The 45,308-nt window shown below is 52.0% G+C and carries 35 protein-coding genes and 1 pseudogene; 26 read left to right on the forward strand and 10 right to left on the reverse strand.

All coding sequences use genetic code 11. The features are described from left to right. From BUB59_RS12770 to BUB59_RS12790, 5 genes are all read left to right on the forward strand, one after another. Window positions 1-615 (forward strand): IS30 family transposase (locus tag BUB59_RS12770; protein ID WP_143160393.1); only part of this gene is annotated, 615 nt, incomplete at its 5' end. Window positions 616-783: 168 nt separating this feature from the next. Continuing rightward, on the forward strand, window positions 784-2,322 hold the full coding sequence (istA, locus tag BUB59_RS12775; RefSeq protein WP_073230657.1) for an IS21 family transposase: 1,539 nt from the start codon (window positions 784-786) through the stop codon (window positions 2,320-2,322). After that, window positions 2,319-3,095 carry an IS21-like element helper ATPase IstB gene (gene istB, locus BUB59_RS12780; RefSeq protein WP_073230592.1) on the forward strand — a complete coding sequence of 259 codons (777 nt, stop codon included), beginning with the start codon at window positions 2,319-2,321 and terminating at the stop codon, window positions 3,093-3,095. The genes istA and istB overlap by 4 nt, the downstream gene beginning before the upstream one ends. A 276-nt stretch (window positions 3,096-3,371) precedes the next feature. Then, window positions 3,372-3,938, forward strand: a complete 567-nt coding sequence (locus tag BUB59_RS12785; protein ID WP_073230594.1) for a Panacea domain-containing protein — start codon at window positions 3,372-3,374, stop codon at window positions 3,936-3,938. Between the two features lie 138 nt (window positions 3,939-4,076). Continuing rightward, on the forward strand, window positions 4,077-5,765 hold the full coding sequence (locus BUB59_RS12790) for a hypothetical protein (RefSeq protein WP_073230597.1): 1,689 nt from the start codon (window positions 4,077-4,079) through the stop codon (window positions 5,763-5,765). Window positions 5,766-5,877: 112 nt separating this feature from the next. On the opposite strand, the gene BUB59_RS12795 is transcribed toward BUB59_RS12790, so the two are convergent. Then, window positions 5,878-8,625 carry a valine--tRNA ligase gene (locus BUB59_RS12795; protein ID WP_073230599.1) on the reverse strand — a complete coding sequence of 916 codons (2,748 nt, stop codon included), beginning with the start codon at window positions 8,623-8,625 and terminating at the stop codon, window positions 5,878-5,880. Between the two features lie 540 nt (window positions 8,626-9,165). Here BUB59_RS12795 and BUB59_RS12800 point away from each other — a divergent pair. Together BUB59_RS12800 and BUB59_RS12805 are read left to right on the forward strand one after the other, a co-directional pair. Next, window positions 9,166-10,560, forward strand: coding sequence for a family 16 glycosylhydrolase (locus tag BUB59_RS12800; protein WP_083540333.1), 1,395 nt, complete (start codon window positions 9,166-9,168; stop codon window positions 10,558-10,560). Further along, window positions 10,557-12,533: an SUMF1/EgtB/PvdO family nonheme iron enzyme gene (locus tag BUB59_RS12805; RefSeq protein ID WP_073230601.1), complete on the forward strand. Its 1,977-nt coding sequence runs from the start codon at window positions 10,557-10,559 to the stop codon at window positions 12,531-12,533. The genes BUB59_RS12800 and BUB59_RS12805 overlap by 4 nt, the downstream gene beginning before the upstream one ends. Here the strand turns inward: BUB59_RS12805 and BUB59_RS12810 are convergent. Then, a complete protein-coding gene (locus BUB59_RS12810; RefSeq protein ID WP_073230604.1) occupies window positions 12,469-13,698 on the reverse strand; it encodes a nucleotidyltransferase family protein in 1,230 nt (409 codons plus the stop codon). The two genes, BUB59_RS12805 and BUB59_RS12810, sit on opposite strands and share 65 nt — an antisense overlap. 198 nt (window positions 13,699-13,896) lie before the next feature. Here BUB59_RS12810 and BUB59_RS12815 point away from each other — a divergent pair, with 198 nt between their 5' ends. Further along, a complete protein-coding gene (locus BUB59_RS12815; protein WP_234980053.1) occupies window positions 13,897-15,633 on the forward strand; it encodes a type II secretion system protein GspD in 1,737 nt (578 codons plus the stop codon). 451 nt (window positions 15,634-16,084) lie between these two features. Here the strand turns inward: BUB59_RS12815 and BUB59_RS12820 are convergent, their stop codons facing one another. Genes BUB59_RS12820 through BUB59_RS12835 form a run of 4 tightly spaced genes read right to left on the reverse strand, consistent with a single transcriptional unit; the run spans window position 16,085 to window position 18,985 of the window. Further along, entirely contained in the window at window positions 16,085-16,339 is a 255-nt protein-coding gene (locus BUB59_RS12820; protein ID WP_073230610.1) for a PilW family protein, read from the reverse strand. After that, window positions 16,330-16,794 (reverse strand): type IV pilus modification PilV family protein, encoded by a 465-nt coding sequence (locus BUB59_RS12825; RefSeq protein ID WP_073230612.1) that lies wholly within the window; start codon window positions 16,792-16,794, stop codon window positions 16,330-16,332. The genes BUB59_RS12820 and BUB59_RS12825 overlap by 10 nt, the downstream gene beginning before the upstream one ends. After that, window positions 16,791-17,765: a hypothetical protein gene (locus BUB59_RS15420; RefSeq protein WP_073230614.1), complete on the reverse strand. Its 975-nt coding sequence runs from the start codon at window positions 17,763-17,765 to the stop codon at window positions 16,791-16,793. The genes BUB59_RS12825 and BUB59_RS15420 overlap by 4 nt, the downstream gene beginning before the upstream one ends. Further along, on the reverse strand, window positions 17,762-18,985 hold the full coding sequence (locus tag BUB59_RS12835; protein WP_073230616.1) for a hypothetical protein: 1,224 nt from the start codon (window positions 18,983-18,985) through the stop codon (window positions 17,762-17,764). Before BUB59_RS12835 ends, BUB59_RS15420 begins: the two co-directional genes overlap by 4 nt. Before the next feature lie 232 nt (window positions 18,986-19,217). Here BUB59_RS12835 and BUB59_RS12840 point away from each other — a divergent pair, with 232 nt between their 5' ends. After that, window positions 19,218-20,081: a PDDEXK family nuclease gene (locus BUB59_RS12840; RefSeq protein WP_073230618.1), complete on the forward strand. Its 864-nt coding sequence runs from the start codon at window positions 19,218-19,220 to the stop codon at window positions 20,079-20,081. A gap of 363 nt (window positions 20,082-20,444) precedes the next feature. Here BUB59_RS12840 and BUB59_RS12845 read toward each other — a convergent pair whose 3' ends face one another. Beyond that, window positions 20,445-22,013 (reverse strand): glycosyltransferase, encoded by a 1,569-nt coding sequence (locus BUB59_RS12845; RefSeq protein WP_234980054.1) that lies wholly within the window; start codon window positions 22,011-22,013, stop codon window positions 20,445-20,447. Between the two features lie 246 nt (window positions 22,014-22,259). Between BUB59_RS12845 and BUB59_RS12850 the strand changes: the two genes are divergently transcribed. The 13 genes from BUB59_RS12850 (at window position 22,260) to BUB59_RS12910 (ending at window position 34,342) form a co-directional block, all read left to right on the forward strand. Then, window positions 22,260-22,700 (forward strand): sulfurtransferase TusA family protein, encoded by a 441-nt coding sequence (locus BUB59_RS12850; protein WP_234980055.1) that lies wholly within the window; start codon window positions 22,260-22,262, stop codon window positions 22,698-22,700. Window positions 22,701-22,710: 10 nt separating this feature from the next. Then, complete coding sequence (locus BUB59_RS12855; RefSeq protein ID WP_073230621.1) at window positions 22,711-23,289, forward strand: SGNH/GDSL hydrolase family protein; 579 nt, start codon at window positions 22,711-22,713, stop codon at window positions 23,287-23,289. A 9-nt stretch (window positions 23,290-23,298) separates the two neighbouring features. Further along, complete coding sequence (locus BUB59_RS12860) at window positions 23,299-23,637, forward strand: hypothetical protein (protein WP_073230623.1); 339 nt, start codon at window positions 23,299-23,301, stop codon at window positions 23,635-23,637. A 117-nt stretch (window positions 23,638-23,754) separates the two neighbouring features. Then, on the forward strand, window positions 23,755-25,641 hold the full coding sequence (locus BUB59_RS12865; protein WP_073230625.1) for a SulP family inorganic anion transporter: 1,887 nt from the start codon (window positions 23,755-23,757) through the stop codon (window positions 25,639-25,641). A gap of 432 nt (window positions 25,642-26,073) precedes the next feature. Beyond that, complete coding sequence (purN, locus tag BUB59_RS12870) at window positions 26,074-26,670, forward strand: phosphoribosylglycinamide formyltransferase (RefSeq protein WP_073230628.1); 597 nt, start codon at window positions 26,074-26,076, stop codon at window positions 26,668-26,670. An 89-nt stretch (window positions 26,671-26,759) separates the two neighbouring features. Then, a complete protein-coding gene (locus BUB59_RS12875; RefSeq protein WP_073230630.1) occupies window positions 26,760-27,518 on the forward strand; it encodes a ribonuclease HII in 759 nt (252 codons plus the stop codon). Window positions 27,519-27,679: 161 nt separating this feature from the next. Further along, window positions 27,680-29,152, forward strand: a complete 1,473-nt coding sequence (locus BUB59_RS12880) for a FecR domain-containing protein (RefSeq protein WP_073230632.1) — start codon at window positions 27,680-27,682, stop codon at window positions 29,150-29,152. Between the two features lie 229 nt (window positions 29,153-29,381). Then, entirely contained in the window at window positions 29,382-30,074 is a 693-nt protein-coding gene (locus tag BUB59_RS12885) for a MotA/TolQ/ExbB proton channel family protein (RefSeq protein ID WP_200778839.1), read from the forward strand. Between the two features lie 9 nt (window positions 30,075-30,083). Beyond that, window positions 30,084-30,497, forward strand: a complete 414-nt coding sequence (locus tag BUB59_RS12890; RefSeq protein WP_073230637.1) for an ExbD/TolR family protein — start codon at window positions 30,084-30,086, stop codon at window positions 30,495-30,497. 12 nt (window positions 30,498-30,509) lie between these two features. After that, window positions 30,510-31,286, forward strand: a complete 777-nt coding sequence (locus BUB59_RS12895) for a TonB C-terminal domain-containing protein (protein ID WP_234980056.1) — start codon at window positions 30,510-30,512, stop codon at window positions 31,284-31,286. Between the two features lie 30 nt (window positions 31,287-31,316). Then, the gene (locus BUB59_RS12900; protein WP_234980057.1) at window positions 31,317-32,666 is read left to right on the forward strand and encodes a translocation protein TolB; all 1,350 of its coding nucleotides are present in this window, start codon (window positions 31,317-31,319) and stop codon (window positions 32,664-32,666) included. Further along, complete coding sequence (locus tag BUB59_RS12905) at window positions 32,663-33,268, forward strand: OmpA family protein (protein WP_073230639.1); 606 nt, start codon at window positions 32,663-32,665, stop codon at window positions 33,266-33,268. The genes BUB59_RS12900 and BUB59_RS12905 overlap by 4 nt, the downstream gene beginning before the upstream one ends. A 60-nt stretch (window positions 33,269-33,328) precedes the next feature. Continuing rightward, window positions 33,329-34,342, forward strand: a complete 1,014-nt coding sequence (locus tag BUB59_RS12910) for a tetratricopeptide repeat protein (RefSeq protein WP_073230641.1) — start codon at window positions 33,329-33,331, stop codon at window positions 34,340-34,342. Window positions 34,343-34,976: 634 nt separating this feature from the next. On the opposite strand, the gene murA is transcribed toward BUB59_RS12910, so the two are convergent. Together murA and BUB59_RS12920 are read right to left on the reverse strand one after the other, a co-directional pair. Beyond that, window positions 34,977-36,260 carry a UDP-N-acetylglucosamine 1-carboxyvinyltransferase gene (gene murA / locus BUB59_RS12915; RefSeq protein ID WP_073230643.1) on the reverse strand — a complete coding sequence of 428 codons (1,284 nt, stop codon included), beginning with the start codon at window positions 36,258-36,260 and terminating at the stop codon, window positions 34,977-34,979. 5 nt (window positions 36,261-36,265) lie between these two features. Then, entirely contained in the window at window positions 36,266-37,105 is an 840-nt protein-coding gene (locus BUB59_RS12920; protein WP_073230645.1) for an RDD family protein, read from the reverse strand. Between the two features lie 114 nt (window positions 37,106-37,219). On the opposite strand from BUB59_RS12920, the gene rapA reads away from it, so the two are divergent. From rapA to mutS, 4 genes are read left to right on the forward strand one after another with little or no spacing between them, the layout of a single operon-like run. Next, window positions 37,220-40,207, forward strand: coding sequence for an RNA polymerase-associated protein RapA (gene rapA, locus BUB59_RS12925; RefSeq protein WP_073230648.1), 2,988 nt, complete (start codon window positions 37,220-37,222; stop codon window positions 40,205-40,207). A 37-nt stretch (window positions 40,208-40,244) separates the two neighbouring features. Further along, on the forward strand, window positions 40,245-41,384 hold the full coding sequence (proB, locus tag BUB59_RS12930) for a glutamate 5-kinase (protein ID WP_073230650.1): 1,140 nt from the start codon (window positions 40,245-40,247) through the stop codon (window positions 41,382-41,384). Window positions 41,385-41,395: 11 nt separating this feature from the next. Beyond that, window positions 41,396-42,103 (forward strand): SMC-Scp complex subunit ScpB, encoded by a 708-nt coding sequence (gene scpB / locus BUB59_RS12935; RefSeq protein WP_073230652.1) that lies wholly within the window; start codon window positions 41,396-41,398, stop codon window positions 42,101-42,103. Then, complete coding sequence (gene mutS / locus BUB59_RS12940) at window positions 42,103-44,751, forward strand: DNA mismatch repair protein MutS (protein WP_073230655.1); 2,649 nt, start codon at window positions 42,103-42,105, stop codon at window positions 44,749-44,751. Before scpB ends, mutS begins: the two co-directional genes overlap by 1 nt. A 5-nt stretch (window positions 44,752-44,756) precedes the next feature. Here mutS and BUB59_RS15850 read toward each other — a convergent pair. Continuing rightward, a pseudogene (locus tag BUB59_RS15850) lies at window positions 44,757-44,918 on the reverse strand (ATPase); the annotation flags it as partial. Window positions 44,919-45,308: the final 390 nt, after the last annotated feature.

A 45,308-nucleotide genomic window follows, 5' to 3' on the forward strand; every position in this document is an offset into this window, starting at 1 on the left:
TGGAGAATTGTTGACGCAAGTATCCGTAGTTTCATGAGTCCACAGCAGGTTCGCTGGAGATGCAGGCTTATGGGCCTGAAATGTCCTTGCGAGGAGCTCATCTACCGTCACATCTGGGAGGACAAGCGGCATGGCGGAGACCTCTACAAATGCCTAAGGCACAAGAACAAGAAATACGCATCCAGGGGTCGTAAGAACGACTACAGAGGAAGGATTGTCGGCCTAGTATCTATTGACAAGCGACCTGCGATCGTTGATAAAAAGGAACGTTTCGGTGACCTTGAGGTAGACCTTGTCATCGGTAAGGATCACAAGGGAAAGCTGCTCACCATAAACGACAGGGCAACGAACCAAAGCTGGATTAGAAAAATCGGAAGCAAGAATTCTGACGAGGTTGCAGCTGCCATCGTGGAAACCCTTCTCCCGTACAAGGGGTTGCTTAAGACGATAACTTCAGATAACGGAAGGGAGTTTGCGGACCACGTAATCGTGGCGAAGGCCCTTGGCATCAAGTACTATTTTGCGCATCCATATCATTCATGGGAGCGAGGTGCGAATGAAAATATGAACGGGCTGATTCGCCAATTTATTCCAAAGGGTGCAAAGATTGAATGATTATTCCGGCATACTTTGAGCCACCAGTCCGGTACTTGAGAGCCGCTATTCCGGAAAATACGGAGCCACCCTTCCGGAGGCTGAGAGCCATCCACAAAATGTCATGAAAACTCTATAATGCGAATGTCCACGACAATGAATGTCGCGGACTTTTTACATGGAGGTCTCATGACCAAATATCGCGAAATACTCCGGCTGAAGCATCTAGGCTTCAGCGAGCGAAATATCGCAAGGAATGCGGGGGTATCCCGCAATACGGTGAAGCGCGTCGCCCAGGCAGCTTCGGCGAACAATATTGACTGGAAAACGGCCGAACAGATGGACGACGCGACGATAGAGAATCGTCTCTTCCCGAATCGGAAAACGTCGGAGCCAGCCCATACCATAGACTTCGAATATATCCGCAAGGAGCTGATGCGCAACGGGGTCACCAAGAAACTCCTGTGGACGGAATACTGCGAGAGCTGCAGGCTATGCAACCGGGAACCGCTGATGTATTCCCAGTTCTGTTACTACATCCAGCAGGAGGAACAAAAACGCAGGGCAACCATGCACATCCCTCGCCGTCCAGCAGAAATGGTGGAAGTGGACTGGGCGGGCGATCCGGCCCACATAATAGACCCCGACACCGGAGAACTCCTGAACGCCTACCTGTTCGTCGCCACGCTTCCGTACAGCCAGTACACCTACGTGGAGGCGTTCCTTGACGAAAAGACCAGAAACTGGATCAGGGCGCATGTGCACATGTACGAGTTCTTCGGAGGAGTAACGACGATGCTCGTTCCTGACAACTGCACTACGGCAGTGAATCACGCGCGAAGCGACTGGTACACGGCCGCTCTGAACCGGACCTATGGCGAGATGGCGGAACACTATGGCACAGCGGTAGTCCCGGCAAGGGTGAGACACCCGAAGGACAAGGCCAGCGTAGAGGGGAACGTGGGCAAGATATCCTCATGGATAACAGCAGCCCTCCGTAACGAGGAGTTCTTCTCGCTTGCGGAACTCAATGCTGCCATAAGGAACCGTCTTGACCAGTTCAATGCGAGACCCTTCCAGAAGAAGGAATGCAGCAGGCAGGAGATCTTCGAGAACGAGGAGCGTCCGCAGCTAAGGCCCCTGCCCGCCACACCCTTCGAGGTTGCGGAATGGAAGACATCCACCGTCCAGTTCAACTACCACATCGTCCTGGATGGCATGTACTACTCCGTCCCCTATCAGTATATAAAAAAGCAGGTGGAGTCACGGTTGACCGACTCCACGGTGGAGGTGTATTACGAGCATGAACGAATCGCCAGCCACGCAAGGCTTCACGGAAGGCCGAGCCAATACTCCACGGTAAAATCCCATATGCCAGACAGCCACCAGGGATACCTGGAATGGGACGGAGAACGGTTCCGCCGCTGGGCCACCGGGGTGGGTGAAAATACAGCCGCCGTGATAAACGCCCTGCTGTCGGGAAGCTACGCTGAACAGCAGTCCTACAGATCCTGCATGGGGGTACTGAAACTGGGCAAGCGTCACGGCAACGCCATGCTTGAGTGGGCCTGTGAGAGGGTTCTACGATACACAAGCAGACCAAGCTACAAGAATATCCGGGATCTGCTGCTGGGCGGAAGTGACAGGCAGCAGGCAAAACCTGACGGGGAAAAAGAGTCTCGTCGAGGAATCACCCGCGGAGCGAGAAACTACGGAGGAAACAAGTGAACAATAGCAGTACAATCGACAAGTTGATAGAGATGCGCATGACCACCATGTCGGACATGTTCGTCAACCAGCAAAAGGACCCGAACATGGCGGGAATCCCCTTCGAGGAGCGCTTCGGCATGCTGGTCGATGCCGAATACGCCAGCCGCAAGAGCCACGCCCTGGAGCGCCTGGTAAAGAGAGCCGAACTGGAACAGAATGACGCCAGCATAGCCGCGCTGGACTATCACTCCGGACGCAAGCTGAACAAGGCACTCATCCAGAAACTGGCCAGCTGTGAATACATATCCCAGTACAGGAACATCTTCATCACTGGAGCAACAGGCAGCGGGAAGACATATCTCGCATGTGCCTTCGGGATGGAGGCCTGCAAGCGGTTCTATTCCGTAAAGTTCACTAGGTTGCCCGACCTTCTGATAGACCTGTCGGCCGCGGAGGATCGGCATACGCTTGAAAACGCCCTGCAGAAATACACCAAGCCCACGCTCCTAATCATCGATGAATGGCTCCTGTTCAAGTTGCGGGAAAACGAGGCTAGGTTGCTCCTGGAGGTAATCCACAAGAGACGCAGGAAGTCTTCGACCATATTCTGTTCGCAGTTCGAGGAGAAGGACTGGTATGACCAGATATGCGAAGGTGAAAGTACGCTTGCGGATGCTATAATGGACCGGATATCCTTCGACTCCTACAAGATAAACATCGAGTACGTCGACAAGTCCGTTGACAAATCCATGCGAGAAGTGTATGGGTTGAACCCTTCTGAAGCACAATAACCCTAAAACAGGTGGCTCCGTCAGACCGGACTAGTGGCTCTCACTTCTCCGGACTGGCGGCTCCGCCGCTCCGGAATAATCAGATTGAAGATGTCGATGAACGCTATATCCGATGGATCGAGAACAATCTGAACAATAGACCAAGAAAAAGGCTTGACTACCTAACACCAAATGAGTATCTTTTGAAAAAGTTCAACATTATGCGTTAGCGATTAGAAATCGCCTAATAACGTGAGTATTTATATATTTGGAAATAGAGCAAAGAGGGAGGTCTCTATGTCCTTTGATATTAACAAATTAATTGGCTTCGCAGCCTATGTAATGAGGGTGATGGGCTCTGACTCCCTTCAGTATATTATGCTCATCAAATTGATGTACCTTTCGGACCGTAAGTTCCTGGATTTGTATGACGAAACGATTTCAAATGACAGTTTCGTATCGATGGATCAGGGACCTGTTCTTTCTAGGCTTTTAAACCTTATCCATGGAGAATGCGCTCCGAATCTTCAAGATGCATGGGACAAGTGTTTCGCGACGACGGGCTATAATATTAATGTAGCCTCTGAAAATACGTTAGTGAATGAACGTATGCTTTCTAGAGCTGAAATGAAAGTGATTGAAAGTGTAGTTGAGGAATTTGGGAAACGTGATGTTTGGGATCTTATCAATAACTATATGCACGCCCTCCCTGAATGGAAGAATCCTCACGGATCCTCAATTCCTATTAGATTGGAAGATATGATGAAAGCCCTGAAAAAGGATGAATCCGAAATTAAGGCCGTAATAGAATCCAACGAAGAAAGACGCCATGAAGAGGAACTCCTTAAAAAGGCTCTTGCATAATGGTTCAAAATGAGAGGATTCGAAAAGGCGTTATTGAGTCTGAACATACTCCGATGAATATCGTTGATTATTTCAATAAGCATTAAGCCTGTAATGGATGATGGTTTGACGTTGCTGGGTTTTGAATAAGGATGTAAAATGAAGAAGTTTTCTTTATGGGGCATGTTGGTTGCTGTAGCCACGATGATTTGTGGCTGTGGCGACGATACATTGAATTCTTCTGAAGCAGAGAGCTCCTCTTCGGAGGTGCTGATTTCTTCTTCTGAGGAAACGATTCCTGCTAGCAGTTCTCTTCCTGTTTGTCTCGCCGAGGTTCCCGAGTGTGGTTATACGCCGCCCTCATCCTCAAGTGCAAATCCAGCATTGGATTCTGTTGTAAATACTGATACGACAAAGGTTTCTTATTCTCTAAAAGCATTTAAAGGACCCTTTACCAATCCCCACAAGGGTTTCTGCGTCACTATTGAGGGTACCTGGGCGTTTTCGGAAGAATGGGATTACGCTCCTACGGGGGCCAAGAACAATAAGGCTTGGGATGTGGTTTCCCATGGCTGTGGTTACCAGCGTTGGAATAAGTTGAACCCGGCGAAGGGCGTTTACGACTGGACTGATTTTGAAAAGTTGCTGAATGCCCATGCGGAGCATGGCTTGGGCTATGGCCTGCGCGTGTTCCCTTATGCGTCGCCTATGGGCCGCAAGAATAAGTACACAGTGGAATCGGATTACGACTGGACACCGTCTTTTGTTTATGAGGCTGGCGCCAAAAAGGATTACGCTAAAATGACGGATGGGGGAGTGGAGTATACTTTGGCGGTGCCTCGCTGGGATGATCCTATTTACATCCATGCGGCGAAGGATTTTGCGGCTGCTCTGGCGGCGAAGTATGATGGTGACCCTCGCCTGGAATATATTGACGTCCGCGCATTTGGCAACTGGGGCGAATGGCACATTTCTCATTTTGATGGCAGTCAGATGCCCTCGGATTCTGTGCAGATCGATATGCTGGAATACTACGCTTCCCTGTTCAAGAAAACGTTGCTGGTGTTGCCTTCCGATGGAAAGGGCGAACCCTTTGAACGAGCTATGGAACTTGGCATTGCGAAGCGTGATGATGGCTTAATTGGGACGCCCTGGCGAGAAGATTCCCTGGCTATTGCCTATAAGGCGGGCCTGCCTACTATTGGCGAGAACATCAGCACCTACGAAATCATGCTGACTTATGATAACGTCATCCCTGGCGGTTATTTGAAATGGACTGTGGATCGCTGGAAGGAAGTTGTCTACAAGTCTCACATGACCTACTATGTTCTGGACCAGGATAACTATGCGGGATATCAATTCTATTTGGATAATAAGGAAGATGCGGATTCCTTGAGCAAGGTGCTGGGCTATAATTTCTCCATCTCTAAGGCTGAACTTGTTGTTGTCGGAAATGCATCGGATGTCGCCGCTGGCTCGGATGCATCGGGTGATGTCGCCGGGGGCTCGACTACGTTGAATATTACGGTGAAGAATACGGGCCTGGCGCCTTGCTTCTTTGACGTTTATATAGTGGCGGAGCTGGTGGATTCCGCAGGGGTTGTTTTGGAACAGCTGGGCAAGACCGTCTACATTCCTAAGGGAACTTTCAAGGATGAAGATGTAAAGGAATTCTCCTTTACCAATAAGATTGCCGGTGGTGTTGCCGATGTTGCTGCCCAGCCGGGAGTGACCGTAGCTCTATCCATCTACGAAAACGAAGAAGCGTACAAGTCCGGCAAGAATCCCACCGTCAAGTTTGACAACGACGGAATTATGGAAAACAACAAGTTACTGCTGAAACAATAAGTCATCTCGAGCTTGTCGAGAGATCAAAAAAGAGGACGTCCTGATGGACGTCCTCTTTTTGAATGTTGGACTGCTAGATCCCCGGTCAAGCCGGGGATGACGAATTGAAGGGTTACTTCAGTTCTTCGAGTGCCTTTTCATTCTTGGCTACGATATCCAGCTGGGTCGCAAGCTTGGTGCGTTCAGCGTTCACGACTGCTTCGGGAGCGCCAGAAACGAACTTCTCGTTGGAGAGTTTCTTTTCGATGCTTGCTGCGAAGCTCTTGGCCTTTTCGATTTCCTTTTCGAGGCGTGCAATTTCTGCAGCCGGGTCAAGGATACCTTCCAGCGGAATGAAGAGTTCGCCACCAGGAACAACGGCGGATGCGCTGAACTTGGGCTTGTCTGCCTTGACGCCAACGGTAATGCTTTCGATGCCACCCAGTTCGGTAATGATGGCGAGGCATGCATTCACGGAAGCTTCGGTAGCTGCGTCATCAACGCTCACGACAGCCTTCAGCTTGGTAGCCGGAGAAACGCTGTAGCGGCCACGGACTCCACGGACTGCTTCCACCACGGCGAATGCCTGGTCGAAGGCGGCTTCGATGTCCTTGTTGATGAGAGATTCATCGGCGGTGGGCCAGGGGCGGCTAATCACCATTTCGGAACCCTGGAACAGGATGCTGTTCAGCTCTTCGGTAATGAAGGGCATTACCGGGTGGAGAAGGTCAAGGACGTTCTTCAGCACGTAGCTGAGGATTGCCATGGCGTTCTTCTTTTCGGCGTCGAGAGTTTCGCGGTTGATCACTGCCTTCTTGATTTCCAGGTACTGGCTGCAAACGTCATCCCACACGAAGCGGTAGAGGAAACCGGCAAGTTCTGCGAAGTGGTATTCTTCCAGCATGCGGGTTGCATCCTTGATGGTGGTCTGCAGGCGGGAAAGGATCCACTTGTCTTCGAGAGTGAAGAGTGCCTTGTCCATGGGGAGCTCTGCGGTGAGAGCGCCAGCCTGTTCCAGCTGCGGATAAAGGAAGCGGCATGCGTTCCAGATCTTGTTGGAGAAGTTACGACCGATTTCGAACTTTTCAGAAGTGTTGATTTCGGTACCGTCTTCCTGCTTTTCCTTCTTCACCGGCAGACGAACGTCTTGGTTGTCGGTGCAGAGGCTAGCCATCACGAAACGCAGAGCGTCGGTGCCGTACTTACGTTCGATGTCCATGGGGTCCACGCCGTTACCCTTGGACTTACTCATGGTCATGCCATTGCCGTCCAAAATCTTCGGGTGGATGTAAACAGTATGGAACGGGATAGTACCCATGTTTTCCTGGCTGAACAGCACCATGCGAGCCACCCAGAGGGTGATGATGTCGCGGCTGGTCACCAGCACGGAAGTGGGGTAGTACTTCTTAAGAGTGTCGGTGTTTTCGGGCCAACCCATGGTAGAGTGGGGCCAAAGACCACTGGAGAACCAGGTATCCAGAACGTCGTCTTCCTGCTTGAGAACGTGGCCCGGAACTGCATCTTCCTTCAGGTTTTCTTCCTGAGAGCAAACCAGGTAGCCGCCGTTTTCGGCCTTGTAGAAGAAGATGTCTTCGCGGTTGCCGAACACGGCCTTCAGTTCTTCTTCGGTAGCGTCGGTGTGCCAGATAGGAATGCGGTGGCCCCACCAGAGCTGGCGGCTAATGCACCAGTCGCGCTTTTCGCCAAGCCAATCCAAGTACTTGTTGGCGTAGCGTTCCGGAATAATCTTGATTTCGCCGGACTTCACAGCGTTCATTGCGTTTTCGGCAAGAACGTCCATCTTCACGAACCACTGGTCGCTGAGGTACGGTTCAATAACGGTCTTGGAACGGTCAGAATGGCCCACGTCCATTTCGTGGTCTTCCACCTTAATGAGGAGGCCCAGTTCTTCGAGGCCGGCAACAACGGCGTCGCGAGCAGCCTGGCCCTTCATGCCCTGGAACTTGCCTGCGTTTTCATTGAGGGTGCCGTCGTCGTTCATGATGTTGATCATGGGGAGCTTGTGACGGAGACCAGTTGCATAGTCGTTGGGGTCATGAGCCGGGGTCACCTTCACGGAACCGGTACCGAAGTCCTTGTCCACGAGAATGGCGTCGGCAATGACGGGGATTTCACGGTCGACGAAAGGAACCTTCAGAGTCTTGCCGATGAACTGTGCATAGCGTTCGTCGCTGGGGTGCACGGCAAGAGCGGTATCGCCCATGATGGTTTCGGGACGGGTAGTAGAAACGGGAATAAAGCCCGAACCGTCGGCCAAAGGATACTTGAAGGTCCAGAAGTGGCCCTTCACGTGTTCGTAGTAGATTTCGTCATCTGCAACTGCAGTCTGGAGCTTGGTATCCCAGTTCACCAGGCGCTTGCCGCGGTAGATCAGACCCTTCTTGAACAGGTTGAAGAAGGCGTGACGCACAGCCTTTGCACAGATGGGGTCCAGAGTGAAGCGCTGACGGCTCCAGTCGCAGCTCACGCCAAGGCTCTTCAGCTGCTTGGTGATGCGAGCTTCGTATTCTTCCTTCCATTTCCAGATGCGTTCCACCAGAGCGTCGCGGCCAATGTCGTGACGGGTCTTGTGTTCGTCCTGGAACAGGCGCTTTTCAACCACAGCCTGAGTTGCGATGCCAGCGTGGTCGGTGCCCGGGATCCACAAAGTGTCGCGGCCGGTCTTACGGCGGTAACGGACGAGGATATCCTGGAGGGTGTCGTTGAGAGCGTGGCCCAAGTGCAGGGCGCCAGTTACGTTAGGAGGCGGAATGACGACAGAGAACGGTTCGCCCTTACCGCTAGGTGCAAAACTATTTTTGTCAGCCCAGGTCTGGTGCCAGCGGGCTTCCACTTCAGAAGAATTATAACGAGATTCCATGGTGTTATTATCCCTATAAATTTTTATGGGCGGAAAGATAGAAAAAGGAGTGGGGCCGCGGTGGCCGAGGGGTGCCGCGGGGGGCGTTTTGTATTGCCGGGGGGGGTGCCGCAGGGGGCTCAGGTGCGTCGCGAGGGGGCGTTTTGGCGATTTGCTAGTGCAAATGGGGGAAATGGCGCCGATTTGCACTAGGATTTTTAGTTTGTATGTAGAAAAAGGCCGGTTTTGGGGTGGATTTAGTGGCCGAGTTAGTGCGAATTCGGGGAATGGCGATGTTTTGCACTAGCTTTGGGGGGCGTGGGTGTGAAAATTGTATTATTTTGTTCAAAAATTGTAGTGCGGATTGCTTGAAAAATACCCTTTTGCACTACGATTTTACGAAAATGCCACTTGAAAATCGGCGGAATGACCATTAAAACGGTGGCTTGGCCGCGCGGATTAGCCCAAATGGCTGCGCGGATTTGCGAAAATGGGTCGCAAGAATATATCTTTAAGGCGGTGGGATGAATTTAATCGCGGGATGAGTCCGGTGAGGTTCTTATGAAGGGTGATTTTTTCGGGTTTGCGTCGGCGAAGCTGCGTGAGGCGGCGAAGCTGGGCGCGGGTTTGAAGCGTGGCGCGGGTTTGTTCGTCGCGGGCATCGCTTGCGTCGCGAATATTGCATGGGCGGATCCGCCGGCGAATTTCGGCGGGTGGGATCTTGTTTTCGAGGATAATTTCGACGGGACTTCGCTGGACACGAGCAAGTGGAATCCGACGTACAACTGGGGGCACACGCATAACCATCGGGCTTACTGCGATGCGGCCAACGTGATTGTGGCAGATGGCCTGCTGAAGCTGAAGGGCGAGGCCAAGAAACATCCCGATGCGCCCGCCACCGCAAAATTCAGCGGGAAGGAAATTCCTGTAGATTACACCAGCGCCGCCATTGACACCCGCGGCCATTTCGAGGTGAAGTACGGCTACATCGAGGGGCGCTTCAAGGCCCCGAAACACAAGGGCACATGGCCCGCGTTCTGGACCCTACAGGACGGCTGGCCTCCCGAAATCGACATTCTGGAAATTCCTGCATCCCGAAAGCAACATCATTACTATTTGCATTACACCACAACCGACTGGTACAATTCCCACGGTTCCGCCTGGGATCACGAGGCGTCCTTCGGTGGGCATAAGGATGATGACGTGGACCGCTCCGCAGACTTCCACACGTACGCGGTGGAGTGGGATCAGAACAACCTGAATTTTTATTTCGACGACAAGAAATTCGCCAGCTATAATCGCCCCACGGAACTGAAACAGCTGACGGCCCAATACATTATTGTGAACCTTGCTATTGGCGGGTGGGCCGGCGATGACATTGAAGTGACTGCGGACAACCCGGCGTATTTTGAGGCAGACTGGATTCGCGTTTGGCAGGCGAAGCCTGTGAAGCCCGACACCGTGCTTTTGCAGAACGAAGCCTTCGGAACCTGCATGCTACCCGGCGATGACAAGCGCATGTATCTTGGCGATTGCAATGACCCGGGCGCCTTGGCGGTGATGACGCAAACCAGCGGCAACACCTTCCGAGTGGACTTTGGCGAAATGACCCTGGAAATGCCCAACGAAACCACTGACGCGGGCACCACCGTAGGCGTTTACAGCTGGAATGGAAAGAACCACCAGAAGGTGGTTTTCGAAAATCAGTTTAGCAATCAGTACCGCCTGAAGATGCTCCACAGCGGACATTATCTGCGCTCCACATCCGACGGGACTCGCGTTGTGCAGGACTGGAATGATTCCTGGGAATGGAACCAGAAGTGGCGTATTATCAAGCCCGCGGATTTGAAGACGGAAACTCCCGTGGATCCGGATGGGATTCGCAAGGCTGCCCTTTCCCGCATTAAGCAAATCCTGAAGGGCCGCACCTTCGACGTGAAGGGCCGAGTTCGATGAATTTTTTATTCCTTGGCTTTATTGCGTTGATTGCGTTGGCGGGATGTTCCCATGATGATGGGGATAGCGTCGCACCTGATGACGGCAAGAATTTGCCGGAGCAGATGGTGCTGATGAAAGCCCGCGGGAAGAGCGCGCAACTTGCTTCCAACGTGACGGCGGAATTCACCTACAATTTTTATGTGGGTCGGCACGAAGTGACCTGCGCTGAATTTGGGCTGGATTGCGGTGAACTCCCTGCGACTGGCATGACGTTTTATGACGCGGTGCTGTATGCCAATGAATTGAGCCTGCAGGAAGGCTTTGACACGGTTTACACCTACAGCGGCGTATTCCGCGACGGGGCGGGCCATGCGCTGGGGCTGGAAAATTTCCGATTCCATCTGACGGTCGAGGGATATCGATTGCCCACGGAGGCCGAGTGGGTCTTTGCCGCTAGTGATTATTTTGATCCGCAGAAATCATGGAACGCTGATAACTCAGATTATGAAGCTCATGAAGTTTGCTCTTATGCTAGTGCGTCTGGTTTGCGTAAGGACGCTTCTGCCTTGCGTAAGGAAGCCTCGGGTTCGCGTGGGGATGTTGATGCCGCCGGGCTTTGCGATATGGCGGGGAATGTGGCTGAATGGGTGAACGACTGGTCCCATAAACTCTCTGACACTACGGTGGTAAACTTCGTGGGACCTGCGGAAGCCATCGGCTTTGGAGAGCGTATTCTGAAGGGCGGAAATTACCGGAATAGACCTGCGGCCATGAGCTTGACTAGCCGCACGGATATTTATACGGTTACGTCTTCGACATATGCAGATTACGTAGGGTTTCGAGTTGCGTTTGGTGCGATCCCCGACGCCACATGGCTTGGAGATACAACCGCTGTGGAATCTTCTTCAAGTAGTGTTGAATCGTCATCCAGTGAAGTCGAGTCTTCGTCTAGTGAAGTTGAGTTGTCGTCCAGTAGCGTTGAGTCTTCTTCAAGTGATGTCGAAGTTTCGTCGGATAGCGTGGAAAGTTCCTCAAGCGGCGAGGCGAATTCCTCAAGCAGCGTAGGGGATACAACTGCCGTCGCGGTAGAATTGGATAGGGATAGCGCCGGGATGTATTATGTCTCGGGTGGCAGCGAAGGTGCCATGATGCTTCGCTTCAAGATGGAAGTTTTTTGGCAGTACTGCAAACAAAGTAAGCTTGTGGTGATGGGCTCCTCAAGATCTCTGGATGGTGTCAACCCAATGCTGATGGATTCGAGCTTGATGGCCATCAACTTGTCCCATGTTCCTAACTCGCTTTTTGATACCTATTACTTGCTCAGAAATTACGTGCTGATCCATGTGCAGAATTTAAAGTTTGTGGTTCTGTCTCTGGATATTGATATGTGGTGGCGTGATCCGACGGATTCCTACGACAATTTCTTCTTGAGTGAGTACGAGCTTTATCCCGGATATGTTTATGACGAAAATCATGGTTTCTGGCGTGACGGTTATCCCGAGGGAATGTACGAGAAATCACAGGCGGCGCCGGGCTTTGAGTCGTACGGAAATCTCTTCCGGGGCGCCCGCGGGTTCTTCGCGGAGGGGGATGGTTCCTGGGAGACGGATCCGTCTGTGGATTATGACAGTACTTGGCTGGATAAGAAACCTGAGTTGTATCGCACGAATCTTGAAGCCTTGCGCAGAATCATCGCGATGGCGCAAGCGCATGACGTACGGGTGATTGGCGTTATATTCCCGCAGAGTCCCGGATATAAGCTGACAGGAGCCTACGGCAAGTACGGTCCTCGCCGGAGTCAGGCGGACTCCCTCGTGAATGAACTGGCGGGGCTGTCGCTGGAATATGAGAATTTTATCCTGATGGACGAATATAAGGGCGGCGATCATGACTATAGCGATGATATGGCCGTCAATCGCGATCATCTCAACGAAAGAGGCGCGGCCCAGCTGACAGCTCGATTGGATTCTCTTGTCGCGAAGTATAAGTAAGTGTGTTTCGCAGGGAGAGGCGGCGCTGCTTGATTCTCCGCGGGAGATAGCGGAAAAAATCCAGCCAGGTGCGGATTTCGCGCCAGAGGGCTTCCGACGGATTGAAGCGCAGTAAATGCAGGAACCTCTTGCGTTTGTGCAGCCAATAGCGGGGGAGTGCAGCGGTTTTGATCGGGCTATACTTCCCGAAGTTACCGCCCTCGATGGCGGCGTCCAGCAGTTCCTTACCCCAGTAGGCGTCGGGCTTGCAGAGCATACGGTCTTTGTCCAGATGGAACGTGTATTCCATAATCCACATGACGGCGCCCGCGGTTTTTGTAAGGCCGAAAACGCCCAGCAGTGCGGAAACTTCCTGGCGGGTTTGTGACGTACTATGCTGCAATAGCTGGTGATAATCCGCCAGCTGTCGCAACCCGATTCCGTCCCCGATGAAGTGTTTCTGCAAATGTGCCAGCTGCATGAGCAACGAGAATTTTATGGATGGTTCATTGAAGTGCGCGGGCTCGTACCAGCGGGATTCTGCGGGGGCTGTCCTATCCAGATATTTCCGCAGGGCGCCGCCTTTCCCGATGGGGCAACCGCTGATGGACTTGAAGTGAATTTCCAGAGTGATATTGTCAAAGAGGGAAGAATTCAGCGTGACGTGATGCTGGTATATATCCGCTTTGTCTAGAAGTTTCATTTCCCGAAGGGTGCGTAAGGTTGACCGCTTTCCACCCTCGACGAAAACGTCAATATCCCCGGCCTGTCGGGAATGTACGTCGGGATAGAGATGGGCATTTGCTTGCCCCTTCAAAATGACAGGGTGGAGCCCCCGCTGGCTGAACATCTGGGTGACTCTCCCGCAGACCTGATTCATCAGGAGGTTGTCTTGATGAATGTAGAAAGCCTCGCTGGTCCAATCATCAAGAATATCTTTGGGAGGTTGCTGCTCTGTAGGGAGCTTCGCGATGGCTACCCGCAGGATGCCAACAACACTCTGGCGAGCCGCCTCACGATACAACTCCTGCCATTCATCCCGCTGAATGCCTTGAAATTGCGAGCTACCTTGAAATTGCGCTTCATCGCAATTTGTTTGTAATGTGGATGTTTCCGCCCCGCCCTGAGGGATGCTGAGGGCTAAACGCAAAAGCGCGAAGAATGTTTCCTGTAGGGCGGAATTCATGGAACTCAATATACATTTTACAGGGGCATGACCTCGTCCGTGTCAACAGTTGTTTGCAAAATTACTGGCGGGGTTGTTTTGCGGGGTCCTTGTTATTATATTGAGCGGACCATCCTAAATTAGATGCGTTGCCAGTTTAGACTTTTGTCTATTCCCAGAGTTTTTTTATATGAACTTTTGCGGGTTTTAGGGCCTCTCTTGAAACAGATTTTTATTGTGCTGCTGGCAGTGCTTGCGGCGAATGGATACCCGTCGAAGGGTATCGTCTTGGATTTTGTGGAAACGCCGATTGTGGATGTGGCGCGGGCGATTTCGTTGGCTTATGACACGCCGATTCTTGTGGATGAGGGGTTGAACCTGAAGGTAACTTTTCACTTAGAGGGTGTGGGCTTGCTGGAAGGCGTGTCTGCCCTATGTGGGGCCAACGGGTTGACCGTGGTTCAGGAGGGGCGAGTGTTTCATATCCGGCGGGCCGTGGACCGCGGGGTGCATGATTTTTCCATCAAGAATGGGCGGGTGAATGTCTCCGCTCGGGATAAACCTGTGGGGGATTTTGTCCGAGAGTTCGCCTTGAATTCGGGGCTGAACATTCTGGCGAGCCCTGGGTTGTCAGGGGTGGTGACCGGCGAGTTGCGGGATATGGACGCGGAGGCTGCGTTTCGTGCGTTGATGAAAGCCAATGGATTTCGGGTCTGGCGTGAGGGGGAATGCCTCCGTGTTGACGCTGCAGGTGCGTTGGGCGCTTTGCAGGCAGGTGGCGCGGGGAGCCGCGGAGGTTCGCGGGAAGGCGTCAATGTGCGTGTGGAACGAGACGGCGATTTGTTCTCGCTGGAATGTAACGGCGGGGAGCTTGGGGCGGTGTTACAATCGCTGGCGGAAACGGCGGGCTTGAACTTGGGTATGTACGGCGACATCCGTGAGGCGGTGCACTTGAAGTTTTCGGGTGTGCCGCTGGAGGAATTGTTGAGCGCTCTCTTTAAGGATAGGCGGTACAGCTACGTGCTGGAAGGCGGTTCCCTGCTGGTGTCCGAGGGTGGTTCCCGCAGGGCGCTGTCGGGTACCCGACTTGTGGCCTTGAAGCATGTGAACTGCGAGAAGGCGATGGGATACTTCGCCAAGTTCATGCCCAGCGAGAGCTTTGCCGTCACGGAGGTTCGGGAGCAGAATGCGCTTCTGTTGGGCGGAACTCCCGCGGAATTGGAAATGGGGGAGGCGTTGTTGCGGCTGGTGGATGTTCCCGCCCTGCAGGTAACGCTCTCCTGCATTATCGTCGAGCTGAAGCGGGGACGCAATTTTGAAATCGGGTTTCACAGCGGGGCGACGCGGAAGACTGCGGCATACGACGTGGGGGCCCGAGGGTATTTTGATTTCCTCGGGACGGATTTTTCTAAGGCGGGTGCGTTCGGAAAGGTGGGGCTTTTGCCGGACCGTTTCGAAGTGGAGTTGGCGTCGCTGGAGGAAAATAACCGCGGGAAAGTTCTGGCCCGACCGCGCCTTACCACATTGAACGGCAATAAGGCGGAACTGAATGTGACAAACACGGTGTATTACTTAGTGAGCCAGGTATCCGCTGATGGATATCCCATCACGGATTACCGCTCCTTCAATGACGGAATTTCTCTGGAGATGATTCCGTCGGTCACTCTGGATGGGAACATCACTCTGGAGGTGTCCCCCGAGATCAAGACTGCGGGCCGATCGACGGGGGATGGGCCTCGCGATATCAGCACCCGCAATTTAAAAACGGTGGTGGTGCTGAAGGATGGGGAGTCCCTATGCCTGGGCGGCCTCATTCGCAAGAATAAAACCGAGGTAAGGTCCGCGGTACCTTTCCTCGGGAGCATTCCCCTCATCGGGCGGCTGTTTAGCTATGTGTCTGAGGAGGAAGAAGAAAATGAGCTGGCGATTTTCATTACACCCCATGTGGAAAAATAAGAGGTAATTGTTGCTGGTTGTTGCAGGTTGTTGCGGCGGCGGGTGCAGGTGATTTCGGGTTGTTGCAGGTTGTTGCGGCGGCGGGTGCATACTAAATGGCTTTTTAGGGCGCGTTAGTAGGTATCCGATTTTTTATTTGTTTGGGTTGGTGCATACTAAAAGCGCTTGGCGACCTGTTTAGTATGCATCAAATTGATTGCGGGCGGCTAACTGGAGGGGAAAATCCTTAAATTACAACTTCCAAACTCGCCGCCATACCTACTAAATCCTTTGCGAGGGGTGTTTAGTATGCATACACATTTTTCGGTGCGGAAAGAGGTACCTACTAAATAATGGTTTTTAACTGTTTAGTAGGTATGCACTATGAAAAAGGCTCAAAAATGTTGCGGATAAGTGCGGGAGTTTGCGGGTTACCGCAGGTTGATTTCGGGTTACCGCAGGGAATGGCGGGTTACTGCGGGAGGTTGCGTCGACGGCGGTCTGGTCCGTAGGGATGAACTTGGCGCATTTCGTCAATGAGGGTTTCTGTATCCAGCAGGTAGGTTTTAACCAGATGGTGGTGGGTGGAGTGAGTGCCCTGCCAGAAAGCAAGCGCGGTTCCTGTCAGTAAGCCCGCAAGAACCATCGCGATAAGAAGCTCCATCAAGGTAAAGCCTCTGGCTGCATTTGATTTCAAGAGGAGATCCGCCCGCGGGTTTATTTGCATGTCAGCAGCCTCCGGAGGGTTACATCATGAGCCATCGGGATGGCAGCGATAGTTAGACGGCTTACGCCGGGAATAGGAGACAGCAAGACGGTCGTCTCCGTGCAGGGACGGTTCGTGGGGACGCCACCCGACGAAACATTCCCGCTGGGGACGTCACCCGACGAAACAATCCCGCTGGGGACGCCGCCCGACGAAACGTTCCCGCTAGGGACGCGTCCGGAAATTTTCACAGAGGGTAGTCCACAGAGGGGCGGCGTCTGGAGGAGTTGTTCCATAGCGGAGACGGAACATATGTAAGCGTCCACCGCTTGTATTTCGAGACGTCGCTGGTTGTTGAAGTTGACGTAGATAGAACTGAGGGCGGCCACCCCGATGGACAGAACCGCGGAAGCAACAAAAACTTCCATCAGGGTGAAACCTCTAGACGAGTGCGGCGAACCGGCGGGACGTTTCATTCTAGACTCCACTGGATGGAAACTTTCTTGCCGCCCACGATCGCGGGAAGTAAACACCCGAGGGGAGCGGCGGACTCGAGTGTCGCATCCCGACGGGCTGAAACATCCTGATGATTTTCCCGAAGAACTGTGGGAGCGACGGAGATGAGATGTATGGGACCTGTGGTGTCGACGCAGTCTGCGGGACTTGTCCTGCGGCGAGATAGCCTGCTGTTCATGCCCCGAAGGGTGATGCCGCCGGACGAATACATAATGCCGGAAAACGAAACCGCCCGAGACAACTCGATGTTGCCCCTGCTGTATACTTCCAGATGTCGTGCGTTCACCTCCCCCGTCAAGACGATATTGCCCGAGGCGTAAAGCCGTAGCGTGTCATATCGGGCAGCGCCCCTCACGTTTACATCCCCATCGCATTTGATGTTCACGGATCCTACGTTCCCGTCAAATCCTAGCGTCACATCACCTGCGGAGACATTCATGGCGAAGCTCTCGCCGCGTCCTGTGAAACGCCGGCTGCCGGACTTGACTTTCAGATTGGAGCGGCCCAGGATTTCGCGATTGAGGTTTGCCTCCAGCTGGTCCGCCACCTCCCGCAATTCGTCGCGGCTCAGGGTGCGAAACGTGGAGCCAACTTGCGCTACAACCCGCCGGGACGATTCGCATCCTGATGTTCTCCCGCGTTCGTCGGATGCGCCGCGTTCACATGCAGTGCAGGCGGCCGCAGAAACCTTCAGCCAGGGGAAGCCGCCTTCCTCCTGGACCGCGGGCAACCGCAGGTTCCAAGGCGCCTCCGCAAAATAGTCCGCAGGAAATTGTTCCATCCAGGCGACAATCGCAGACTCTCCCAGGTACACACCCGCCAAGTCTTGCTGGTAGCGGTTCACCAGGCGCCGTACGCCGCCAGGCAATTGCAACAAACTAAATGCAAGGAGCGTCGCCGACAAAAGCACCGTGAGCACCAGGGCCATCATGGGGAGGAAACCTCAAAAGTTTTCCCGCGGCACTTGAGAATCAGGTGATCGCGGGTGATTCCGCTAATTACGAATGCGCCATTGGACGCGGCCAGGGAATCGCCTAGAGACAAGGTTTCTGTCCGACCGTTCACTTCCGCGATGGCAAGTTTTTCGCCAGCGATTCCTCGAAGTTTTATGGAAGGCGGGACGCAACTGGGAGCGAGTCCACCCCGCGCGCGCCCAGCATTCCTAGCGGGTCCAACCTGCACGCGCCCGAGAGAAAATGCATGCAGTTCCTTGATGGATGCCTGCGGCTCCTCGACGGTTTCTTCCATCGGGGGCAAGTCCAACTCCACGGCGATTGCGTCTGGAATTTCTGCGGGAGTCCCGAAGCCATCCAATGGCATCCCGAGAATTGACGCGACGAAAAAGACCAGAGCGAAGACGAATAAAGCCAGCGATGCGGCAACCACCTGCAGCCTCCTGCGGTGCGGCAAGCGGTGCAGCAGCCCGCGGTGCGGCCATTTGCGGCCCGGCCCCAAGGGGAAAAGGGAATCGCCTGCGGCCTCCTTCAGATCCATCCCGCGAAAGAACGGATCGCGAGAAGCGTCGCGGAACTGCTCCAGAGAAAAGCCTGACGAATCCACCTGCAACTCGACTACATCAAAATGTTCTGCTCTTGAAAAAAGACTGTCCTGTTCCAGAAACTTCCGGAAACGCGCCAAGCGATCATCCACCAAACTCCTGACGCAATCCCCCGCGCCACTTGACATCGCGACATATCCCAGCTCCTCGGACCAGTGGCAAAGCCGACCTTCAAAATACACCAGAAGATAAAGCAAATCCGAATGCAACGCCCAGAAAACACAATTCCCGCTATTGCCATTTTGCTGTTCCATCAGGAACTTGTTCGCCAGAGCCGCCAAACTGATTTGTTCCGGCAAAAGTCGCTCCGATTTGCGCGCACCGGAATCCAGCAATAGCCCACCATTCATTGACGAAGGCAGCGCCACCAAATATCGCCACAAACGCCCCTCCGTCGCGTTGAAGGAAACCATGGGCCACATTTTCACAAGAAGCGATCCTCCCGCAAGTTCGACCCGGCGAGGCATTTCACGCAAGAATTCTTCCAGCACTTTGCTGGCCGAGGGCTCCCCATCAAAAGTGGTGCAGTATTCCCAAGTCATCAAGCGGCAAGGAACAGGCACACGCCTGTCCATGAACAAATCAATGAGCATAAAATTCGAAGAATGAATTGCAATCGCTTTCTTGCATCAATACTGCAGAAAACACCTGGATATATCAACCACAGCAAAAGCCATGTACCTAGCAAATCTACATTCCCCCGTCCCCGTTCGTCAAGTAACGAAAGCCAATACAAAAAATTTTGCAAACAACTGTTGACAAAATGAAAGCTGTTACAGACAAACTCTTGTCTTTTCAAAAAATCAAATCTATAATAAGCCCACCATGAAAAAGAAAGTCAAACCTATTCAAAAGAAATCAACACGCAACGCGGTCAGCACACTCTCTACAGATAATATTGTAGAAGCCGCGACCAAACGTCTTCAAGAACTCGAAGCAGTCTTACCTATCTTAGAAGGGGCTTGCGCCAAGAAAGTTACAGAAAGACTTCGCATTCTCCAGAAGAAAAATTCTTTCCAATATTACGTCATTCCTAAGGGAGATAACTCCAACGGAATTTACCTTCACGCAAAACAGATTTCAAAAGCAGCGACCATCGCTCAATTTGACTACAATCAGAAAGTCATCGACTTGATGAAGCGAGACGTCAAGACGCTTCAATCTTTTCTGAATAGCTACCATCCCGAAAAATACGATCAGGCTTTTAGCACTCTAAACCCCGGGCGGAAACAAATTTTGAATCCTATCAGATATCCCGATGAAGAGTATGTGAAAAGATGGTGCGATGTTCCCTACGAAGGACTTTCCTTCCACAATGAGCATAACGAATACTTTACGGATAAAGGAATCCGCGTTCGTTCCAAGTCTGAGATGATTATTGCCAACAAGCTATCAAAAGCGGGAGTTCCCTTCCGGTACGAAGCCCCCGTCATCTTTGAAACACCACGACACATCAAGTTTCATCCCGACTTTACTTGCCTCAATGTCCGCACTCGAAAAGAAATCATCTGGGAGCATTTCGGCATTATGGACGATCCCGATTACGCCAATGAAACCCTCCAGAAAATCGGGTTGTTCGCCGCCAACGGGTATAGACTGGGGGATAACTTCCTGGCCACATTTGAAAACGGCAGGACTACACTTTCACTTCATCAAGTTGCGCAATACGTGAAGATGCTGGCAGAATAAAACAGCTCTTTTTCAGGAGGATACATACTAAACGCATCAAAAGCACAGTTTAGTAGGTACCTCTTTCCACACCGAAAAATGTGCATGCATACTAAACACCCCTCGCAAAGGATTTAGTAGGTATGGCGGCGAGTTTGGAAGTTGTAATTTAAGGATTTTCCCATCCGGTTAGCCGCCCTCGGCCAATTTGATGCATACTAAACAGGCCTCCAAGCGCTTTTAGTATGCACCAACCCAAACAAATAAAAAATTGGATACCTACTAACGCGCCCTAAAAAGCCATTTAGTATGCACCCGCTCTACAATCACATAAAAAAAGAGACGCAGTATCCTGCGTCTCTTTAATCTCATCTTTAAGGTCTGTTACTTACCTAAGTCCACGCCTTCCACATGGTGGTTTTCATCCTTGCGAGCCTTGTGAACTTCCACCAGGTTGCCCAGGTAATGCATGAAGCTCAAAACACCCACAGAGAGGAAGCCGATGGAATAAAGTGCCAGGAACGGTCCGATAATGAACTTCTGTGCGCCGATGTATTCCAGCAAACCGAAAATACAGTAGACGCCCACGCCCAGTTCGAGAACTGCCTGCCAGGGGAACTTCTGCTTGTAGTGGCTGGTTGCCTTCTTCTTCTGGCCCACACCGCTCTTGGGGGTGCGGACGAAGCCGCTCTTATGTCCGGTCACTGCAGCGAATACTGCCTTGGTGTTGCTCACTGCGATACCTACGCCCAGAGCCATGAGGATGGGCATGCTCAGCAGGCGAACCTTCCAACCAGTATAGCCGGAGCAGCGCTGTGCAACGAAGTAAAGAACAGAAGGAGCAATTGCAGCCAGGAAAATGAAAGTAAAGCCAACAGTGTAAGCCCAGACCGGCAGGTTAGCTACGGGCTGGAAGAATGCCAACAGAGGCCATGCACACAGTGCAGTGAACAACATGCAGGGGTGGATGGAATAGTGGGTGGTATGAAGGATTGCACCGATCTTCACGCGGAAAGGAACGTTTGCCTTGAGAACGCGGGGGAGGATCTTCTTTGCGGTCTGGATAGAACCCTTTGCCCAGCGGAACTGCTGTGCCTTGAAGGAGTTGATATCGTTGGGAAGTTCTGCAGGGACGATCACGTCGAACACGAACTTCATCTTCCAACCAGCAAGCTGGGAACGGTAAGAAAGGTCCATGTCTTCGGTCAGGGTATCGCCTTCCCAGCCGCCACCGCCATAGATGGCCTGCTTGCGCCAGACACCTGCGGTACCGTTGAAGTTCATAAAGAGCTTGCCCCAGCTACGTGCGGACTGTTCCACCACGAAGTGGCCGTCGATACCGATGGACTGAGCAAGAGTAAGACCGGATTCGGTGCGGTTCAAGTGACCCCAGCGGCCCTGGACCAGACCAATCTGTTCGTCCATGACCAGGTAGGGGATGGTCTTCAGGAGGAAGTCCTTTTCGGGTACGAAGTCGGCATCGAAAATGGCAAGGAAATCGCCCTTGGCGATGGCCATGGCTTCCTTAAGGGCGCCGGCCTTGAATTCCTGGCGGTTCACGCGGTGGATCAGCTTGATGTCGTAACCCTGAGCCTGCAGTTCTTCCACCTTCTTCTTGGCCACTTCGTAGCATTCGTCGGTAGAGTCGTCCAGCACCTGGATTTCGTGCTTGTCCTTGGGGTAATCTATGGCGCATACAGCCTCAAGGAGACGTTCGACACAGTTAGCTTCGTTAAAGACGGGAAGCTGGGTGGTGACCTGAGGCAGGTCCGCCATGCTGTGTTCGCGATAGAACTGCAAGATCTTCTTGCGGTCGGAAAGGCGTGTGGTACGGCTGTTCTTGAGGAACAAGTAGATACTGTAGTAACAGCTGAAACCGTAGATAACGAGACCAACACCCGCAATCACATAGACTGCGAACATGATGTCCAGTAGGATTGTACTGATTGCCATATAACCGTATAACCTATTTAAATTGGTGCTTTTTACAAAGCTTGGCGCCAAATATAGAAACGCTACAGGAACTTTGCTACATTTATCCCGTAATTTTTACCTAAAATGAGCCCTATGTTTCATTTTTGGCTAAAAATGACCAACATTGTAATAAAAATGGCACAAAATCAAAATTCTGACAGTCCTATCGTCCGATGGCTCAAAGCCAATCAAAATTCCCCTTCTTTTCAGGGGGCTTTACGGAAATTGCTGTCTTTTGCCTGTGCCGAATGGTTTTTGAAGGGCTCTGGCACGGTGGTTCCCCCTGAACAGGCGCTTTCCTGGGTGGTTTCGGCGAATTTGCCCCAGTTTCCCCTGGGGCAGTGGCTGGAAGACCAGGACCATCTGGATGAAATAGCCGGTTTTTGCGAATCCGTCAAGACTTTGCCTCTTCCCGAGGGACTAGAGCGGGAGCTCCCGAAGGTCCTGGACCTCCGTGGCGTGGTATGCCCGCGGAACTCCGCCCGCAGCAGGCTGGTCATGGCCGGACTCCCCGAAGGTTATCACATGACTATCTATCTGGACGAGGGGTCTCCTATCGAAAATGTGCCGGGTTCCCTGGTGGCAGATGGCCATATTGTTGAAAAAAGAGTGAAAAAAGAAGGTTTTTGGGAATTGACTGTGGTCAAACACTCTACAAGTGTGTAGATTATAGTCAGTGGAAAACCGTACTCTTATTATAGGCGATGAACTTTTTGGCGACCAGGGTGAGGCTGCTCACCGCTGCGCTGAGCTTATTTTGTGCCTTGAGGCCAATCGCCCGGTCCAGTTTTCCATCAATGCCCCCGTTTCCCAGACATTGGCCCAGCTAAGAACCCGCGTATCTACGGATGTGATTGGAAAGAAGCCTGGTCGTATCGTCCTGGGGCTTGGGCTAAAGGATTTAAATAGGGGTGGGGCTGACTATAAGCTAGTATTTGAGCAGTACAGCCAGTTCGTGGATGACGTTTTGAACAAAACCTCGTCCCCGGTTCATCTCTTGACCATTCCAGAAGACATGTTGCCCAATGCTCGAAACCAGGTGGCTTGCCTCAACGATCTGATCCGCGGCTTGCAGGAAAAAGACCGCGTGAATGTTTTCGATTTTGCCGCCTACGCCGATATATATAAAGAGAAGCAGGTGGAAAGAGGCAAGTTTGGCCGCAGCATCTACACGGAGGAAGGCAAGCCTACCTCCCTGTGCAATACCCTTCTGGCCCTGTTCCTACAGGAATGCATTTTGAAAGAATTAAAGTAAGGAGTTATCATGAGCTTAACAGACGATCATTTCCAGCGTAAACTTGCAGCCCAGAGCCGTGCCTGGGACCAGACCAGCGAAGCTCCCAAGAAGGAACGCGCTCCCCGCGAACCCGCCGCTCCCAAGATGGGTATTTGCGATAAGTGCAAGCAGGAAAAACTGCTCCGCTCTTTCCGCAGCAAGGAAACTACCGTTTCCAATGGCGCTGCTAGCTATGGCACCGTGGTCAAGCATCTCTGTGAAGATTGCGCTCCCAAGTCCCGTCGTGAAAGGGACGCCGAAGTCCCCCAGATGGACAAAAAGCAGGTGAAGGGCCTCCTGAGGGCCGCCCGCAAGGGACTCCTTTAATGTGTCATCCCCGACCTGATCGGGGATCCTGCCTTAAAAAGCTCAAAATTTTCCCCCTTAACAAGAAAGGGGGATTTTTTTAAATTTGGCGCGCGCTTTTAAGAACGGAGACGCCAAATGTCTAACATTAATGCAAAAGAATCCGTCAAGAAATTCCTGGCTGAATCTGTAGCAACTGTCACCCCCGAACTGGTCAAGTCCATCAAGAGGGGTTATACCAAGCAAAATCTCGTAAGCGACTTGATGTCCGGCGTAATCGTGGGCATCCTAGCATTGCCTCTGGCAATTGCCTTCGCTATCGCTTCCGGTGTGGGTCCTGAACAGGGTCTTTACACTGCCATCATCGCTGGCTTTACCATCAGCTTGCTGGGTGGTTCTCGCTTCCAGATTGGCGGTCCCACTGGCGCCTTCATCGTGATTGTCTACGGCATCGTGAGCCAGTATGGTTACGATGGCCTGGCTTCCGCAACTCTCCTGGCCGGTATCATCCTGATTATCTTTGGCCTTGCAAAGTTCGGCGCCATCATCAAGTTCATTCCTTATCCGGTGACTGTGGGCTTTACCGCTGGTATCGCCGTGATTATCGCCCTGGGTCAGGTTCCCAACTTCTTTGGCTTGAAGTTCCTGGCTAAGGACCCTGCAGACGCTATCGGCAAGATCAAGCTTTATGCATCTTCCTTCGATACCGTCAACATCTACTCCGTCATCATCGGTATTATCGCTCTGGCTGTCTGCATTCTGTGGCCCAAGATTACCACTAAGGTTCCGGGCTCCCTCATTGCTATTATCGTTGCTACCGTCATCGTGAAGGTTCTTGGCTGGGACGATCCCGTTTCCGGTCACGGCGTTGTGACCATCGGTATGAAGAATCACATTCCTTCCGGTTTCCCCACTCCGCACCTCCCGAACATTAGCTTGGCCATGATGCGTGAAGTGTTCCAGCCGGCTTTGACTATCGCTATTCTCGGTGCTATCGAATCCTTGCTTTCTGCAGTGGTTGCCGACGGTATGACTTCTACCAAGCATCGCTCCAACACCGAACTTTTCGGTCAGGGTGTGGCTAACCTTCTTTCTCCCGTGTTTGGCGGTATTCCTGCTACTGGCGCAATTGCCCGTACTGCTACCAACATTCGTAACGGTGCTGTTTCCCCGATTTCCGGTCTTGTTCACGCTGTTGTGCTGCTCCTCATCATGCTGGTGCTGGGCAAGTATGCCGAAATGATTCCTATGGCAGCTCTTGCTGCAGTGCTCTTCCAGGTGGCTTTCAATATGTGCGGCTACCGCGCTGTGATCAAGATGTTCAAGCTTCCCAAGAGCGACGTGATCGTCATGCTGGTGGCTTTCTTCCTGACCGTGATCATCGACCTGACTGTTGCTATCGAAGTGGGTGTGTTGCTTGCTGCAGTGCTGTTCATCAAGCGTATGTCTGATGTGGCTGAAGTGGAAGCTGTTACTACTGCTCTCAAGGCTGACGATGAAGAAGCTGCTCGCAATGAACTTGCCCGTCAGGTTCCCAAGGGTGTTGTGGTTTACGAACTGGCTGGTTCCCTGTTCTTCGGCGCTGTAGACAAGTTCAAGGAAACTCTGAACCGCATTGCTGTAAAGCCCAAGATTCTCATCATTCGTATGCGTTCTGTTTCCAGCATTGACGCCGCAGGTATCAACATGATTGAAGACCTGATGAATCACTGCAAGAAGGATGGCACTCAGTTGCTGCTGTCTGGTGTGCATGCCCAGCCGGTGGTCGCTCTGACCCGCGCAGGCGTGCTGAAGCAGCTTGGCGAAGAAAATGCCCTGGGTAACATTGATGCTGCCTTGAACCGCGCCCGCGAAATCCTGGGCCTGCCGGTGGTTGACGTTTCCATCGATCCGAACCCCACTGTAAGCTGGGAAAAGGGTCTGGACAAGCCTTGGCTTCCGGAAGAATCCAACGCTGCTGTGGCTGAAGGTACTCCCGAAGTCATCGCAGAAAAGGTCTCCGAAGAACCCGTCTGGAAATTATGATGTTGGGGGCTCTGCCCCCAAGCCCCCGTCGCAAGGCTACGGCTTCTCAAGAGCTTCGCTCTTGTTTACCTTGCCTTGCTCGTCGGAGGGAAGCGGAGCTTCCACTCCGATCTTCGCAGGAAAGGCTGCTGGATTGATTCCGGCGGCTTTTTTTTTCGGGGTGTTGTATAGTGTTGTGATGTTCACCACAGCATATAGGGGGTGTGATTCCTGTCACTTTGGTAATTGAGGGCGGGTTTCTAACTTTGCAGCTGAAGAACGGGTGGTGCCGTTTGGGATGTGGTTATTTGGAGCTACAGTGGACAAAAAAAATATCTTGTTACAGCGTCGCAGTACTTTTGGGGATTTCACCTTGAACTATGTTGCTGCAATGATGGTTGTTTTAGGCGTACTTTTCTGCCTTTAGTATAGAATTTTTTTATCTTTGCGCCCATGTTAAAAATAGGCGTTATGGCTTCCGGCGGTGGAAGCAACTTTAAAGCAATTATTGACCGTATTGGCGAAGGTGATCTGGAAGCCCAGTGCAAGTTCCTGATTACCAATAACGCTGGCTGCGGAGCTGTGGGACATGCCAAGACTTATGGCATTCCTGTCCATCATATTTCTGGAAAGACTCATCCTGAACAGGAAGCCTACGAGGCTGCCCTGCTGGAAGTGCTGGACAAGTATGATGTGGACCTGCTGATTCTGGCGGGTTACATGAAGGTGCTGCCCCTGTGTGTCCTGAAGCGCATGCCGGATCGCGTTCTGAACATCCACCCGTCCTTGTTGCCGAAGTTTGGCGGTAAAGGTTACTTCGGGATTCATGTTCACGAAGCAGTCCTTGCTGCTGGCGAAAAGGAATCTGGCCCCACGGTACACTTGGTTTCCGAGGAAGTGGACACCGGTCGCATCCTGGGCCAGGTGAAGGTTCCCGTGATGGATGGCGATACTGCTGCCGAACTGGCTGCCCGCGTCCTGGTTCAGGAACATGATTTGTTCTGGCGTGTCATCAAAGAATACGGCGAGACCATAACATCCAGAGGCTAAATGCTAGTTATGAGTTACGAATTATGAATTACGAACTCATAACTCATATCTCATATCTCATATCTCATAACTCGTATCTCGTATCTGTCATGAAGTTTAAGGTTCCAGAGTTTTTAGAGGGGATTGAATCGCCTGTTGATGGTGAGGTTGCCATGCGCAACCACGCACCGGCGGCGATCGTCGTGGGAATCGACGAAGTGGGCCGTGGCCCACTGGCAGGCCCCGTGGTGGCCTGCGCCGCCGTCCTGAAGTCACCCGATGCCCTCTTGACTCTGAACGATTCCAAGAAGCTGACCCGCCCAAAGCGTGAGACTATGTACCAGGCGGTGAAAGACGCCTGCGTATGTTACGCCATCGCCAGTGCCAGCGTTCAAGAAATTGACGAAATAAACATTCTGGAAGCGGACTTCCTCGCGATGCGCCGTGCCCTGCAGGCCCTAGGCCTGCCTGGAATTAAAGAAACTGCGCCCCAGATTCCTATTGAGGTAAAAGGCAGTTTCGCCGATGCCGCCCTCCTGACGAGTCCCGCCGCCGACCCGCAGCAGCCCGCGGTCTTGATCGCTGTGGACGGAAATCTCAAGATTCGCGGGATCCCTCAGGAAATCCAACTTCCCGTAGTGAAGGGGGATGGTCGCGTCGCCAGCATTTCGGCCGCCTCCATCCTGGCGAAAGTTTTCCGAGACCGCTATATGGACGACCTGGAAAAGAAGTATCCCGGCTATGGCTTTGACAAGCACGCGGGGTATGGTACCAAGGCCCATCTGGAAGCGATTAAAAAACAGGGGTATACTCCCGAGCATCGCATGAGTTTCCATCCCAAGTCCCTCCAACTTGAACTGGAATTCTAGTTTATTTTACTTTACATTCATTCTTTTTCCTTTTTTAAGGGATATTTTCTTTTAGAATGCCTTTCATCCGTGTGATGTGGGGCATAGTGTACCGATTATTTTAGTGGATTTGCTTGAATCTGGATTTTCTGTTGTTATCTTTTACGCCAAAGAGATTTGTCATGATTAGAAAGCACCTCATTTTTTTGATTAGCCTTTCCCTTGCATTTGTCGCCTGCAAGGAATCCGCTCAGGAAACCGTCAAGACAAGTATGACCCCCGCCAATGCCGCAAAAAGTGCCGCAGCATTTGAGGCGAAGGTCCGTAGCTCCTTGGGTACTGCCGAGTTGCGCAAGGCTCTGGACGAAAAATGGAAGAATCTTCGTGTGGGGCAGATGGTTCGCGATAACGACCGCGTTCGTACTGCCGCAGAATCGGAAGTGGTCCTCAATAACTTTGACGGTACCGTCTTCCTCATTTCCGAAAAATCCGACGTAGAATTTAATGCCGCCTTCCGTGACTCTGTCCGAGGCGAAGTGAATGTGTTTATCCGTAACGGTAACATCCAGTTCGATGTCCAGAAGCAGAAAAAGAGGCAGTACAACTTCGGTACGGGTACAGCAACTGCATCGATCCGCGGTACGGCAGGGTTTGTGGGTAGCCTGGACGGCCAGCTGGTGGCTTCTCTCAAGGAAGGCCTGGTGGACGTGAAGGATATTAAGGGCGAAACCTCCGCTATTAAGGAAAACGAAACCATCCTGGTGACCAAGTCTGGTGAATCCATGACCATCAAGCTGGAATCCTCTGGTTCTCCCGCCTTGTTTGCAGCCCTGGACAGCATGGCCAAGGCAGGTGGCTTAAAGAACCTTGCCGATCTGAAGAAATCCCTGCAGGCTTTCGACGCCGCCTATGTGGCAGAAAAGAACAAGTTTGGCGAAAACCTAAAGTTCGAGCCGGTTTCTCTTCCCTCTAAGGTTTTCAGACCTTCTGTCACCCTGAAGGCTAAGCTCACTCCGGGCGTCTATGTGACTGTCATGGGTGTAACGGACAAGGTTCCCGAGTCCGGCATTTATGAACGTACCTTTACCTGGGATGAAAACGCAACTGGTCCGAAGCGTTTCCTTGCAGTCTGTAGCGATGGTTCTGTGGAAGTCAAGTGCAACACCTGGAATACGGAGTACGTCAAGAGCGGTGCTGAACAGGCTCCCGAAGTCACTCCTGCAGAAAAGGCCGTAGAACCTGTTTCCAAGGCAAAGACTGCACCTGCAAAGCATGCCGCAAAGGCTGCTCGCGAACATAAGAATAAGCTTGGTCTTGTGGTCAGCCTGCCGCCTTCCGAAGGGGGTGAAATTCTGGAAACGGACTCCCTGGGTCGTGACACTCTGGAAATGATCAAGGTTCCCAGCGGTCAGGTGCTGGTGGATGCCAACCTGAAGATTGTTCTGTCAGGAATTGACAGCGCAGGCGTTGCCGAAATCGATACCATCTTCATTCTCCGTATGGGGCATGCCGATGAGATCATTACCGACATTTCTGGAACCTCCTACAGCCGTAAGGTCACCTTCCTGAAGAATGAAATCGCCAAGTACGAAGTGGCCGCCAAGTTGAAGGACGGATCTTACGTCTGTGCTTTCAAGACCTACATCGTGGACTAGAAATTCTTGCCTGATGGCGGGATTTGTAAAATAAACCATTAGTTTGTTAAATATACTGGACCTTGTGTCCCGAAGCCCCTTTTTGGGGCTATTTTTGTATGGCAAAATTTGAACTGGGCGTTTTGGCGCCGTTTTTGTACATTGTGTGTGCAATGTTTAAAAATTTTGCGGAAAAAGTTTTTATCTTGTTGTCTGTCAATAAGTTACGTAGTTTCAAAGGGAGGCTATCTTGAACAACTCTGTTCCTCTGCTTCAAATGATTACCCAGTCGGATATCGCAACGATTGTGGTTCTCTCCATTTTAGCGATCATGTCTCTGGGTTGCTGGGGCATCATTATCGTGAAGTACGTGGTGAACAAGAAAAACCAGCGCGCAAATGTGGTGTTTTTCCGCAAGTTCAGCAATGTGCAGCAGTTCGTGGAACTTCAGAGTCTGTGCGAATCCGCCGACGAAAGCGCCCTGCGCCGCCTGACGGACGAAGTGCTTAAAGAAGCCTCCAAGTTCAGTAACTTTGTGAGTTACGATTCCATCCAGCACCGCGCGTCCCTGCTGGAAGATACCATCCAGCGTTCCATCGAAGGCCTGCGCCTTTCCGAAGACCGCTACTTGAGCTTCCTTGCCACCAGCTCCAACCTGGCCCCCTTCTTCGGTCTGTTGGGTACGGTGTGGGGCATCATGGTTGCCTTCTTCCAGATCGGTCAGCATGGTTCTGCAGACCTTTCCGTGGTGGCTCCGGGTATCGCTATGGCTTTGATCACCACCGTCGCAGGTCTGGTGGTTGCAATTCCCGCCTCTGCCGGTTACAACTACTTTACCTCCCATAACGGTCAGAACGAAATTTCCTACTACAACTTTGGTTCCCAGGTGCTGAGCTTGTTCAAGCGCGGCGACTTGCTCGCTCTTGAAGAAGTGGCTGGCTAGGAGGCTTGAGTGAAGCGTAGCCGCGGAAAAGAACTGAAGCAGGAGATGAACCTGACGAACATGATCGATATCGTGTTCTCCATCTTGATTGTGTTCATCATTTCTGCGCCTCTCATGAGTCAAGGTGTGAAGGTTGACCTCCCCAAGGCCGAAGCACCTACCATGGAGCAGGAAAAACTTTTGAAGGTGTCCATCACCAAGAACGACGAGATCTACATCGCTGACATGATGGTGGATTTCGACAGTTTCAACAACGTTTTTAAATCCCTGTGGAACGGCGAAATGGCCGTGGTCATCAACTCCGACGAGGACGTGAAGTACGGCCTGGTGATGAAGGTGGTGACCCAGGTGCAAAAGCTGGGCGTTACAAAGCTTGGGTTCCTTACCATGAACCCCAAGGAAAAGCCCGGTAAAAAGAGATAGTCAGGTATTTTTTTGAGCGACAAGAATCAACATATCGAGTACTTCTCGGACCACGACAATGGGATGGTTGCGAAGATTGTTATCTGCGCAGTGATTTTCCATGTGGCTATTGCTGGTGCTTGCTTTGCCCTGCATTTTGTGGACTTCAAGGAAGAGCCGGAACCCATTCCCGTATTCGAGATGGTGCAGGTACAGCCTCAGGTGAAGAAACCTCAGGCTCCTCGCGTGAAGCCTCCTGAACCTCCCAAGCAGGAACCGCCTCCAGAACAGCCGCCCGAGGTTAAGCCCCGTCCGGAACCCAAGCCCAAGGTGGATCAGGAACTGCCTCCGGATATCAAGCCCGAGGAAGAGCCGAAGCCAGAGCCGGAACCGGAAGAAGTGAAGGAAGAACCTGCACCGGAACCCACTCCCGAGCCGGAACCTGTGGATGACTTTGAAGTAGACGATCTGGATCTTCCTGCGACCATGGAAGCTTCCAGCTTGAATCCTGTGGGATCTGTGGATATGGACCCGCTGATGCAAGTTTATCTGGAACGTTTAAAACAAATTATTATGGGCAACTTTAATCCGCCGGCAAATCTGAACGTTCCGAAGTCTATCAAGACTACGGTTCAGTTTACGGTGGACCGCTTTGGTACAATTTCTGCAGTGTTGTTGAAAAAGTCTTCTGGCAACAAGACCTGGGATCACCTGTCCGTTCGCGCGGTGAATATTTCCAAGGTGCCGGAACTGCCGCCTAACTTTAGAGCTCCCTCTCTAATCTTGCATTTCAACTTCACGCCGAACTAGGATTAGAAGAACATAGAAGGTACTGAAAAAATGACTGAGCGTAAACAAGTAATGGTCCGTCAAAAGGTGGGAAAGATTTTCCGCATTTCTTCCCTGGCGCTGTCCATCGTATTCTGGCTTTTGCTCTTGTTGCTCCCCTCCGTAAGTTCCGCAGCTATCGATACCATCGCTGTGGACGTGGGTATTTCTGTCTTCAAGACGATGCCCATTGGTGTGGTACCTTTCTCTGAAGCCAAGGGCAATATCGAATGGGTGGAAGAAAAACCTCATCAGATTGTGACCCGCGACGCAGAACTTTCTGGCCGTTTCGAGGTGATTTCCTCCGACAAGTTCAACCTGGCCTTGTTCAGCAAGAAGCGAGCAAAGCATTACATTACGGGCCGTGTGGCGCCTCAGCCGGGTGGCAAGCTGAAGCTGGAATGCTTCCTCTATGTGGCTCAGACGAAGGACCTTCTCCTTGGTGAAACCTACACGGTGTCCCAGCAGGATTTGCGCCGCGCCATGCACCAGTTCTTTGACGAGGTGATCATGCGTTTGTGGGCAGAACCGGGTGTGGCATCCACCAAACTGGCTTATGTATCCAAGATCGATGGCATCAAACAGGTGGTGGTTTCCGACTATGACGGCTTCCATCGCACCCAGGTGACCCGCGATACGGTTATTAGCATGATGCCTGTGTGGATGAAAGATAACAAGGGCCTAATTTATGTGAACTTCAAGACCCATCGCCCCAAGCTTTACTCCAAGATGTTCGGCGGTTCTGAAAAGATGTTGTTCCCCCAGCTGGATCAGACTTACAGTCCGGCTGTGAACCCGAAGACTGGCGAACTGCTGTTCTCCAGTACGGTGGACGGAAAGACGGACTTGTTTATCGGTAACCCCGCTAATGGAAAAGCACGTAAGTTTGCTTACCTGAAGTCCAACCAGACGAGCCCCGCCTGGAGCCCCTACGCTTCCGAAGTGCTGTTTACCAGCGACCGTGGCGGTGGCCCGCAGATCTTTGTGATGGGAAGCGATGGCAGCGACCTGCGCCGCGTTACCTTCATGGGGCGTTATAACGAACGTGCCAGCTGGTCTCCCAAGGGTGACCGCATTGCCTATACCTCCATGGACGAAGGCAAGATGAATATTTATACCTGCGCTCTGGATGGCTCTGACATTGTCCAGCTGACCAGTAATGCAGGGAACAACGAACATCCGACGTGGTCTCCCGATGGAAACCTGATCGCATTCTCCAGCAACCGTAGCGGTAGCTATCAGATTTATATCATGAGAATGGACGGTTCCAACGTGACCCGCATTACCAACTCCGGGGAAAACACTGCCCCCACATGGTCTTTTTATTACGAAAATCCTAACAAACAGGAAGGTGCAAAATGAATAAAGTAAAACTCGCTCTCATCGCCGGCGCTGCATGCATTGCTCTGGTCGGTTGCTCCAAACGTCAGCCCGTGCAGACTGAACCTGCCGCAGCTCCCGCTCCCGCCGCACAGACTGAAGCTCCGGCTCCCGCAGCTGAAGCAGCTCCCGTCAACCAGGACTCCCTGGCTGCAGAACAGGCTCGCCTGGAAGCTGAACGCATCGCTGCTGAAAAGGCTCGCTTGGAAGCAGAACGCGCTCGCCTGGAACAGCTGATCAACCAGATCATGAGCGAAGATGTTTACTTCGACTTTGACCGTTCTGAACTGACCGAAAAGGCTAAGGAATTGCTGGCTCAGGTTGCAGAACTTCTCCTGAAGGAAACTCGCTTTACTATCACTATCGAAGGCCATACCGATGCTCGCGGTACCGAAGACTATAACTTCACTCTGGGTGCAAAGCGCGCTATGAAGGTGAAGGAATTCCTGGCTGCTTACGGCATTGACGGCAAGCGTATGGAATCCGTGAGCTACGGTAAGGAAGCTCCCAAGGCAGAAGGCCAGACTGAAGAAGCCTATTCTCAGAACCGCCGTGCTAACTTCCGCGTGAATATCAAGGACTAAGTTCTAGGCCTTGATGGCCCGGGAATAATTGTCTTGAAATAGTTTTTTGAAGAGGTAAAGATGAAACGTTTGGCTCGTGGTATTGTAAGCCTTGCCGTTTTGACATTTGCTTTGACGGGTTGTAGCCAGATCACCATGCTGCGCACCCAGGAGATTCAGGATGTTGGTACTAACGTCCAGAAATCTGTGGGCAAGAAAATGAATTCTGCTGTGGCTAAGCTCACTGCTCAGAATGATTCCTTGCGCGCCGCCCTGGATTCTGCAAACTACCGTCTGGATTCCATGATGACTGCCGCTACCTTCGCACAGAAGCGCATGCAGGCCGAAATCACCATGCTCTCCCGCCGTGTGGCAGACGAATCTGAACGCAACGATTCTAGACAGGAAGAAATTATCTACCGTCTGGATATGCTGTTGGGTAAGTCTGACAAGATCCTGGCAAAGAAGGTTGTGGTCAGCGGCGCTCCCGCTCCCATTTCCTTGGATAGCCTGGAACGTGAAGCCGAAAAGCTGGTGGAAGCAGAAGCCATGTTCAATACCGCCCGCAGTGACTATCACCGCGGTGAGTTCAAGCTGGCCTTTACCGGATTCAAGCAGGTTTATGAAACCATGAAGACTGGGGAACTGGCAGAGAATTCTCTCTACTGGATGGCCCTGTGCCTCATTGACGTAAACCAGATTGACAAGGCAAAGAAAGTCTTTAACAACATGACCGAAACCTTCCCGGAAGGTCAGAAGACTTGCCCGGCTCTGTTCAAGATGTCCTTGCTCTACTCCGAGGAATGTGACACCGAAAAGCAGAAGGCTTACCTCCAGAAGATTCTTTCCAGCAAGCATTGCGAAAAGTCCGCTGAATTCGAACAGGCCGCAGAAATTCTCCAGGAAATTCTGGAGAAGGAAGAAAAGGCCGCCGCTGGTGAACCCGTAGAAGCTTGCGTCCCTAAGGAACGTGTTGCATTGCCTGCTGCACCTCAGGCTGCAAAACAGAACGCTCCCCAGGCCGCTAGCGAAACTCCGGTGGACCCCGCTGCCGCCGCCGCAATGCCCGCTGCAGAAACCTCTGTAGCTCCGTAAGTCATCTTTCGGGTTGACTGCAAGGTCGCTCGGATTGATCGCAGGATAGATTGCGCGCAATCATTAACGTAAAGATAGGCTGCGCGCCGCCCACAATTTTTTTCTAGAGAGAGAAGATCCCGCAGGAGAAATCTTGCGGGATTTTTGCGTCATATGGTGGCTCGCGGGGATATTTGGGCTTCGCAGGATTGTCGGGACCCAGCGGGTGTGAAAAACCTTTGAAATTTGCCAACTGATACCTACTAAATTGCTGAAAAGGGGCAAATAGTATGCATTGTCAAATGCTGTTTGTTTAGCGATACCTACTAAATGGCGTAAAATGGTTGTTTAGTAGGTATGAAATCCCCAAAATCCACTCGCATGGAGCCAAATTTATGGAGTAAAAGGGGCAAATTGCCCTTTTATAGGGACAAAATCCTCCCAAAAATGCCGACGGGTACCTACTAAATGGCGTAAAATGGTTATTTAGTAGGTATGAAATTTTCAACCAGGGGGTGCTGTAACTTGACGAAAAAAATGAATACTTTGAGGAGGTGGTTTTACCACCCCTCAAACAAAAAAGAAAGATCCCAAAGCAAAACTTTGAGGATCTATTCTTTTTTCGGGGTTCCAAGGGGCAGAGCCCCTTGCGTCTCTATAAATTATCGTCTTCTTCGTCGTCGGAATGGCGAATCACGACACCGCCGATCTTGGCCACCTTATTCTCGAAGTCTTCGTAACCGCGGTCCAGATGGTACACGCGGCTGACGGTACTTTCACCTTCGGAAATAAATGCTGCAAGAACCAGAGCTGCAGTAGCGCGCAGGTCACTGCCCATGATTTCGGTACCTTCCAGCTTGGTACCGCCCTTGATAATAGCGGTATTGCCGTTCACCTGGATGTCTGCGCCAAGACGTTGCAGTTCAGCCACATGCTTGAAGCGGTCATTGTAGACTGTATCCTGGATGGTGCTGTTGCCCGGGATGGAAACGAGGGTTGCCATGAGGGGTGCCTGCATATCCGTAGGATAACCCGGGTAGGGAAGGGTGGTGACGTTAATGGGCTTCAGTTCCATACCGCGGGCATCCACCTGGGCCCAGTCATTACCTACGTCCACCTTACAGCCCATATCGCGGAAAGCGTCAAGAGTGCTTGCAATATGTTCGGGGAAAACCTTGGTGACCTTGATACAACCGCGGGTGATTGCGGCGGCACAGAGGAAAGTGCCTGCCTCGATACGGTCCGGAATGGTGTAGCACTTTCCGGGGCGTAGAGCTTCTACGCCCTGCACCGTCAAGGTGCGTGTGCCGCGACCCTGGATCTTGGCGCCCATAGAATTCAGGAAGTCCACCAGGTTGTCAATTTCAGGTTCAAGAGCGGCATTCTGGAGAACGCTGGTGCCCTTGGCAAGAGTTGCTGCCATCAGGACGTTAACGGTGGCGCCTACAGAAGAAATGGGGAAGTTGAAGTTACCGCCGGGAAGACGTCCTTCACAAGTGGCTTCCACATAGCCGCGGGTAAGAGTAATCTTTGCACCCAGTGCTTCAAGACCCTTCAAATGCAGGTCCACAGGGCGGGGGCCCCAAGCGCATCCGCCGGGCAGAGAAACGCGGCAGCGTCCAAAGCGGGCTACCAGAGGGCCCAGCACGTAGAAGCTGGCGCGCATGGTCTTCACCAGTTCGTAAGGAGCTTCCAGATGGTCTGCGCCACGAGTGTCAATTTTAAGTTCGTGAGATTCACCGCTAATGCGGCAGCCAATGACGCGGAGCACGTCGGACATGGTCTTCATGTCCTTCAGGTGAGGCACGTTGGTGATTTCAGAAACGCCATCTGCCAGGAGGGCTGCTGCCATCACGGCGAGAACTGCATTCTTTGCACCGGAAATTTCGACTTCACCTTCCAGGGGCTTTTCAACCTGATGAACTTCAAAACGATACATATAAACTATTTCTCCTGGTCTTCTTCCTGAGAAGTACCATTATTATTCTCATCGTTCTTTTCAATTACAGAACGAACTTTTATTTTGTATTCAATAACCACACGGGTACGGGCAATGTGGTCGTGAAGGGCCCTACGCTTGGGGTCAATCATCACGATCAGGTAACCAAGGCCGTACAGTACCAGGGTGAACTGGGTAAACATGCTGGCGATATAGCGGATAATGCTGGTGAGCCAGCAGACCTTTTCGCCTTCGGAAGTTTCCACTCGCAGGTGCAAAAGCATCTTGCCGGGAGTGGCGCCCTTGATGGCTGTGAAAATGATAAAATACAGTGCCTGGATAAAGCTTGTAATCATGAAGAGAATTTCCAGGCTGGGTTCCTTCAACATCTGGTCCAGAATTTCGCTGAAACTCGCATTGTTGCCTGCATTTGCGATGGAATTCATGGCGTTATTCATGGACTCGGGATCGATTATCTGCAGCGCTGCAAGAACCTGCATGATGAGCAGGCCTATCAGAGTCAAGATGATGTTATCGATGGCGAATGCCAGACCTCTCGTAAAAAAGCCTGCGTATCTCTTTTGCAGCTTCTTCTCGGCGACTTGCTGGGCCAAAAGTTCCTCGATGGTCTTTTTCAGCAGTTCTTCGTCTTCGGAGGTGGTGAAGGTGGGCTTGGATTCTTCCATGTCCTTCCAGGGGACAAAATTGTCCAGGCCGGAGTGCCAAACCAGGGTGTCGTCCGTGATTTTTTTCTCCTGGACCAGGTCGCGAATTTCGTCGAGGTTGTAAGGACCCTTGCGACGTTCGCCGTCTGTAATGGATTCATCGATGTAGTACCAAGTCATACGGGCTACAATGTAGAAAAAATTATGGGGAATTTTTACAAAAGCGTGATTTGCTACCGATAAAGGAAAAAGGATAAAAGCCGAAATTCTGAAAAAAAACTAAATTGGGGGCTTATGATGAATTTTAAGGTTGGCCAACGCTACGTAAGTCAATCGGAACCTGCTCTGGGACTTGGTATTGTCACAGAGGTTCAGGACCGTATTGTGAAGATTTCTTTCCCCGCCATGAACGATGTTCGTCTTTACCGTTCCATGGGGGCTCCTGTAGATCGATTCCAGTTGAATCCCGGTGAAACCGCTAAGAACGATAAGGGTCTTTCCTTTTCCGTTGAATCCGTGAAGGAAGTGGACGGCTTGTTCATTTACGAAGGTCGTGGTGGACGTACCATGAAGGAATCGGAACTGAACGCCAAGATTTCCATTGCCCGTCCGGCAGACTTGTTCCGTGCTCTTACGGAAAGTCGCGTTTCCGAAAGCGCCCAGTTCCGCCGTCGCGAAGAAGCCCAGCAGCTTTCCTGCAAGTGGATTTCTTCTCCTGTCCGCGGTATGATTGGCCCCCGCGTGAGCAAGATTCCTCACCAGTATTACTTGTGCCAGCGCGCTTGCTCCAGCTCCACACTGCCTCGCCTGATGCTTTCCGACGAAGTGGGCCTGGGTAAGACCATTGAAGCCGGCATGATTTGGCACGCCTTAAAGGCCCGCGGTCGCGTGAACCGCACCTTGGTCATTGTGCCGGAAACCTTGAAGCACCAGTGGCTGATTGAAATGAAACGCCGCTTCAACACCTTGTTTACCCTGGTGGATGAAGGCTACCTGAAGGGCATCTTTGTTGCCGATGACGACGACAAACCCAATCCGTTCAGCCTGGCCAACGACATTATCTGTTCCATCGACTTCCTGATTAAGCAGCCTGCTTTGATTGAAGACTTGCTGAAGGTGCAGTGGGACATGACCATCATCGATGAAGCTCACCATCTGGTGTGCGAAGATGGTTTTACTAGCCATGAATACCTGCTGGCAAACGCTGTGATCCAGCGTTCCAAGGGCGTATTGCTCCTGACGGGTACTCCGCTGCAGTTCCATCCGGAATCTCAGTTTAACCGCCTGAAGATGTTGGACCCGGTCCGCTTTGCGGACTACAATAACTTCATCAAGGACCAGGACGCTTACCGCAAGTTGGTGAACGAACTGAACAAGCTCCCCACCGATCCTGGCCAGCAGATGAGTTGGGACGACTTGAACGAAGCGGTTCCCAAGAAATCCATGATTAGACCTTGGCTGGAACAGGAAAGTGCAAAGTCCATGCCCGCCGACGAATGGATCCGCCGCATTGTGGATGCTGTAGGTACGGGTTCCGTGGTGTTCCGCAACACTCGTAAGGGCGTAGGCGGATTCCCCAAGCGTGTTCTGGACGAAGTGGCTCTGGAACCTAATGAACGTTACCGCGAGATGGTAAACGTTGCCGCTGAAAATGATCTTGATATGTCCACCGATATCCAGGAAAACGGCTTGCTGTGCACCAGCTATTCCGATGCCTGGTGCATGGACGAACGCTACGTGTGGCTGAAGCAGTTCCTGAAGGACCATAAGGACGACAAGGTTCTGTTAATTTGCGAATCCATCCAGGTGGTGCTTGCTCTGGAAGCACTCCTCACGGAATATCTGGGCGAAGGCGCCTTCTCCATGTTCCACGAGAACATGACCATTATGGCTCGCGACAAGGCTGCTGCCAACTTCAGTAAGGAAAATGGCGCTAACCTGCTGATCGCTTCTGAAATTGGTTCTGAAGGTCGTAACTTCCAGTTTGCCCATCACCTGATCCTGTTCGACCTGCCGCTGGATGCGTCCCTGGTGGAACAGCGTATTGGCCGCTTGGACCGTATTGGCCAGACCGAAAACATTATCATTCACGTTCCTTACGTGAAGGGCTCCGGCCAGGAAGTGATGTTCCGCTGGTACCATAACGGCTTGAATGCTTTTGGCACTCCCATGATGAGTGGTGGTGAACTGTTCCTGAAGTATACGGACGACCTGATTGCCGCCCTTGCTGAACCGCAGAACTATCTGGAACACTTCATCGAGGAAGTGATCCCTCAGGTGAAGAAAGATTGCGATTCCATGCGCAAGAACATTGAAAAGGGTCGTGACCGCCTGCTGGAATTCAACTCCCGCAATCCTGCCAAGGCAAAAGAAATTACGGACGAAATCGAACGTATCGATGGAGAAAAGGAATTGCAGACTCTGGTCTTCGATTCCCTCATGGATCGCGGTCTTGAAATCGACAAGAGCATTATCCCCGGTTGCTTCGTGGTGACCATGGGTACTCAGGTGGAAGCTGGCTCCGTTCCTGGCATGCCCGAAAACATTGGCGGCATCCCGGGAAGTAACGGTGGCGGTGGCCGTGTGGTCCAGGCTGTGGGTGACTTCTCCGAAGGCTCCGGCGGTGACGGCGACGCTCGCTACTCCGACTCTTCCAGCTTGACCATTACCTTCGATCGTAAGGTGGCCATGATTCACGACGAAGTGGATTTCGTCAGCTTGGAACACCCGCTGTCTCAGGGCGTCCTGGATTTTGAAACCACTCTGGACAATGGCGCCGTGGCTTGCAACATTTGGCAGAACTCCGGAATGCGCGGCCTGGTCATGCAGTACAACTTCGCAGTGGAATTCTCCATCAGTGAAGATTGGGGCGTTTCCGACATTGCGGGTCCCAAGTACATCAGTGTGCTGGTGGCCGCCAACGGTGACGACCTTTCCGCAAAGATTCCGGAACTGAAGAACGCTTCCTTCAAGGATGTGCCTGTTCCTCAGGGCAACGCCGCTGTGAATATGACCCTCAAGTATTTCGGTAAGGATGGTCTGGCCATCGCTCGCCGTGTGGTCATGGCTCAGGCTAAGGAAATGGCAGAAACTGCTGCCGCTGCAGTAGAAGCCCGCGCCGAGCAGGAATACCAGCGCATGAATCACTTGCTGACTATGCGTGGCAAGGCCGGTAACAACGACCAGCTGAAGCAGCTCCGCAAGAATGCTCAGGAATGGAAAAAGATTATCAGCACCCCGCAGCTCCGTCTGGATGCAATCCGCCTGCTGGTTTGCCGCTAAACTCTAGCCCCTAACCCCTAACCCCTAGCCCCTAATCATGAGTGAATTAAGAAAGAACATTTTGAATGAATCCCGCCGCATTGTGGTGAAGATTGGTTCCCGCATCCTGGTGGATTCTGAAAAGGGTGGCGTTCGTACCCGTTACATCCAGAAGCTGGCTGACTCCGTCGCACGCCTGATGGAAGCTGGCAAGGAAGTTGTGATTGTGACTTCCGGTGCAGTAGGTACTGGTATGAGCCAGCTGGGCTACAAGGAAAAGCCTACCGTTATTGCTGAAAAGCAGGCTTGCGCTGCTGTGGGCCAGATTGACTTGATGTACGCCTATCGTGAAATGTTCCGCTGGTGTCAGCTTTCTGTGGGCCAGATTCTTTTGTCTGCTGATGACTTCCGCGATCGCGGTCGCTACAAGAATTTGCAGAACACCATCAAGGCAATGCTTGCCCGAAAGATCGTTCCCATCATCAACGAGAACGACTCTCTGGCTGTTGCTGAAATCAAGGTGGGCGATAACGATAAGCTGTCCTCTGACGTGGCTTTGTTCTTGGATGCAGACCTGCTGCTGATTTTCACTGACGAAGACGGTTTGTTTGACGACAATCCCAAGAAGAATCCTAACGCACGTTTGCTGCGCTTTGTTCCCGAAATTACTCCTGCGGTTCTTGCTCTGGCTGGCAAGCCCGGCGAAGCCGGCTCCGCTGTAAGTACCGGCGGTATGCGCAGTAAGCTGGAAGCTATCCGTAACGTTACCAAGAGCGGTTGCAATGCGTTCCTGGCTTGCGGTATGCGAGTGCTTCCTCATGAAGTGATTCTTGAACAGGCTGAAGGTACTCTGTTTGTGGGCTCTGCAAAGAAGTTGAACAGCCGTCAGCGTTGGCTTAGCTTTATTACCACTCCCCGCGGAAGTGTGGTGGTGGACGAAGGCGGCGTAAAGGCTTTGCGCGAAAAGCATTCCAGCTTGCTGCCTGTTGGCGTTGTTGCCGTGAAGAAGCATTTCGACAAGGGCGACTTGATTGAAGTCCTTGATGCAAACGGCGAAGCTGTGGCCCGCGGTGTTGTAAAGTTTGATAGCGAAACTTTGAAGCTGGTGCTGCACAAGAAAACTTCTGAAATCCACGCCTTGCTGGGTAAGGACGTGGCCGATGAACTTGTCCACAAGAACGACTTGGTTGTATTCTAAGAGGTTGCTCTATGGCAGAGAATCAAGATATTGACGAATTGGCCGAAGAATCTGCGGAACTTCCTAAAGTTGAAAGTCAGGAAGACCTTGCCCGCATTATCCAGGCTCTGGTATTTGCGTCTCCGGATGTGGTGACATTGAAAAAGCTCCGCGAAATCCTGGGCGACTTTTTGGATGCTCGTTTGGTTTCTGATGCACTCATTGCTGCCAATGATTCCCTGAACAAGATCAACTCTCCGTTTGAAATTGTGGAACAGGCCGGCGGTTATCGCTTCCGTACCCGCGCCAAGTATTATCCTTGGGTCCGCAAGCTCTTCCCGGAAGTAAACGCTCGTCGCTTGAGCCAGGCCGCCTTGGAAACTCTGGCCGTGATTGCTTACCAGCAGCCCATAACCAAGGCCGCCATTGAACAGGTTCGTGGTGTGTCTTCTGTGGATGGCCCCATCCGTAACCTGCTGGACAAAAAATTTATTGCATTGGGTTCCCGTGCGGAAACTGTGGGCAATCCCTACACGTACGTTACCACCCAGGAATTTATGAAGTACTTCGGCATCAATCGTATTCCCGAAGATCTGCCTCGCCTCCGCGAATTCAGTGAACTTCTGGAAGCTGGCGCATTGGTACCTCAGTATGCCAAGCCGGAATCCATTGCTACCGAAGAACCTGTGGAACCGGAAGAAAATCCGGATCAGGTTGAACTTTCCATGGGAGATCTGTAATGGCTTGCACTCCCTTAATGCAACAGTATTACGATATCAAGGCTCAGAACCCTGGTTGTATTCTGTTCTTTAGAATGGGCGACTTCTTTGAACTGTTCGAAGAAGATGCTGTCATTGCCTCTAAGATTTTAGGCATTACTCTCACGAGCCGTAACAATGGTGCCTCGGGTGCTACGCCCCTTTGCGGTTTCCCGCATCACGCCGCCGAACGTTACGTTCCCAAGATGGTGGCCGCTGGTTATCGCGTGGCCATTTGCGAACAGGTGGAAGACCCTAAGCTAGCCAAGGGCATTGTCAAGCGCGACATTGTGGAAATCATCAGTGCCGGCACCGCCATGAACGAAGCCAACCTGGATGCCAAGGAAGCAAATTACCTTTGCGCTTACATCCCGGGAAGTGCCGACACCACGAAGGATGCCGCTGAGGGCAAGGCTGAAACCGCAGTGTTCTCTATCGCCGATGTGACCACGGGTTACCTTGCTACTTGCAAGAGTTCCATTCAGGCTTTCGAATGCGAATTCTGCCGCCGCATGCCTAAGGAAATTCTCGTTCCCGAAGGAACCAAGATTCCCGCCGGCGTCATGGACTTGGTGAAATCCGAAAACATTTTGATTACGGAGCTTCCGGGTTTCCAGTTCGGAGAAGAAGCCGCCCGCGACACGCTCTTTAGCCACTTCAAGGTTGAAGCCTTGGATGGTCTCGGACTTGACGGCCGCCCCGAAGAAACTGCTGTCACTGGAGCAATGCTTCAGTATTTGATGTACCAGAAAAAATCCGAGCTCTCGCACTTTACGGCTCTCGAGATTTTGAATCTGGACGACTATATGACTTTGGATCCGTCCACCTTGCGCAACCTTGAGCTGGTGCGCCCGCTGAACGCCGACGATATGAGCAGCACTCTTTGCTACGTGCTGGACTTTACCGTTACTGCAATGGGTGGCAGAACTTTGAAGGATTGGGTGAGCCATCCGCTGATTTCCGTGGACCGCATCAAGGAACGCGAAGAAGCTGTGGACGAACTGGTCAACAATCCTGTTGCACTTGATGAACTGAAGGAATCTCTCACTTCCATTCTGGATATGGAACGCTTGATGGGCCGCGTTGGTTCTGGTCGCGCCAACGCCCGTGACCTTGCTGGTATGGGCCGTTCCCTGGCTCAGGCTTCCAAGGTGGCTGAAGTTCTGGAAGGTTTGCGTTCCCCGATTTTTGAACCCATGCGTGACGCTTTGATGCGCGCCCAGGGTAGGGGAGAGGAACTTCTCAGCCAGTTCAATGATGACCTGCCGTTGACCGTCCGCGAAGGCGGTATGATTCGCGAAGGTGCCAACGCAGAATTGGACGCCATGAACGCTGACATTAAGGATCGCCGTCAGTGGATTGCCTCTTTGGAAACCCGCGAAAAGGAACGTCTTGGCATTCCCAGCCTGAAGGTGGGCTACAACAAGGTCTTCGGTTATTACATCGAAGTGACCCGCGCCGCCATGGCCAAGGCTACCAACCCGATTCCTGACGAATACATCCGTAAGCAGACTACGGTAAATGCAGAACGTTACATCACTCCCGAAATGAAGGAATGCGAATCCGTCATTAGCAATGCGGAAGTGAACATTCACGCTCTGGAATACAAAATCTTTAGCGAACTCCGCGAACGCGTGAACTCCTGGCGCGCCGAGCTGCAGGAAATTGCAAATGCCATCGCCCGCGTGGATACGCTGTACAGCTTTGCTCGCGCCGCACGTAAGTACAATTACGTTTGCCCCGAGGTATTCGAAGGCTCCGGCATCGAAATCAAGGGCGGGTTCCATCCCGTGATTGTGGCGGTGAATCCGGACTTGGACTTCATTAGCAATGACGTGAAGCTGTCGCCTGAGGCCACCCGACTGATGCTGATTACCGGTCCCAATATGGCTGGTAAATCCACTTACCTGCGTCAGACCGGCCTCATTGTGCTGATGGCGCAAATCGGCTGTTTCGTGCCTGCGGAATCTGCCCGCATTGGCGTTGTGGACCGTATCTTTACCCGCGTGGGCGCCAGCGACCGCCTGAGCCGCGGCCTCTCGACCTTCATGGTGGAAATGATTGAAACCGCAAACATCCTGCGTAACGCAACCTCCCACAGCCTTGTGCTTCTGGACGAAATCGGCCGCGGTACCAGTACCTTTGACGGTCTCTCCATCGCATGGGCCATCGTTGAAACGCTTCACGACGAACCCGCTCGCGCTGCCCTCACGCTGTTTGCTACCCACTACCACGAATTGACTGGTTTGGTGGATGGCTTGGAACACGCCGGCAACTACCAGGTGGCCGTTCAGGAAAAGGGCGACAAGTTGCTGTTCCTCCACAAGATTCTTGAAGGTGCCTGCGACTCCAGCTATGGTATTCACGTGGCAGAAATGGCGGGCCTTCCCAACAACGTGTTGCGCCGTGCCCGCAAGATCCTGATGCGTCTTGAAAAGCATAAGATCGACCCCAGCGACGAAGCTGCCAACAAGAAACTGAAGGAAAAGCCCCAGGTGGATCTGTTCGCTCCTCCTGACGAAAGCACCACTCTCCTGAAGGAAGAAGTGCGTCGCCTCCGTCCCGAAGAAATGACCCCCATGCAGGCTCTTCAGTATTTGATGGACCTGAAGGAACACTATGGGAAATAGTTGCTCTACCTCTGCGTTTTCAGCCAGTGGGCGAAAAAATAATCGTAAACCCGGTAACTGCCGGATTCTTGCGTAACGAGTTGCTATGCAAGCAATCCTTTTAGCGCTGCCTGAACACTGCTGGCTGATACCAGGTTGTATTTCTTAACAAAGTCCGCAGAGGTCACATTGTTTGTCGACATCTTTGATTTGGCAGGTTTTGCCCTGGGGTGTTGAACGCCTTATATACATTGTGTATGACTTCTCCAGCTATATTCTTGTTGTGCTTCGAAAAAAACTTCTCGCTTTGCTAATTCTGCAAAAAATGACAGTAAAAAATCAAAAAAAACATACATAGTGTATAATCTATGTCACATTTTGATTTGTAAAAAAGTCTTGGATAAACGAAATTTTACACCCGAATTCTATTTGCAAATGCATAATCCGAGCGGAATCTGAAGGATGCAAAAAAGGCCCCCAGATGGGAGCCAGCTAGGATAACTAAATTGCAACCTTCTCTTACCACAAAGAGGTTGCATTGAGTCATCTTAACCGAGAGCAAAGATACAAAATTCTTG

Origin of the sequence: Fibrobacter sp. UWEL, from assembly GCF_900142535.1 — a bacterium.
In the GTDB taxonomy this organism is placed as follows: domain Bacteria; phylum Fibrobacterota; class Fibrobacteria; order Fibrobacterales; family Fibrobacteraceae; genus Fibrobacter.

Excerpts from the sequence above, each read along its gene's own strand:
- BUB59_RS12875 (WP_073230630.1), top strand. The coding sequence starts at position 26,760 with ATGAAGTTTAAGGTTCCAGAGTTTTTAGAGGGGATTGAATCGCCTGTT.
- BUB59_RS12825 (WP_073230612.1), bottom strand. The coding sequence starts at position 16,794 with ATGAAACGTCCCGCCGGTTCGCCGCACTCGTCTAGAGGTTTCACCCTG.
- BUB59_RS12880 (WP_073230632.1), top strand. The coding sequence starts at position 27,680 with ATGATTAGAAAGCACCTCATTTTTTTGATTAGCCTTTCCCTTGCATTT.
- BUB59_RS12860 (WP_073230623.1), top strand. The coding sequence starts at position 23,299 with ATGAGCTTAACAGACGATCATTTCCAGCGTAAACTTGCAGCCCAGAGC.
- scpB (WP_073230652.1), top strand. The coding sequence starts at position 41,396 with ATGGCAGAGAATCAAGATATTGACGAATTGGCCGAAGAATCTGCGGAA.
- BUB59_RS12790 (WP_073230597.1), top strand. The coding sequence starts at position 4,077 with ATGAAGAAGTTTTCTTTATGGGGCATGTTGGTTGCTGTAGCCACGATG.
- BUB59_RS12835 (WP_073230616.1), bottom strand. The coding sequence starts at position 18,985 with ATGCTCATTGATTTGTTCATGGACAGGCGTGTGCCTGTTCCTTGCCGC.
- BUB59_RS12800 (WP_083540333.1), top strand. The coding sequence starts at position 9,166 with ATGAAGGGTGATTTTTTCGGGTTTGCGTCGGCGAAGCTGCGTGAGGCG.
- mutS (WP_073230655.1), top strand. The coding sequence starts at position 42,103 with ATGGCTTGCACTCCCTTAATGCAACAGTATTACGATATCAAGGCTCAG.
- BUB59_RS15420 (WP_073230614.1), bottom strand. The coding sequence starts at position 17,765 with ATGATGGCCCTGGTGCTCACGGTGCTTTTGTCGGCGACGCTCCTTGCA.
- BUB59_RS12900 (WP_234980057.1), top strand. The coding sequence starts at position 31,317 with ATGACTGAGCGTAAACAAGTAATGGTCCGTCAAAAGGTGGGAAAGATT.
- BUB59_RS12785 (WP_073230594.1), top strand. The coding sequence starts at position 3,372 with ATGTCCTTTGATATTAACAAATTAATTGGCTTCGCAGCCTATGTAATG.
- BUB59_RS12795 (WP_073230599.1), bottom strand. The coding sequence starts at position 8,625 with ATGGAATCTCGTTATAATTCTTCTGAAGTGGAAGCCCGCTGGCACCAG.
- BUB59_RS12865 (WP_073230625.1), top strand. The coding sequence starts at position 23,755 with ATGTCTAACATTAATGCAAAAGAATCCGTCAAGAAATTCCTGGCTGAA.
- BUB59_RS12920 (WP_073230645.1), bottom strand. The coding sequence starts at position 37,105 with ATGACTTGGTACTACATCGATGAATCCATTACAGACGGCGAACGTCGC.
- BUB59_RS12810 (WP_073230604.1), bottom strand. The coding sequence starts at position 13,698 with ATGAATTCCGCCCTACAGGAAACATTCTTCGCGCTTTTGCGTTTAGCC.
- proB (WP_073230650.1), top strand. The coding sequence starts at position 40,245 with ATGAGTGAATTAAGAAAGAACATTTTGAATGAATCCCGCCGCATTGTG.
- BUB59_RS12905 (WP_073230639.1), top strand. The coding sequence starts at position 32,663 with ATGAATAAAGTAAAACTCGCTCTCATCGCCGGCGCTGCATGCATTGCT.
- BUB59_RS12845 (WP_234980054.1), bottom strand. The coding sequence starts at position 22,013 with ATGGCAATCAGTACAATCCTACTGGACATCATGTTCGCAGTCTATGTG.
- BUB59_RS12820 (WP_073230610.1), bottom strand. The coding sequence starts at position 16,339 with ATGCAAATAAACCCGCGGGCGGATCTCCTCTTGAAATCAAATGCAGCC.
- rapA (WP_073230648.1), top strand. The coding sequence starts at position 37,220 with ATGATGAATTTTAAGGTTGGCCAACGCTACGTAAGTCAATCGGAACCT.
- BUB59_RS12840 (WP_073230618.1), top strand. The coding sequence starts at position 19,218 with ATGAAAAAGAAAGTCAAACCTATTCAAAAGAAATCAACACGCAACGCG.
- purN (WP_073230628.1), top strand. The coding sequence starts at position 26,074 with ATGTTAAAAATAGGCGTTATGGCTTCCGGCGGTGGAAGCAACTTTAAA.
- BUB59_RS12910 (WP_073230641.1), top strand. The coding sequence starts at position 33,329 with ATGAAACGTTTGGCTCGTGGTATTGTAAGCCTTGCCGTTTTGACATTT.
- BUB59_RS12805 (WP_073230601.1), top strand. The coding sequence starts at position 10,557 with ATGAATTTTTTATTCCTTGGCTTTATTGCGTTGATTGCGTTGGCGGGA.
- murA (WP_073230643.1), bottom strand. The coding sequence starts at position 36,260 with ATGTATCGTTTTGAAGTTCATCAGGTTGAAAAGCCCCTGGAAGGTGAA.
- istA (WP_073230657.1), top strand. The coding sequence starts at position 784 with ATGACCAAATATCGCGAAATACTCCGGCTGAAGCATCTAGGCTTCAGC.